We start from the raw sequence: 55,002 nt of genomic DNA, 5'->3' as shown, positions 1-55,002 counted from the left end.
TTGAATCAGCTCGTGAAAAACTTGAGAGGGCTTATGGTGCCCTCAACTAGTCAGAACTTGTGTGATGAAGTACTAGCAACTTACATTGCTTTAAATCGAATCGCTGTGCCGCCACTGGTGGCAAGCTTTAACGTTAGCTTATCATCAGCAGTTACAATGCGTTTTTCTACTTTTAAGTCGTAAGGGTTATTAACCCACTCAGCTTTGTCACCGTCGCGGTAGATTTGCGCTTCAAACTTTTTACCTTTATCTAAAAAGTCTAATTTCACTTCTAGCGTGCGGGCTTTTTCGTCTGTAACAGCACCTAGATACCAGTCGTTACCTGAGTATTGATCACGCTTGCGTTCTTTACGTGCAAATACAACGAAATCGCCAACTTCACCTTGTAGTGCAATACTTTGCTGCCAATCAGTTGGTACGTCTTGAATAAACTGGAACGCATCTGGCTTCGCTAAATAATTACGTGGTAAATCTGCGGCCATTTGAATTGGGCTGTACATTACAACATATAGCGCTAATTGCTTCGCTAGGGTTGTTTGCGGGCGGTTGGTATCGGCACCTAAACCGTTAAAGCTCATATCAAAAATACCCGGCGTGAAGTCCATAGGGCCTGCAAGCATACGTGTGAAAGCAAGCATTGGAATATGCTCAGGTGGATTTGGTGGTGTACCCCATGCGTTAAACTCTTGGCCACGGGCACCTTCACGAGCAATCCAGTTAGGGTATGTACGACGTAGGCCGGTATCTTTTATTGGCTCATGCGTATTGATACTAATCTTATGCTCAGCAGCAAGTTTCACGTTGTATAGGTACTCGTTTACCATGAACTGACCGTCGTGCCACTCTTTGCGGACAATGCCGTTCTCATCGACGCGTTTGATGTTACCACCGTCGGCTACGTAACCTGTTTTAACTTGGCTTACATTTGATTTTTCGTATAGCGCAAATGCATCTTCCATTTGGTTACGATAATTTGTTACGTTACCTGAGGTTTCGTGATGACCAATTAGTTGTACGCCTTTTTCTTTGCCGTAACGTGCCAGCTCTTCAATATCAAAATCATCATAAGGTTGAGTAAAGCTAAATACATCACCGTTATAAAACCAGTCGCCATCCCAGCCAATATTCCAGCCTTCGACTAGTACGCCATCGAAGCCATATTTAGCCGCGAAATCCATGTAATATTTGGTATTCTCAGTGGTTGCACCATGAATTTTACCGCTACCCCAGGTATTTTCATTGATGTGCATACCCCACCAAATACCTACGTATTTACCCGGTTTTACCCAAGAAACATCGCCCAGTTTATTTGGTTCGTTCAGGTTTAAGATGATATCTGAGTTGATTAAATCAACGGCTTCATCACCAATTTGAATTGTACGCCAAGGGGTATTAAATGCACCGTGCTTTTTAACCGCTACGCCGTCTGACCAAGGTGTTAAATCGGCTTGGAAAGTACCATCACGACGTTGGTTTAAAACCATGCCGGCATAATCAACAAGGGCTGCTTCGTGAATACTGATATGTACACCATTTTTATTTTTTAAAGTAAATGGTGTGTGCACAAGTGCAGCTTTATGTAGTGGCGTGGTGTTATAAACATACTCATAACGGTTCCAACCACGCGCTGGTATCCACCATGCCGTTGCATCTGATGAGTCTGTAATTGCAAACTCAGTAAGCTCTTTGGTGATTTCTACATCATCAAAACCAGCTTGCTTTGGTAATTCGTATCGAAAGCCGACACCATCATTAAAAGCGCGAAAACGTACTGTAAATGTGCCACCTTGTGGTTGTGGCTTTTTAAAGGTAACAGCGACTTCGTTATGGTTATCAACCACTGTTTGGCGTTCACCCCAAGGTTGTTCCCAGCTGCTTTTTACAGAGTCAGTGGTTTGGCTGCTAATTTTGTAACCTTCGCTCATTGCCGGTTGTTCTTTAAAAACAAGACCTAACGCTGAGTTAGCAATGACTTGTTTACCAGCAAAACTGATTTCGTAGCTAGGTGTGTGTTGTTCATCAGAAATGGTTACTTTGATCTGCCCATCAGGTGAACTGACGGTTGTGGTTTGTGCTAGGCAAGTACCTGAAAAGGCTGCTAACATTAAGGCAGTTAATCGCATTGTTGTTCCTTGGCGGCTTATGGTTATGGATTGTTGTCACGTATTCACATACATGCTTCAAGCATAAAGTGACTTGCCAGTTAATACGAGAGATCTGCATACGTATTCAACAAAGTGAGTGCTGTGATATCAGGCCCTATACTGAAAAAGGTTTAAAAAATGATAAGAATAACCCTGTTGCTACTACTATTGTTTAGCCAAGCTTTATTGGCGCAGCAAATACAAATAGTGGATAAGCAGAATCAACCGGTCAAAAATGCGGTTGTTTGGTTAAAAGGTTCTCAGCAGCTAACTTTGCCTGATACTCATTACACTATGAGCCAGCAGGAACGTGCGTTTGTTCCTCATGTCTTGGTTGTACCAAAAGGAGCGAATGTTGAATTTCCGAACCTTGATTCAATCATGCATCATGTTTACTCGTTTTCTAAAACGAAGCAATTTGAGCTAAAGCTTTACCATGATAAACCAGAACAACCGATTAACTTTGCGCAAACGGGCGTTGTAGAACTTGGCTGTAATATTCATGACTGGATGTTGGGCTATATTGTTGTGGTTGATGGCACTGTATTTGGGCAAACAGACAAACAGGGTATTGTAAATTTACCACTACCTGAAGGGCCTCATATATTGGCGGTTTGGCATGATCGCTTTAACGATATTAGTTCGCCAGAAACGATAGAAATTTCCACCTCTAATAGTCAATTTAGCTACAAATTAAAGCAAACTTTGTTACCAAAATTAGAATTAAACAACGATGAGTTTGATGATTATGAATAACTGGCAAGCCTTGGCATTGGTTAGTGTTTTGGGGTTACCTGCGCTGGCATTTGCTGAGCATGATGGCTTGGTAACTGTGACGGCTGTGCGTGGCGACCAACTGTTGAGCTATCAGCGAGAAGGAATTGGTTTGTACCGTTATGACCAAGAGCATGATGGTTTAGTGATATCCCAAGCTATGCTTAGTAGTCGTTTTGAATTAAGCCGAGATTGGTCTGCGCATACAGTGCTTAACGCTCATCCTGATCCTGAACTAACCGTAGGTTTTAGTCAGGCCTATTTACAGTATCAGCCTCTCACAGCAAGTCGCTATAAATGGGCTGTTAAAGCGGGTGGCTTTTATCCAAAAATGTCACTAGAGAATCCGCAAAGTGGCTGGATATCACCCTATAACTATACTAACTCAGCGATTAATACGTGGATAGGGGAAGAGGTGCGTGCCTTTGGTCTTGAGGCCAGTATTAAACGCCCAGGTCGTCAGTTTAGAAGTAACCACAGTTTTGAAGGCTTTGCATCTGTTTTTAAAGGTAACGACCCTGCAGGAACGCTGCTGTCATGGCGAGGATTCGCTATGCATGATAGGCAAACCACGTTTAATGAACAAATCGACTTTGCTATTCCATATTCATTCGAATGGGCGCAGCTAGATAAGCAAGCTGACTATGTTGAGCCTTTCGAAGAAGTAGATGGTCGCTTTGGATATTATTTAGGTATGCATTGGGATTATCAAAAAAGGTCACAGTTTCGCGTTTATTATTATGACAATAACGGTGACCCTGGTGCTTTAAATACCCGTACAGGTCAGTATGCGTGGGATACACGTTTTTTAAGTGCGGCATGGTTGTATAAGTTCAATCAGCAAACACGCATTATTGTTCAGATGTTAGATGGCAAAACCGCAATGGGTAAATACCGTGGGATAGATAACGATTTTTACAGCCATTTTGTTTTATTAAGCCACAAGTTAGACCAGCACCGTCTTACAATTAGGTATGATTACTTTAAGGTAAGTGATCATGATGATTGGCAATTTGATCCTAACCAAAGTCGTGGAGAAGCTTTAACCGCAAGTTGGCGCTATCAACTGTCAAACAAGTGGCAAGTAGGTGCTGAATATTCAGTGCTGAGCAGTGACGCTCAAAATAGACCCGGTATGGGATTTAATGAGCATAACTCGCAGCAGCAATTTCAACTTTCAGCGGGATGGCAATTTTAATTTCATACACTTTTATCGTTTTTCTACTACCATTCTAAAGAGTGGGTAGGTTAGATTTTGAATTAGGACAATGTATGAAGTTAAAAAGCATTCGCGTCAAAAGTTCGTTACCAATCGCGTTATTAGGTATTGCCATAATTCTCCTAATTGCGGGCTATACCTATTTAATTAACCTTCAAGAAGAAGCCATTGATGCACAGTCAGAACGTTTTTTAAAGGCTGTCTCTGTGGTTGTTAATGCTGATCGAGACTTGTATCAAGCCAAAGTGGCAGAGCTGCAACTTGTTACCCAATTGAAGGGTGATAAAGGCCAGCTTACTGAACATCAAGAGAATGCTGAACAAGTGAAAGATCGTTTTAAGCAATACTTATCTTATATGTCACCTTATGCAGAGATTGTAGGGCAATTCCGCAACTTTGATAGCGCGTTTGATGCTTGGTACAAAGCCTCAACAGCTTATATCAACAGCCCAGCTAACGCTTCGCAAAAACAAGCGGCTGAACAAACCTTCTCTGAACTACGTGATGTTTTAGATAAAGCGGGTGAAGTAGCTGAAAAAACGTCGCAAGACGAAACAGAAAGATTGATGGCTAAAATCATGGGCTTTAAAGTTATGCTTATGGTGATGATTGCAGTGGTTTTAGCTGTGGCGGGTTGGTTTAGTTATTTTGTACCACGTCAGCTTACAAAGCAGATCAACTTTGTCACTGAACGGATTAACGAAATTGCCTCAGGAGATGGTGATTTAACTGGCCGTATAAATGTTAAAACCCAAGATGAATTTGCCGAACTGGCAACTGCATTTAACCGCTTCTTAGATAATTTGCAGCAGCTAATTAAAGATATTTTAGAACAGGCAAAAGAGCTTAATACGCTTGGTAACGATCTAGGCAATTTCGCTAATCAAAACCATCAAGTAAATCAAAAGCTCAGTCAAGCATCTGAGTCTATTGTAAGTGCTGTACATGAAATGAGTGTGGCAAGCCGTGAAGTAGCCAATGTAGCGCAAAACTCATCCCATGAAGCCGATAACTCACAGCAGCTTGCTAAACAAGGTTTAACAGCCGTAGATAATTCGAGCCGTAAAATTACAGCGTTGTCAGAAAATATGGAACACGCCAGCCAGCGCTCAACGGAGTTGCAGCAAAGTTCAGACAACATTGCCAAGGTGCTTGAGGTTATTCGTGCGATTGCCGAGCAAACTAACTTACTTGCACTTAATGCGGCAATTGAGGCAGCTCGGGCAGGAGAGCAAGGTCGCGGCTTCGCGGTAGTGGCCGATGAAGTGCGAACACTCGCTACGCGAACCCAAGAAAGTACCAATGACATTCAAACAATGGTTGAACAGTTTGCCGGTAGTGTTGAGCAGTCATTGCAAGCTATTAACTCGGGTAAACGTTTTGCTGACGAGGCAGTAGCATCTTTCGCGCAAACGAATGATATTTTAAATGCCATGCAAGACTCATCTGTAAAAGTTAATGATATGGCAATGCAAACGGCACAAGCCACCGAAGAGCAAACCGCTGTTGCTGATGAAATCAGTCAAAACTTATCTGACTTAAATGATCAAACTCAGCAAGGGGGCGGGCTGGCAAGTTCAACCCAAGAAGTGGCAACTAGGATGACTCAACTAACTAATGAACTCAATCATTTAGTGAATCGGTTTAAGGTTTAATGCAATAAAAAAGGGCTCAATTGAGCCCTTTTTTACATCTAACTAAAACGCTTACTTTTTCTCAAAAGCACGTTTCATATAATTTGGTGTTGCTAATGCACCATGGTGAATACCTGCATTGTAGTATTCTGTGCTTTGCGCGAGTGTATTTGCATCGTCTTCACGAAAACCTGCAAACGCTTCTGACTTACGAGCAAGCGTCACTGACCATAAACCACTTGGGTAGATAGGTTGTGGGAAAGGTAGTGTTTGTAGGTCAACAAAGCCAACCTCTTTCATTGCGTCGCGCATTTCTACTAATAGTGGCATGTGCATAAGTGGTGATTCACTTTGCTGAATTAAGATGCCGCCAGGGCGAAGTGCAGTTAAACAGCTGGTATAGAAAGCATGGTTGAATAAACCTTCGCCTGGGCCAACTGGATCTGTACCATCGACAATTACCACATCGATTGATTCAGGCGCTGCTTCACGCATGTATTTAATGCCGTCGTCAAACATCACTGTAGCGCGAGGATCTTGGTTTGATTCACATAGCTCAGGGAAGTACTTAAGTGACATTTGCGTCACAACTTCGTCGATATCGATTTGTGTTACGCTTTCAACACCAGGGTGTTTTAATACTTCGCGTAAAGTACCGCAGTCACCACCACCAATAATCACAACGTTTTTAGGGTTTGGGTGTGCAAGCAATGCTGGATGACTGATCATTTCGTGATAAAAAAAGTTTTCACGGCTACTTACCATCGTACAACCATCAATAATCATAAGATTACCGAAGTCAGTTGTCTCGTACATTTCTACTTTTTGAAATGGTGATTGCTGTTCATCAAGCTTTTTAGTTATGCGTAGTGAAAAGGCGCTACCATCACGGTCACTAATTTCAGTAAACCAGTTGTTTTGATCTAAATTGGCCATCTTGCTTATACACTTTTGGTTAATGGTAAAAAAGGGGTGCAATTCTGCCAGTGCTTGGCCAATTGCTCAATCAAATTTTAATCAGTATAGCGAATATTTTTTATCACTTTGGCATAGAGTGCATTTTTTGTTAGCGTGGGCAGCTCGGGCGTATTAAAATGTGCGTTTATATTTATTGAAATTACAGAAGACATTGCCATGACTTGGGGTTTAGACAAAGCACGCGAAACATATAATGTTGCTCATTGGAGTGACGGCTATTTTGATATTAACGCACAAGGTGAGCTGGTTGCTTATCCTGATGGCGATCAAACAAAGTCAGCGATATCTTTGTCTGAGCTTACTGAACAATTTAAAAAGCAAGGTCTTACTTTGCCTGTATTAGTGCGCTTTACTGATATCTTGCAAAATCGTGTTGGCACTTTAACAAGTGCATTTACCAAGGCACGTCAAGCGCGGGACTATCAGGGCGAGTATACTTGTGTTTACCCTATAAAAGTAAACCAGCAACGCTCTGTTGTTAGCAAATTACTTGCTCACCCAAGTGGTTTAGTTGGCCTTGAAGCTGGCTCAAAACCTGAGCTTATGGCGATTTTAGGCGTAGCCAAAGAACCAATTACTATTGTTTGTAATGGCTACAAAGACAGTGAGTTTTTACGCTTAGCCTGTATTGGTCAAGGTATGGGTCACAAGGTTCACATTGTTGTTGAGAAGCTCTCTGAACTAACCACTTTACTAGCTGAAATTGATGACTTAGGCATTGAGCCATCGATTGGTATTCGTATTCGCTTAAACTCGGTTGGCAAAGGTAAATGGCAAAATACCGGTGGTGAAAAAGGTAAGTTTGGTTTAACTGCAGGGCAAGTGTTGTCTGCTGTTGAGCTACTTAAGTCGCGTAATAAGCTCCATTTAATGCAATTAGTGCATTTTCATATTGGCTCTCAAATAGCCAATATCCGTGATATTCACCGTGCATTGCGTGAATGTGCTCGTCACTTTGCTGAGTTAACGCAGTTAGGTGTACCACTTAATACAGTGGATGTAGGTGGCGGTTTAGGTGTTGACTACGAAGGTTCTGGTTCTCGTAGTTCGTGTTCAATGAATTACAGTGTCGATGAATATGCACGTAATGTCGTTAATGCGTTTGCTGAAGTGTGCCAACAACATGACCTTAAACACCCAGCCATTATTACTGAATCAGGCCGCGCGTTAACTGCGCATCACGCGGTATTAATTACTGATGTTATCGATGTTGAACGTGCACCTAACCATGCAAACCCAGCTGCGCCTGAGGCTGGCAGTGTATTGGTGCTCGATGAAATGTGGCAGTGCTTACAGCGGTTAACTCCGCGCATGGCACTAGAAATTTATCACGATGCAATGCACTTATTTAGTGAAGCACATGATCAATACGTTCACGGTTTGCTGACTATGATTGAGTGGGCGAAGTTAGAGCAGTTGTACTTCACTATCTTACACCGTGTTCGTGCTTCTCTCAGTGAAAATGCCCGTGCCCACCGTGAAGTATTAGATGATTTAAACGAAAAACTGGCTGACAAGCTATTTGTTAATTTCTCATTATTCCAGTCACTGCCTGATGTTTGGGGTATTCAACAGTTATTTCCTGTAATGCCAGTTGAAAACTTACATAAGCCGTTAACGCAACGCGCTATTATTCAAGACATTACCTGTGATTCTGATGGTCAAATTCGTAACTATGTTGAAGGTACAGGTATTGAGAGCAGTTTACCTATTCCTGAGTACAAGCAAGGCCAGCAATACCACATCGCGATGTTCTTAGTGGGTGCTTATCAAGAAATTTTAGGTGATCTACATAACCTGTTCGGCGACACAGACTCAGTGCATGTAGAGTTAACAGATGCAGGCTATCAGTTAACCAACGCAATTAAAGGTGACAGCGTTAAGGACGTATTAAAGTTTGTTGATTATGATAGCGACATCCTTGCTGAAAACTTTGCAAAACGGGTTAACTCACTGGCAATTGATGAGCAATCTAAGGCACAATATTTATCAGAACTAAATGCAGGCCTTGCTGGCTACACGTATTTTGAAGATTAAGCGTTAAAGGAATAAGTAGTAATGTCCATGATCCGTTGTGTGTTCAGTTTTTTATTTTACACCCTTAATACACTTTTTTGGTTTGTGCCTATCTTTATTTGTGGTGTGATTAAACTCATACCAATCAAACCGTTACAAAAGCTCATGAGCTGGATAGCGAAGCAATGCGCCACTATGTGGGTGAGTTGTAACAGTATTAATCAAAATCTATTTGCTTCATATAAGCTGAACGTAACGGGTCTTGAGCAACTAAAAGCGAAAGACTGGTATTTAGTTATCGCTAATCATCAAAGCTGGGTAGATATTGTTGTGATGCAGCGTGTATTTAATCGTCGCATCCCATTTTTGAACTTTTTTTTGAAGAAAGAGCTAATATACGTACCTTTCTTAGGTCTTGCATGGTGGGCACTGGATTTTCCATTCATGACCCGCACTAGCAAATCACAATTAAAGAAAAACCCTAAATTGCGCGGTAAAGATTTAGAAACCACACGTAAAGCATGTGAAAAATTTAAAGAAATGCCGGTAAGTATCGTTAACTTTGTTGAAGGTACGCGTTTCACTGCTGATAAGCACGCGCGTCAGAATAGTCCATTTACGCATTTATTAAAGCCAAAAGCGGGCGGGGTTGCGTTTGTGATGCAAGCAATGGGTGAGCAAATTTCTAAAGTGGTGAATGTAACTATTCATTACCCAGACGGCATACCTAGCTTTGTGGACTTTGCTAGTGGGCGTGTAAAGCAGGTTGATGTGAAGGTTGAAGTCATGGAAGTGAGCCCTAATTTAATTGGTGATTATACAGGCGACGCTGATTTTAGAGTAAACTTTCAAGCTGAACTTAATCGTCTCTGGGATGAAAAAAATCAGCAACTAGCAGAGTTTAAAACACACGCGAAGTAGTTGCAGTTGACGTACTCGAGAGCACACATATGTTAAAGAAGTTTTTACCAAATTGGTTAACAGGCGTTCTAGTAAGCATTGTTTTGTTTGCCAACGTAATTATTTGGGGCACGCTTGTGCTGCTTTTTGGTGTGCTTAAATTACTACTGCCATTTAAAGTAGTTAGCGATATTCTGCACGGTGCTTATCGAGGTTGGTGTAAAGGTAACCGCTTAGCACTGTGGTTAGGTTGTGAGAATATCGATATTAATATTCAAGGCAGCGTTAGTAGGGATGGTTGGTACTTACTTATCTCTAATCATATGAGCTGGCTAGATATTGTCGTACTTAGTGCGATAGATGTTTTACCCGCACCAAAGTTTTTCTTAAAAGATGAATTAAAATATGTGCCCTTCATTGGCACTGGTGCATGGGCCATGGGCATGCCTTTTATGAAGCGGGTTAGTAAAGCGCAATTGGCAAAAAATCCAAAGTTAAAGGGCCTTGATGTTGAGCGTACCAAGCGCAGTTGCCGCGACTTTCGTAATCATCCAACAACTATTATCAACTTTGTTGAAGGCACACGCTTTACGTGCCAAAAACACAAAAAGCAAAATAGCCCATTTAGTTACCTTTTAAAGCCTAAAGCGGGCGGTATTGCCTTTGCTCTTGAGGTGTTAGGTGAGCAGTTTGATGCATTATTAAATACCTCGATTATTTATCAAGGCGAGGGTGATCACATCTGTCGTAACCTGATGCGTGGCCGCTTAAACGTGATTAAAGTGGATGTGCATTTACAAGCAATTAGCGCAGATATGATTGGCGATTATCAGCACGATCGTGCATTTAGAACGACTTTTCAACAGTATGTCAATAATTTATGGTTGCAAAAAGATGCGCAGCTACTAAGTTATCATCAGGCTAAAGAAGCGGATTACATTGCTAATATCAATAAAGAGGTTGAAGCGCCATGAAGCAAACTCACCTGCAAGAATTAGTGATGCCTTGGTTTGAATCAATGCCAGACGCGACACTTGTAAGTGCATTAACGGCGACAGCTATCGGCGTTGGCTCATTACTATTAATTTATATGTTTACCCGTCGTTTATTGTTGCCAGGCATTCAAAAGGTCGTTACTCGTCTGTCACCTGAGCGTATTGGTGCGCTTGCACCAATGCTCAATAAACTAAATCGCCGCTTTGCTGGTGCTTTGTGCTGTGTCCTTTATTTAGCAACTTTCGATTATGTTTATCCTGTTCATGATGTTGCTGCACTCGTTTTAAAAACAGTAGGTCAAGTTGCGCTCATTATTTATGGTGGCTTCATTTTAAGTAGTGTAGTGAGCATTGCCGGCGGTATTTATAATCAACTTGAATTTGCTCGAGACATTCCGATTCAAGGGTTAATCCAAGTTGTTAAACTGATCACTTTTATGGTTTGCGCCATTCTCATTGTGAGTATTTTGCTGGAGAAGTCGCCAACTTATATTCTCTCAGGCTTTGGTGCAATAGCGGCAGTGACCTTACTCGTATTTAAAGATACTATTTTGGGTTTTGTCGCCAGTATTCAAATTGCAGCTAACCGTTTAGTGACCTATGGTGATTGGATCCAAGTAGATAGCTATGGTGCTGACGGTGAGGTTATCGACCTTGGCTTAAACACGGTTAAAGTGCGTAACTGGGATAACACCATTACAACCATTCCAACCTACATGCTGGTTGCTGGGTCATTTAAAAACTGGCGTGGCATGCAAGAGTCTGGCGGTCGTCGTATCAAACGCTCTTTAAACATCGATATGAATAGTATTCGCTTAGTTGACGATGCGTTTCGTGAGCAAATAGACACAGCTATTCCACTGCATGACTATATTCGTGTTTCTAGCTTGCCAGATCCGGTAACCAACCTTGGCTTATTTCGTCGCTATGCAGAAGGTTATCTTAAGCAGCATGAAAAAATAAATCGTGATTTAACCCTGATGGTGCGTGAGCTACAGCCAATGAACCATGGTTTACCAATCGAATTCTATTGTTTTAGTGAAGACAAACGCTGGATTTCTTATGAGCACTTGCAAGCAGAGATAATGGATCATCTACTTGCAGTGTTGCCAATTTTCGCGCTTAGACCTTATCAGAGTGTTACAGGCCAGATAAGTGCGAGTGAGCCACAAACAGGGCTAAAGCCAAGTATTAAGGTTGCTAATCCTCCGCGCGAAAAAGCTTAAAACTGACCAATCAGTACGCTAAAAGCAATAAAGCCTAACAATAGCCACCAAATTGGTGGCTTTGCCATTCTTAGCCAAGTAAATGCGGCAACTACCAAGCCTACTTGCCACAGATTTTGCACTGCCGACTGCCAAATTGGTGAATAAAGGGCGGCGGCTAAAAAACCTACCACGGCGGCATTTAATGCTGCGATACTACCCGCAAAGCGTGGCTTATCAGCTAATTGTAACCAGCTTTTCATAAACGCTAACATTAATAAAAAGCCAGGTAAGAAGATTAGTAAAGTAGCAACAATCGCACCTATGAGTGGCGTATTTGGAGAAATCTGTGCGCCTAAGTATGTGGCTATGGTAAACATTGGCCCTGGTATGGCTTGCGCACTGGCATAAGCAGATAAAAACTGCTCGGTTTCAAGACTCGGCACACCCGCTTGTAAAATGGGTAACACAACGTGACCGCCGCCAAAGACCATGGCGCCAGTTTGATAGAATGGGGCAAACACAGAAAACCACTCACCTAAAGGTAAAAAGCTAACCAGTAACAAAACAGTAAATAAACCAAGCGGTAACCAAGCAATTTTGACTGATTTGTGTTGTTGATTCTCTGGTAGTTTAAGTTGAGGATAAAACCAACCTAAGGCTGCTGCTGCAATAAGTACTATAATTTGGCTCGATAACTGTGAAAACACAATCAGCGCAACCGTGCTCAGTACCGCGATAAGTTTGTGTAAGTGGTTTTTGCAAAAGCTCATTGCCATACTGTAGGTTGCATCGGCAACAATCACCACCGCAAAGAGTTTAAGCCCGGCTATCACCGCAAAGTAAATATCACCAAATTGGTGAGCACTAAGAGCCAAAAAGAACATAATTAAAAATGAGGGCAGGGTAAAGCCAATAAAAGCACATAGGCCACCTAATAAGCCTCCTTTTTCAACCCCCATTGCAAAGCTAACTTGGCTTGATCCGGGGCCAGGTAACGCTTGGCTTAGGCTAATAAGTTGCGCATAGCGCTCAGCGGTGAGCCATTTTAAGTTATCAACAAAATGACGTTTAAAGTAACCAAGATGTGCAGCTGGGCCGCCAAAGCTCATGCAGCCCAATAAAAAGAATTGTTTAAAGATAACAAATAACATTACTTTTGCCGTTACAGGATAGTTGTTTCTATTATGACAAAATTGTATGACATTTTTGTGGTTTTTATGACACTAGGCCGTCTACAATATAGAAAACGAGTGAACGTAGTTATGAGTATCACTATGAAGCAGTATTTTACAAGTTTGTTGTTACTACTGGCTAGCTCCTTTGCATTTGCAACTACTTTTGAAAAAGTTGTGGTGGCTGTTGATCATGCGCCGCCTTACGGCATGGTATCAGAGTCAGGCCAAGTTAGTGGGGCGATAGTCGATATCATGCGCGAAATGCAAAGCAGCCTTCCCATGAAACTTGAATTTGTCGCTTGCCCGTTTTCGCGCTGCTTAAAAATGCTCGAGCAAAATGAGCTAGATGTGATGGGCGGGCTTATCCGCACAGAGGCTCGTGAGCAAAAAATGCAATTTTTAACCCCACCCTACATGATGTTGTCATCTTCCTTTGTTTTTTATGCAAAAGCTGATAGCGAGTTTGCAGTAAATAACTATCAAGATTTAGTTGGTAAACGCATTGCGGTAATGCGAGGAGCGGCCCATTTTTCTCGTTTCGATAAAGATAAAACACTCACCAAAGTTGAAGCCTTAAGTGAACACAATGCCTTTGAAATGTTACTGAAGAATAGAGTTGATTTGGTCATTGCTGTTGAGGAAACAGCGGATCATTCAGCAGCCATTTTGCAAAGGCCATCACAAAGTGTAAAAAAGATGTCGTATCGTTTTGATGATGTGATTTTTGGGCACTTAGCATTAAGTAAGCAATTTGCTAAGTCTGAGTTTGCTCAAAAGATTCAAACTCAACTGAACAACCTAGTTCTCGATGGTCGCCTAACAAAAATAGTGGCGGAATATAACTTACCGGCTGTTTCAGCTGCGGCTATTGATAATTAACTCTTTCTTCATAGTTTGTTCATTGTTGTTTAATTATAATGGATAATAATTCGAAATTAATATTGCCATGGAGAGACACATGACTATTAGTAAATCAGTTTTAACAGTGGGCGTTTTGGCCGTTTTATTAACGGGTTGTGAAACAACTAACACAGGTAAAGGTGCAGCAATCGGTGCAGCAACTGGCGCTGTATTAGGTAAAGCAACAGGCGACCATGACGATAAACGTATCTTCATTGGTGCTGCAATTGGTGCATTAGCAGGTGCAGCAGTTGGCGATTACATGGATAAACAAGAAGAAGCATTTCGCGATGAGCTAGCAGGCTCTGGTGTTGAAGTGGTTCGTGAAGGCGACAATATTCGTTTAGTAATGCCATCAAACATTACTTTTGCGACTGATCAATCTTATATCTCGTCGGGTTTTCACAGTACTCTTGATGCAATTGCGCAAGTGATGAACAAGTATGAAAAAACCTACTTAAGTGTTGAAGGCCATACCGACAGCACGGGTAAAGATAGCTACAACATGACGTTATCTCAGCAACGTGCGCAAAGTGTAAAAGATTACTTAGTTAATCATCAGATCATATCTGCACGCATCAGCACGCGAGGCTATGGTGAAACGCGCCCTGTAGCGAGCAACGATACAGCTAATGGTCGTGCTTTAAATCGCCGCGTAGAAATTCAGATCGTACCGAATACACAAGGTTAGATATTACATCTAGATTTGTGGTCAGGTTTGATATGCCCTTTCAAACCTGACATTTCTCTTCTTATATCGACTCGCTTAATTAATCTCGATTAAACTGTAATTCGCACAATTGTTTATACAGTGGGTTAGTCTCAAACAACTGTTGATGCGTACCCGTTGCAATAATTTCTCCTTTATCCATTACGACAATCACATCAGCATGTTTAACTGTTGCCAAACGATGGGCAATAATCAGGGTTGTTCTGTCTTTCATTAGATGCTCAAGGGCAGCTTGTACATGAAATTCACTTTGTGCGTCGAGTGCACTAGTTGCTTCATCAAGCAATAAAATGGCAGGGTCTTTTAAAATTGCTCGCGCCAGTACTATACGTTGTTTTTGCCCACCAGAGAGCCTGACCCCTTGCTCCCCCAAAAAGCTGTGATAGCCATCAGGAAGTTGATTAATAAACTCATCGGCATGAGCATATTTAGCCGCCGCATATACTTGCTCCTCAGTGGCGTTTGGGTTGCCATAACGTATGTTGTGCATTACGTCTGAGCTAAATAAAATTGGGTTTTGTGCCACCATCCCCATTTGCTGGCGTAAGCAATCAAGAGAGAGTGCTTTTATGTCTATGCCCGCCAGCGAAATACTTCCTGAGCTTGGGTCGTAAAAACGTTGCAGTAATTCAAACAATGTTGTTTTACCAGCGCCCGATGGGCCAACGATTGCAACAGTTTGCCCTTGTTTAACTTGTAAGTTAAGCGCATTTAAAGCGGCTTTATCTGGCCTTGAAGGGTAATGAAAAGACACATCATTAAACTCGATAGCAGGGTGATTAAGCTTGTTTGTCTCAAGTTGTGCATCATGATTTTTATCTGGGCTTTTGATCATGCTTTCAACGGCAAGTAGCTCTAATAATCGCGCTGCTGCACCTGCGGCTCTTTGTAGCTCACCGTACACTTCGGCAACCGTTGCTACAGACATCGCCACCATAATCGCATAAAACACGAAAGCACCGAGCTCACCACCTGTCATGGTGCCAGCTAATACGTCACTGCCGCCAACCCAAAGCATCACACTAATGGCACTAAAGGTCAGAAATATCACCGCGGCAATCAAAAACGAGCGCTGTTTGATGCGGCTTTTTGCTACTTGAAACGCCTTGTTGGTTTCTTCGTTAAATGCTGCTTTTTCACGCTCTTCATGACTATAACTTTGCACGACTTTTATATTTTGAATGATCTCGCCTGCGTAGGTGCTGATATCGGCAATGGCATCTTGGCTTGAGCTTGCGAGTTTTCGTACCTTTCGGCCAAAAATCATCATCGGCAGTAATACCACAGGCACACAAGCAACAACCACAAGGGTTAGCTTTAAGTTAGTGATAAGTAGCATAGCCAAGCCACCGATGAGCATTAAGCTACTGCGTAATGCCATCGAAAAAGAGGAACCTATAATAGATTGCAACAAGGTGGTATCAGTGGTCAGACGCGACATCAGCTCGCCGCTGCGGTTTTCTTCAAAGTAGCTTGGGTGTAATGTAACGATGCGGTCAAACACGGCTTTACGAATATCGTTACTGACTCGCTCGCCAATCCATGACATTAAATAAAAGCGACAAAAAGTACCTACCGCTAATAAGCTAATTAAACCAATCAATACCATCACTGCTTGCTGTAGCTGAGCTTGTGAGCCTGCAATAAAACCATGATCAATAACAAATTTAACACCTTGTCCAAGAGATAAATTGACTCCGGCGGTAAGCAACAAGGCGCAAAGCGCTGCAAACACTACCCATTTGTAGGGTTTTATAAAAGCTAAAATCGGTAATAAGCTGCTAAATGCGGCCTTTTCTTTATTGTTAGACATGCTAGATTCTTGTTGGTGAATAGGGTATAGATATGGTTATCAATGCTCTAAAAATCAACAGTTATTAAGGGATTAGTATGGAATCTACAACTATCAGCGGGCAATTCACTGTAAAATTAAACCCTATTGGCGGCTATGCAACAGGTAAGGATGGCGTTAATTTAGGACGCATGTCGATTGATAAACAGTTCTCAGGACCATTAGAGGCAACAAGCCAAGGTGAAATGCTCAGTGCCATGACTGCGACTCAAGGTAGCGCAGGTTATGTGGCGATTGAACAAGTTGTCGGTAGTTTAGAAGGTAAGCAAGGTAGTTTTGTACTGCAACATTTTGGCACCATGGATAAGGGGACTGACCGATTGATTTTAGAAGTGGTGCCAGACTCCGGCGCAGGAGAGCTTGAAGGTCTTTCTGGTAAAATGGCAATTCGAATTGAATCGGGTATTCATCATTATGACTTTGAATACCAACTGATGGACTAACATGCAAAAAGTAGTTGAGTTTAAAAAGAAGCGCTTTTTCGGCGGCATCGATATTGAGGCATTAAATCAACGGGTGTTCGAGTTAGGCCAAGCTGGTTGGCAAGTGAAAACAATTACCACTGCCACTGGGTTTTATGGTCAGATAACATCCGTTTTATTACTAATTGAGAATAACGAATAATGACACTAACTGAGTGGTTGAGTTTAGTTTTAATTTGCGTGATGGGTGCGATGTCGCCAGGGCCGAGTTTAGCTGTAGTATTAAAACATAGCCTACATGACGGCATGAAAAACGGCATGTTAGCGGCGTTAAGCCATGGTATTGGGGTTGGTTTTTATGCGTGTGCCTCGTTACTTGGCCTAGGCGCGCTGATGACGCAGCTACCAACGCTTTATCAAGTGCTGGTATATGGCGGTGCAGCATACCTAGCATATTTAGGTATTCGTATTTTGTTAGCTAAACCTAGCCCGCAAACACTGAATGTTGAGCAGGCTAAGCCAAGTCCTCGCAGCGCGTTGCAAGATGGCTTTGCCATTGCCTTTTTAAATCCAAAACTAGCAGTGTTCTTTTTGGCACTGTTTTCGCAATTTATTGATCCAGAGAGCCTGACTTTGCAGGTTGGCTTAATCATGTGTTTAACGGTATTTGTGCTTGATACAGGCTGGTATCTACTTGTTGCACTGTTAACTGAAATATCAAAAAAGCGTTTTGGTTTTACCAAAGCGAATCCGTGGTTTGAAAAATTGCTAGGGATAATCTTTATTGCCTTAGCTGTTCGCGTCGTTATTACCCTATAAAACCCTCTATATTGCGATTACATCACGAATAAAAAAGGGTTGTGATCGCTGCTTTCCCCAGCAAGCTCCTATTGCATACGTATTCATCACACAATATTTACCTTTTGGTTACACTTTATTGGTTGTTTTTTGACAACAACAATAACCACAAATACAACACTTCCAACGACAACAGGGTGGGAATCCAATGGGGAAATTCAAGCTAAGTGCACTTATGCTGGCTTTAGTGGCAGCAAATAGTGCAATGGCGGCGACGGAAGAAGAACGCACATCAGCGAAGGAAATCGATCCTGAGCTAGAAGTAATCGAAGTGCGCGGCTTTAGTCGCAGCTTAATTCAATCATTAAATCAAAAACGTTTTAGTGACACTGTCTCTGAGCAGCTATCAGCCGATGATTTAGGCGCATTGCCTGATGTGTCTATGGCTGATGCATTAACACGTCTGCCGGGGATCTCAGCGGTACGCACTGGTGGCCAAGCTGCCGAAATCAACATTCGCGGTTTATCAGGTGGATTTGTTTTTTCGACATTAAACGGTCGTGAGCAAGTATCTACCAGTGGTAGCCGTAGTATTGAGTTTGACCAATATCCGTCTGAGTTAATCAGCTCGGCGGCGGTGTATAAGTCGCCAAAAGCCTCACTCATTGAAGGGGGCGTAGCGGGGACGGTAGAGCTACAAACAGCCAGCCCATTGGATAACGACCAGCAACACAAATTTACTGCGAATGTACGTGGTATGTATAACGACCGTGCTTCAGAGGTATTTGATGCCACCGAATACGGCGACCGTATTAGCTTTTCTTATCAAGGCAAATTTCTTGACGATACGTTAGGTGTGGCATTGGGTTACGCGCGACTATTCCAGCCAAGTGTGGCGACGCAGTTTATCGGTTTTGCTTATAACGGCAATAAAGATGTTGATGGACTGGCCAATGATACTGATGGTCCAGTAGATAACCCTGCTAATGAATACATTAGCGAGGGTTTTGAGCTTCAGCACTTAGGTGGTGAAGAAACCCGTAATGGTTATTTAACCTCAATTGAATGGGCACCAGCTGATAACTTTAAACTAAAAGGTGATGCGTTTTTATCGCGTTTTGATAGCGAATCATTTGCCCGTGGTTTTCGGGTTAAGTTTGGTGGTCCGTCTGCGGTTTATGCTAACCCAGTACTTGACGGTAATGCGGTGATTGGTGGCGCGATTAACCGCACATCAAACAGCTTTACCCGTGTTGAAATCGTTAATGATGATAACCAAGACTTTGATGAAGTAGACAGCTACGGCATTAATGCCGATTGGCAAATTACTGAGCGTTTAAACGTTAATGCTGATGTGTCGTTATCTCGTGCGAAGAGTAATTTCCGTAATGGTTTACTGTGGGCATTGGTTGCGGAAGATGCCACCGTTGAGAACCCTGTGTTTGATACCAATGTATCGCTTAACTATCAATTAAACGGCTTGAACTTGCCTGATGTAGGTTTTAACCAAGCCGACGCATTTAGCGATATTGACCGCGTTATGGTCAGTAAATACGGTATTTACCCGTATGAAAATGAAGATGAAGTCAAAGCGTTCCGACTCGATTTTAAGTATGAGTTAGAGAACAACTGGTTTAGCTCAATTGAATTTGGTGCTCGTTACTCTGACCGTGAATACAGCAATAATCGCTCAGTATTCGAATACGGTAACGATGGTGCATTCTCTTCGACTCAACCACCGCTTCGCCTTACTGATGACATGACCACCGTAGTTGATTGGCAAGGTGAGTTTAGCTATTTCCCATCATACCTAGCGATAGATTTAGATAAAGCGCTCAACGCGTGGTTCCCAAGTGGTATTCCGCAGCCAGTACAAACCTGGGGTAATGCCGATGGTGTTGTTGATTTAGATGGTGATGGTGAGCCAGATGCACAAGGTTATACCACTAACTATTCATGGACCATGTTACAAAGTGGTTCAGTGTATGAAGAAGTGGTATCAGCCTACCTGATGCTTAACATTGATACCGAAATTGGCACTCTACCAGTCACAGGTAACATTGGTATTCGCCGAGTAGATACCGATCAGTCAGCGACGGTACTCGAAAACGTCGGTGGCGATCCGCAACTCGGTGCGCAGTATATTGTTGATGACAATGGCATTGTTAACGACCTATATGCACCAAGCGTGTTAGGCATTAAATACACAGACTACCTGCCTTCATTAAACCTGAACTTTAAAGTGAGTGACGCGACACAAATTCGTTTTGCTGCGGCAAAAGTGATGGCGCGTGCTCCGATTAACCGTTTAGCGGGCGATGCCAGTGCATCGGTTAACAATGACGGCGAAATTAACGGTTCAAGTACCAATAACCCATTCTTAAAACCTTTCTATGCTGATCAATACGATATCTCGTACGAGCAATACTTTGAAGACACCGATGGTGCACTGGTTGTTGCTGCGTTTTATAAGAATATCGACTCATTCATAGATACGGTGGCCATAGAGAACTTTGACTTTAAAGGTAATGGTTTTAACGTACCAGAATACATAGTCGACCCAGTCAGCGGTGAGCAAATCGAAACCACTAATGGTGTGTACACCACTGCGGTTAACAATGCTAAGGGTGGTTATATTCGTGGTATTGAGCTTGCCTATACGCAAGTTTTCTCTTTTTTACCCTCACCGTTTGAAGGTTTAGGTATTAACGCTAGTTACTCATATACAGAGAGCGAAGTGCAGTCTATCACCGATTTAGGTGGTGATTCTGTATCGCAAGACTTACCTGGCCTTTCAAACAATGTTTTTAACGGCACACTTTTTTACAGCTATGAAAACTTTGAAACACGTTTGAATGTGCGTTATCGCGATGATTTCGTATCAGAGCAAGTTGCTGTCAATGAGCAAGTGGTGAATTTTGATGCGGAAACGGTTGTCGATTTCCAAACATCGTATCAGTTCACAGATTCATTCGGCATGTTATTACAAGTGAATAACTTAACCGATGAACCAACACAAAGCTACTTTGGAACAACCAGTAAAACAGGCACCACGCAATTCTTTGGTCGTCAGTTTTATCTAGGTTTTACCTATAACCATTGATCAGTGAGTTGGAGATAAAAATATGAAAATAATAGCTAATTTTAGCCGCTTACTGATTGCATGTAGCATGGTATTGCTAGCTGCATGTGGTGGTGGCGCAAGTAACGATATAGATTCAGGACAAGTATTATTGACCTGTAGTGTCCCACAAGTTCCCAATGAAGCGGGGACTGAGTGTGTTGATCCTCCGCCGATTAGTTGTCCGGCACCAACGGTACCCGATGAGAATAATGAGAGCTGCGTAGTAGGCGCTGATCCCACTTTGCCTGATCCTGTGGTTTTCCCTGCTGATGACGAAGCCATCTTATTCTATAACCGCACCAGTGATGATGCCTACGAAGGCTATCGATTACACTCATGGAATAACGATGACTGTGATTCTTACGCAGCACCGTTTGATGCCACTGATTGGGCAAATGGTCATGAATACGATGGTATTGACCCTAATTATGGCGCGTACTGGATTGTAAAACTAAAAGAGGGTTACAACGAGTGTGCTAACTTCATCGTGCATATTGGTACAGAAGGGTCTGGCAAAGCGTTTGGTGATGTTGATTTAAAAATGCCATTGATGCAGGACGATGAAAAGTTCCAACGCATGAACTTTACCATTCATGGTGAACCATCAGTATTTGAATATCCAATTGTTAGCTTAGGTGAACGTCCGGTGAGTATTTCTGGTGCATCAGCGCATTGGATAGATTTATCTACTGTGATTTATCAGCCAAGTAATGAGCTGACAAGTATCATTAAATTACACTCATCAAGCAGTGCTGATTTAAAAGTTGATGAAGATACTGGTGAGTTAAATGGTCAAGTAGTTGAGCTTACATCGACATCTTTGAGCGATGAACAAATCGCTAAAGTGCCACACCTTGCTGGATGGAATGCGTACCAAGGTAGCTGGGATGCAGCCGCTGCAAAAGAGCTTATTAAACAGCAGTTAGTTGTGGCAGGCTACGATGCTGATGGCAAGCTAATTGAAGCAACCTATGTGCAAACCGCTAAAGCCCTCGATGACTTATATACCAGTGGCGAAAGTGACGCTAATGAAGCACAACTTGGTGTGCATTACGCCAATAATGGCATTGATGTGTCGGTATGGGCGCCGACTGCAAGCAATATGAAATTAGCGCTGTATGATGCTGATAAAACAGAGCTTGAACAACTTGCTATGAACTTTGATAGCGCAACGGGTATTTGGTCTAGCAATGTCGATATCAGTCACGATCGTCATTACTACCGCTTTATGTTTGATGTTTATCATCCGACGACTAAGCAAATTGAAAGCTTATGGAGCACAGATCCTTATTCACTCAATGTTTCAACCAATGGTTTATATAGCCAATTGATTAACCTTGATGATGAAGATACTAAACCGACTGGCTGGGATGAGCGTATGGTGCCAACAATTGATTACCCGGAGCAAGCGGTAATTTATGAAGGCCATGTGCGTGATTTTAGTGTGCGTGATGAAACAGTCAGTGAAGCAAACCGTGGTAAGTATTTAGCGTTTACTGAGCTTGATAGCGCACCAATGCAACATCTTAAAAAGTTAGCAGATAATGGCTTAACACATTTCCATTTACTGCCACTGACTGATATTGGCACCATTGATGAAGATGCTAGTCAGCGTGTTGATATTACTGCAACCTTAGGTGATTTATGTAGCCGCATTAATGATGATGCCGATGCATGTAAAACCGAAGATAAGAGTGCATTGATAGTTGATTTAATGGCGTCTTACCTACCTGGCTCTGATGATGCTCAAGCACTTGCTAATGCAATGCGTGGTGTTGATAGCTTTAACTGGGGTTATGATCCGCATCATTTTATTGCGCCTGAAGGCTCTTACGCTTCATCGCCTGAAGGTATTGCACGAGTTAAAGAAACGCGTGCGATGGTCCAGTCTTTACAAGAAATTGGTTTACGTGTCGTGCTTGATGTTGTTTACAACCACACGACCTCATCAGGTGTTTGGGATAAATCAGTCTTCGATAAACTGGTACCAGGTTATTACCACAGATATAACGAAACATCAGGCGATATCGAGCGCTCAACCTGTTGTGAAAATACAGCAACAGAACATGTCATGATGGATAAGTTTGTTGCTGATTCTATGGTGATTCTAGCCCGTGATTTTGGTTACGATAGCTTCCGCTTTGATGTGATGGGGCATATGCCAAAAGCATCAATTATGACCGCACTTAGTGCAGTGCAAGCGGTTGACCCTGATACCTACTTCTATGGTGAAGGGTGGAACTTTGGTGAAGTCGCTGATAACCGTTTATTTGTGCAAGCTAAACAAATGGATATGGCAGGCACTGAAGTAGGCACCTTTAATGACCGTATCCGTGAAGCAATTCGTGGTGGTGCATTCTTTAGCAATAATGCCACAGATGGCAATTTATCTGAGCAAGATACGTTGCGTTTATCACTGGCAGGTAACTTACAAAACTACATTCTTAAAGACTTTAAAGGTAATTCAGCAAAAGGCAGTAGCTTTAGTTGGAGTGGTCAGCCTGCGGCTTATGCACTTGACCCTGCTGACAGCATTAACTATGTCTCTAAGCATGATAACGAAACATTGTGGGATCAGCTGCAATATAAACATGGCACTAACTTAAGTATTGAAGAGCGTGTGCGTGTTCACAATATGGCTTTAGCTATGCCGCTGATGAGCCAAGGTATTCCATTTATGCAAATGGGTGCTGATATGCTGCGTTCTAAATCAATGGATCGTAACAGCTATGATTCTGGTGATTGGTTCAACTTTGTTGATTTCAGTAAAGAAACCAACAACTGGAATGTAGGTTTACCGCCTGCGCAAGATAACCAAGCGAATTGGGGCGAAATTGCACCTATTTCGGCAAATACGAATGCGCAAGCGATGGCTAGCGACATTGAATACGCAAGTAATGTATTTACTGAGTTCTTAGCAATTCGTAGTGCCAGCCCATTATTTAGTTTAACCACAGAGCAAGACATCTTAGACCGCGTTGGCTTCCACAATATTGGTAAGCGTCAACAGCAAGGCTTAGTCGTGATGAGTATCGATGATGGTGTTGGTTTAACTGATCTAGATAGCCAATACGATGCCATTGTCGTGGTGATGAACGGCACTGAGCAAAGCTTATCGCATACGGTATCAACGGCTGCGGGTTTTGAGCTCCATCCTGTTTTAAAAGCGAGTGTTGACTCTAGTATGTCAGCGGCAAGCTTTATAGCTGGTGAGGGCGAAGGTACCTTTAATGTTCCGCCATATACTGTTGCTGTGTTTGTGAAACCACAAGCTGATGCACAAGGCGAAGGCCTAAGTGCCGATGCGACTGTGGGGGCACCTGATATCGTACCATTTGGTAGCACGACGGTTTATGTTCGTGGCTCGTTAAACGACTGGGGTACGGCAAATAGCTTTGAATATGTGGGTAATGGCGAGTACAAAATTGCCATTCCTCTAACAGCAGGCAGCTATGAGTTTAAAGTCGCTTCTGAAGATTGGTCTACCGTTGATTTTGGTGCGCTTTCTGCCGATGTTGCTGAAGTGATCGAAGGTGAAGATGAGCCGCTAACACGTAGTGGTGCCAATATGATCTTTACGGCGGCAATGGATGCTGTTTATGTGTTCTCATTCGATGCCACAGACACCGATAACCCAGTACTTAAGGTTTATAACGAAGAGCCATTTGTTGGCACTGCAATTTATGTACGCGGTAGCTTAAATGATTGGGGTACCAGTGACGAGCTGATGTATCAAGGTAAAGGTATTTATACCTTCACTAAACAGCTAACCGCGGGTAGCTATGAATTCAAAGTAGCCTCTGAAGACTGGAGTACGGTGGATTATGGCTCAGGTGAAAGCAGCGCGGCAGTCACTGTGGGTACAGAAAAACTGCTCGCAGTAAAAGGTGCAAACATGACAATGGATATTGCAAGCGATGGTCAATATCAGTTTGTGTTTGATGCCAGCAACCTTGAAGAGCCACTCATGAGTGTATTTAATGCAGAAATGTTTGGCGCAACTCAGGTTTACTTACGCGGTAGCGTTAATGGCTGGGGCACAGATAACCCACTGATTTATGCTGGTGATGCGATGTACAGTACCACCATGACATTAGAAGCAGGTGATTATGAGTTCAAAGTCGCTTCTGAAGATTGGAATACCGTAGATTATGGCGGCAGTGGTGATGCCCCTGTTGCTGTTCTTGGCGAAGCCGCTTTACTAGAAGCCGTTGGCGCCAATATCGCCCTGAGTATTGCAGCTGCTGGCGATTATCGTTTTACAGTGCAAGGACCTGATCTGAGTAAACTAACAGTGACGGTTGAAGCAGTGGAGTAGCTTTCCCTGCAGTACCCTTAAGCCGGGCTTTTGCTCGGCTTTTTTTGTATTTAATGAAAAGTTTGTATATTGTCATAACTACTTATCAAGGAGCCTATGATGACAGAAACCAGTTTATTGAGTGCCAGCTTTGATCCAAAAGTAAAACAGTATTGGTTATTACTGGGTATTTTTACCTGTGTGATTAGTATGGTAGGTATCCCTTTCATTCCCATTGTTGCGTTAATAATCTGGCTGGTGGCAGGGCGTATTTTAGCGGCGATGTCAGCCACGTTGTTAACGCGTAAGTTAGTGGTAAAACGCGGTGTATTCTTTAAAGAAGAAAAATCGATCCCACTTGAAAAAATAACCGATGTGGCACTTAGCCAAGGTCCTTTAATGCGTCAATTTGGTCTTTATCGACTGAGTTTTGAAACGGCAGGTCAATCAGGACAAGGTGCACTGGTGTCATTACTCGGAGTGGTTGATGCAGAGGCCTTTCGCGAAGCAATCTTGAAGCAAAAAGATGAAATGACGCAAAGCAGCAGTGCTAAAGCTGAGCATAAACCTGAAGATAGTCAGTTAGAACTGCTGCGTTCACTTACTTATAGCGTAAAAAACATTGAGCAAATGTTAGTTACGCTATTAGATGAAAAGCGTTAAGCCAGTTGTAAAGTAGGGTTACCAGCTTGTACGCTGAGCGCTTTTTGACGCTCGCTAAGCAGTGTGTAATCGGCTGTTTTAACGCTACTTACATAATGCCACTGGGCTAGTGCTTGCTGTTGAGTAAAGGTGACCGTTAAGTAACCGCGTTCCACTAAATTGTTGTAAGCTAAGTCGTTAACCAGTAATGCAATAACTTGCTCAATTTGTGCGACAGCTTCGCTCGGTTGCGTATTCAACGCTAAGTAGTTCTCAAGACCCGGAGAAGAAACCGAAGATGTGGCAAACTCAACACCAGCTGCAGCTTTTGCAGAAACAGGGTTACTGGCATCAGTGACTAATTGTCCTGCCCAGCTGTTATGCGTATCACCCGCTAAAACCACCAAGTTCTTTTGCGCTGCAATTGCAGTCCCAAGTATTACCTCACGTTCATAAGCATAGCCATCCCATGCATCAAGATTATAAGGCGCTGTTGTTTCTACGCGTGCTCTCTGCTCACTAGTAACCGTTGGATCGCCAGCTAATATACGGCCTTTAATTTGCGCAAGCTCACTAAATAACGTGTTTGCTTGAGCAAGTAACTCAGATGGGTCAGCACCGCTTGCTTGAGTCACTTGAATATTCATAAGTAACTGCAAAATCTCAAATGGCAAATGCATTTTGGTCATCAGCACTTGTTGCCCAAGTACTTGCCATTGTGTTGTTGCTGTTGTTAAACCATCAGTTAGCCATGTAAGTTGCTCGTTACCTAATAGGGCACGAGTCGGTGAGCTAATTGCTGCAACAAAGTCAGTTTGTCCTTGGCTGCTGGTTAAATCGAAATCTGCATAATTAACTTGCTCGTCGCGAGCTAAAACACGGGTATCGAGCATGTGTAACGACACTAAGTTACCAAACTCGAAGCGTCGATAAATACGTTCTTTATCGGCTACATTACGGATAGGCATCCATTCAAAGTACGCTTGTAGCGCATGCATTTTACGCTCGCTAAATTCACCTTCGCCGTCGTTGTGATTTTCAGCGCCACTGCGCCATGTATCATTAGTTATTTCATGGTCGTCCCAAACAGTAATAAATGCACAATGACTATGGGCAGCTTGCAGGTTTTCGTCTTCACGATAATGGGCGTAACGTTTGCGATAATCCGCTAAAGAAATGATTTCGTCGCTATTGTCATCAGGTAATAAACGGCCAAGTTCGGCGGCATCTTCAGTCGCATAACCTGTATTACCATATTCATAAATGTAGTCACCAAGGTGCAGTACTGCATCTAAATCGGTTTGTTTTGCGATTTCACCATACACATGGAAGTAGCCTGCAGGATAGTTCGCGCAAGAGACAACGGCAAATTTTACTTGTTCTATGTTGTCGGTTGGAAGCGTTTTACCTGCTCCAGTAGGTGAGGTTTTACCATTACTTATGAAGCGGTAGTAATAGGTAGTGTTAGCATCGAGACCTTGCAGATCAACTTTTAAGGTGAAGTCGGTTGCATCGCTTACCTGTGTTTCGCCATCATGGCTAATGGTTGTGAAGTTAGCATCTGTTGAGGCCTGCCAAACAACGTTAACACTCGTGACGTTTTCAAGAGGTGTTATGCGAGTCCAAATAATGAGACTATCAGCGAGAGGGTCGCCACTGGCAACACCGTGATCAAAGCTGACAGGGATTTGCTTTGTGGTTTCGTCATCATCGTCATTAAGACTACAGCCCGTTAAACCGAAAGATAAAACGGCGGCTCCAAAACCAGCCGCCGATGCTTTTAAAAAGCGTCTGCGTGTAAAAGTCATTGCTCTGTACCTATAAGTAGAAAAGTACGAGCTTATCCGACCAGTGTTACTGTTCTATGAAGTTAAAACACCTGACAAATTTGTTCTGCATTACAGGTGATTACAGTGACATTTTCGTAGCCAACACGAGTCAGAGCTTCGGCACTCAGTGTGGCACGAGCACTACTTGCACAGTGTAAGTAAATGGGTCTTGCAGGATCTTTTTCAATTTCCATTAATTTCATTTCAAGTACACCGCGTGGGATATTAATTGCACCTGTTGCTGCTTTAGTTGCGTGTTCAGCAGGCTCACGTACGTCTATTAATAAACCGTGGTTTTCGCTTAATTCTTGTTTTGCTTGGTCAGCACTAATGCGGCGCTGGTTTGGGGCAACAATTTTCATTAAGTCAGGAATTGGTGTCAGCATACTAATCCTCCATGCCAAGTTTGCGTAAAATGGTGATCATTGGGCACCATTTCGTGAATGCCGATTGAATTAAGTTTAGAGCAATAAATACCGTAAACCAAATCCATAGCGGACTGTGAAACTGTTGTAGCAACAATGAAATACAGATCATTACACCAGCAATTAGGCGAAGCGCGTCATTTAGTTTCATAAAAAGACCTCGATAACAGAGTGATGTATTTAATATATTAGATAATACTACATTAGTAAATTCTAATATTAGACTTTTCTAATATATCAATCTATACTTTAGCGGTATTTTAAGAATATAGAGTAGTGTGATTATGAACATCGATTTTGCGGCTATGGCCGACAATGTGGAACAAGCAGAGCAAATGCTAAAGATATTGGCGAATAAAAATCGCTTGATGATCTTATGTTCGCTGCAAGATGGTGAAATGAGCGTGAGCGAATTAAACGAAGCTGTGCCGTTGGCGCAGTCAGCATTATCGCAACACTTAGCGGCACTAAGAAAAGCTCAGATAGTTGCGACTCGACGCGAAAGCCAAACCATCTATTATCGCGTGGTGGATGAAAACGTAGTATCGATCTTAGCAACCCTATATGGTTTATTTTGCAAAGGTAATTAAGCAATGAATGCTATCGATAATGCAGTAAAAAACAGCTTGAGCGGCCGCCTCCCTGTCATTATTTTTATTATGTCTGTGCTGCTTGGTCTAATGGCATTAAAGCAAACACCCCGTGAAGAAGAACCGCAAATTGTGGTTCCAATGCTTGATATTTATGTGGCAGCACCAAACGTTGAAGCGCCAGAAGTAGCTAGGCTGGTAACTGAACCATTGGAGAAGTTATTAGCGCAATTGACGGGCGTTGAGCATATTTACTCGAGTACACAAAGTAATGCTGCTGTTGTCACTCTTCGCTTTGAAGTCGGTCACGACCGTGAGCAAGCCATCCTCGACACTTACGCTAAACTCTATAGTTATCAACACACGATGGCGTCAGTGATCAGCTCATGGCAAATTCGTCCGGTTGAAGTGAACGATGTACCCATTGTGATGTTGGGCTTATTTAGTAAAGATCCAAAACTTTACGATGATTATCAACTAACCCGCTTTGCTAACGAAATCGCTAACAGTTTACAGCGCATTGAAAATACCAGCGAAGTGAAAGTGATTGCAGGTAGAACTCGTCAATTAACGATTAACCTTGATGCAAGTGCCCTTGCTGCACATCAAACAACATTAACCGATGTGTATTATGCGCTTAGCGTATCTAACCAATTAGTGAATGTGGGCAGTGTTGTTGAGGGTAAGCAGCAAATTGCCTTACAAGTGGGTGATGTTTTACGCTCTCAATCTGCCATTGAACGGCTTGTTGTCAATGTGGTTAATGGTAAGAGTGTTTACCTAAGTGATGTGGCCCAGGTGAGTGATGGGCCAAGCGAAGCACAAAGTTATCAATGGTTGGCTAAATCAGATAATCAGCAACAACTTCCTTTAGTCACTATTAGTGTCGCTAAACAAGCAGGTACCAATGCGGTAGCTGTAGCCAATGAAGTGCACAGCATGATGGACAGTTTATCGGCTAATCTACTACCAGATGAAGTGGGCTACACCGTACTGCGTGACTATGGCCAAACAGCGAACGAAAAAGTAAATAACCTTACCTCGAGCTTAGTGTTTGCGGTATTTACCGTGGTTATTTTTGTTGGCGTATTTTTAGGTTGGCGACCAGCAATTGTGGTTGGTTTAGCAGTACCTATTTGCTACGGCATTACCCTGACACTTGATTTTGCCTTTGGCTATACAATTAACCGAGTCACACTGTTTGCACTAATACTTTCTTTAGGTTTATTGGTTGATGATCCGATCACAGGGATAGACAACATAAGTCGCTTTTTAACGAAAAAAGGCGATAAAAAACAAAGCATAGTTGATGCCATGAGCGAAATTCGTGTGGCGCTGTTTATGTCAACATTGACCATTATGGTGGCGTTTATTCCACTTGCGTTTATCACCGGCATGATGGGGCCGTACATGGCTCCGATGGCATTCAATGTACCGGTCAGTGTGATGGTTTCAACCATAGTGGCATTTTTTGTCACACCATGGTTGGCCATGAAATTACTGAAAGCGCCAGTTGATGACAGCATGCAACTAGAAGCCAATCCGCATAGCTTATACGAGCGCATATTATCACCATTACTTGAGTCTAAAGGCCGTGCCAAACTCGTTCTATGGACCACATTAGCTTTGTTTGTCGCAAGTGCCATGTTACCCGTAATGCGTGCAGTACCTTTAAAGCTATTACCGTTTGATAATAAAAACGAGTTGCAGGTTTTAATCGATATGCCAGAAGGCACGAACCTTGAACAAACCGCCGCTTTTACTCGAAAAGTACAAACCATCACTTGGCAATTAAATGAAGTAAGCGAGGCGGCAGCCTACGTTGGTCAGCCATCAAGCATGGACTTTAATGGTATGGTGCGTGGTTATTATCGACGTGAAGCAGCGAACCTTGCTGAACTCAGAGTATTACTGCTCGATAAAACTGAGCGTGATCATCAATCTCATGGCGTGGTCATGCGCTTGCGTGCCGCATTAGCGCCACTGGCAACCGATGGCATTGTAATTAAAGTGGTTGAAGTGCCACCGGGTCCGCCTGTTTTAAGTACCTTAGTGGCTGAGGTTTACAGTGAGCCATTTGTTGATACAGAGACGCACTATCAAGCAGCCCTTGCTGTTGCTGCTAGGTTAAAACAAGAGCCGCATGTGGTTGAAGTTGATACCAGTATTGCTGTCAATGCGCCCTTACTGCGTTTTGTTACCGATAAAAGTAAAGCGTCATTGTCGGCAGTGTCTACGCAAGATATTGCCCAGACCTTAGCCATTGCCTCGCATGGGCAAAATGTTGGGGTGTTATATGTTAGCGGCGAAACAGACCCTGTCGATATAAAGTTACAACTGCCATATCAAGATCGTAACCAATTTGCTCAATTGCTGGCATTACAAGTTCGTGGTGATAGGGAGCTTGCAAAAACCAGTGATGAATTTGGGCTACAAAGTGCACCACGTCCGCTGGTGGCGTTATCTGAGTTAGGTGAATTTCAGCATCAAGATGTTGCCAAGCCAATTATGCGTAAAGATCAGCGTAATGTTGTATATGTTATGGCTGAACTAAATGGTCGTACCCCTGCTGAAATTATTGCTGACGTCAATGCCGACTTAGCCATCAGTGCTGACGAATTTAGCCAAACTGATTGGCAAAGTAGGCACTTTTTCAATAATGGTGGTAGCCAAGCTTGGCAATTACCTGCTGGCACTGATGTGACCTTTAGTGGTGAAGGTGAATGGCGAATTACCATTGATGTATTTAGAGATATGGGGATTGCCTTTGCGTTTGCGCTCACTGCAATTTTCATCATCTTACGCATTCAAACAAACTCAGCGAGTTTATCACTGATCATCATGTCGGCTATTCCATTAACCGTAATAGGGATCATGCCGGGCTTTTGGCTATTAAATCAATTTGGAGAGCGCAGCATTGCTGGTGCTCCTGAGCCGGTGCTATTCACCGCAACAGCCATGATAGGCATGATTGCACTTGCCGGTATTGTGGTTCGTAACTCACTTATTTTAGTTGAGTTTATTAATCAAGCTCGCGGTCAAGGTATGGCAATTAAGCAAGCTTTGATTGCCGCAGGTACGGTGCGTATGCGCCCTGTGTTACTGACAGCGGGAACCACCTTATTAGGTAACTTGGTGATCACCTTAGACCCGGTATTTAGCGGTCTAGCGATCGCAATTATTTTTGGTATTGTGGCATCAACATTGTTCTCATTATTTGTTGTGCCGCTGGTTTATTATTTAGTGTTTGCAAAGGATGCAGCCAAAGAGGAACAAGCTCATGCAGGGTAAATCAAAACTTATTGGTTCAATTATCGCGTTATCAGTGATTATTGTGGCGGTACTTTACATGGCGGGCAGTTTCTCTGATAAGCAAGCTGCAGGCATGAAAAACCCATCAGCAAATGATTACACTGGTCAGTTAGTCACTGTAACACTGGCAGATATTGCGCGTGATGAAGTTGTACCGGGTACTGTGATTGCCAAACAAAATACGCAAATCTCATCACGGGTTATGGCACAAGTTGAGCGTTTAAATGTACGCGCTGGCGATACAGTAACACAAGGTGATGTGCTAATTACCTTGCAGCAAGATGACTTTAAAGCTGGGCTTGCTCAAAGCGAAGCACAAATAAATGCAATTAATGCATCGCTAACTCAAGCAGAGAAACAACTAAAGCGTATTAACGATTTATACAAGCAAGGTTTGGTATCTGTTAGCGAATACGACGATGCAAAAGCAAGGTTCGATAATTTAACTGCGAACCTAGCGATTGCTAAACAGCAGCAAACACAAGCGCAAGTTGCACTGAGTTTTACGCAAATTAAAGCGCCGATTTCAGGTGTTGTGGTTGAGCGTTTTGCAGAGCCCGGCGATACCGCAACGCCTGGCACGCCATTACTCGCACTGTATAACCCACAACAATTGCAATTAGCATTTAATGTCAGAGAACAACAAGCAATTAAGCTGAATGTTGGCCAAACTCTAACAGTCAAATTACCCGCTTTATCAATATCAATGCCTGCCACGGTGACAGAAATCGTGCCGGTTGCTGATAGTGCTGCGCGTAGTATGGAAATCCGTTTAGAAACAGATGCGCAAACTGGGTTAATGCCTGGGCTTTATGCACAATTACAATTACCGCTCGCCACTGAAAAAGGGGTGTTGATTGACTCAAGCTGGGTGCATCAATTCGGCCAATTGAGCATGGTCTATTTACTTGAAAATAATCAGATAGTGCGCCGCTACGTACGCCTTGGCGAAATGGTCGATGGACAGCAGCACATCGTTTCAGGTTTAAACCCGGGGGATGTGCTGGCTGTTGATTTTAAAACTAAATAAAGGTCGCTATTTCGTCCAGCGACTTTTTCACTAAGGCATGCTCAGGGATGGTTGCATCTGTGCCTGGGTAGCCTGCAATAAGCAGCATGTAAGGGCGCTCATTATCTTTATCGCGGCCACAAATTTCGGTTAAAAAGCTCATTGGCTTTGGTGTATGCGTGAGGGTAGCAAGGCCAGCTCTGTGTAGTGCTTGAATTAAAAAGCCGGTTGCTAGGCCAACAGATTCATGAACATAGTAATTGGTATTTTTGTCATCGGCAGAAATACCGCCTTTCTTTTGACTAAACACGGCAATGAGCCAAGGTGCATGCTCAAGGTAGGGCTTACTGGCATCTGTGCCAAGTGGTTTTAATGCATCTAACCATTCTTCACCTGCGCGACCTTCATAAAATGAACGCTCTAGTTTTTCGGCTGCTTCTCTAATTTGTTTTTTCACATCGCTACTATGTATTGCTACAAAGTGCCAAGGTTGATGATTGGCACCACTTGGTGCAGTGCCTGCCGCTTTAATACAGGTTTCGATTATTTCTTTTGGCACTGGGCGGTCGCTAAAACTGCGAATACTGTGGCGACGCTGACTCACGGCTAAAAACTCTTCGGCGCGTTTTAGCATCTCGTCATGAGGGTACTCAATAAAGTCATTGAGTGGCTGATTTTTGTGTTCTTGCATGGCTTTTCGCTTCTTGTGTGTTGATGATTTTAATTATGAATATGTTGGTTTCGGCGGTACTCTTTTAATTCATTGCTCAACCAATCTTTTGCATTGAGTAACGACCCATTGCTGAGTCTTACTTTATAGGGCTTACCGCTCCATGAGCTTTTACTCGCTAGGTTTTCGATAAACTTTTCGGCGGTTTTTGCATAGCGGGTTGCTTTTCGATATTTCATTGCAAGGTGTTCGGCAGCATCTTCACTTGAGTGCTCTGTGCCGTTGCGAATAAATATGGCGTCACTTTTAGCAACAAAATCAATAAGGTGGTTTATCTCTTGTTCTGGGGTCGCTGCATAACTGAATTGGCTAATGCTCAATAACATTAACGCGATTAACCAATATTCTTTTATACATAATCTCATAGCGTTTGATGCTCTATCGTCAGGGTTGCAATAATTGGGTTATGATCAGAGCTTGCAAGCTCAGGCACAACGGTTGTTTCTATTTTGACACCGCGAACCCATACTTGGTCAAGCGCTAATCCAAATGCTTTGGTACGTTTATCATCTAAATAGATAGCTTCGTGTAAACCTAGTTGGGTTAATGTTTGCTGTAATAATGCTTGGCGTTCATCACTCCAGGTATTGAGATCACCGGCAAATACGATAGGTCCCTTGTGCATGCGCATGATACTAGCTGCATCGTCGAGCTGTTGTTTAAAGTCACTAACGCCAAAAGTAAAGTTGATGCCATGCAGGTTAATGCTCAGCAATAACTGTTGATCTGGCAGCGCATATTCAACGATATTAGTGGCTTTTGGACTACGTAGCCAAGGCTCAACATGGGTGAGGGTGCAATGCACCGCGGCAGGCCAGCGGCTGAGTGTCATAACCCCTGATTGTACGCCGCCACTCTTATAGCCTTTAGCAAAGCGCCAGTAAGGTTTGAGCTTTGTAAGCGCAGGCTCTTCGATAGCTTCTTGCAGTAACACTATATCTGCATTGTCATTTAGCTTTTGCAAATCTGTGAGTAAGCCATCTATTTGTGCTTTGTAAATATTCCAACTCAATAATTTGAACTGATAAGGCAGGATATAATGTTCAGCGTAAGTTTGCATGCGACTTTGTGCTAACTGCTGTTGGCAATTAGCAAGGTCCACAGCGGTTTTGGTTATACCTTGCTGCTCATCTGAGCTAGGACCGCTTGAAAAACTATACCAAGACAGTGCACCCAAGCACGCAAGTAATAAAAATATACGCAGATATGACGTCATAATGACCTTTATTTACTTTTCTTAAGAATTAGTCTTAGTTAGCCCCAGTTTAGTTCAAAGACTAAATGTTAGAAACTGTAGTATTTTCTACAATTTCTATACGCTTTCTTACCCAAAACAAGTACTCATGTTCTTATACTTACTGAGCTTAACAACTCAGACAAAGGAACTACTCATGAAACAAATGGCCTGTATGCTGCTTGCCTTATCGGTGACAGCGTGTTCATCAGTCACCATAGTGCCAGAAAAAACAACTAATAAATTAGCCACTAAAGCTGATTACCAAGATAGTCGCCCATTCTTTTTGTGGGGCCTCGTTGGTGAAGAGCGTGTTGATGTTAAGGCTATTTGCCAAGATAAAAAAGTTGCCCAAATGCAATCACAACAAACAGTTGTAGATGGTGCACTAGGGTTAGTCACTCTCGGAATTTATGCTCCTCACACAGTAAAAGTATGGTGTGAGCAACAAGCACAGGAGCAACAACTATGAAAAGCCTACTAGTAACAGCTGTGTTAGTGGCAACCTTAAGTGGTTGCACAAATATCTACTTTGATAATGGCAGTGCTGCTCAAGCTAATAAAGCACCTGCGACAGAGCAATGGCATCATAACTTTGCCGCGGCGCTTTACGAAGGTTCAAAGCCTGTCGACCTATCTGAAGAGTGCCCAGACTCTGAGTGGCAAACCGTTCACACTTATAAGTCGTTCACCAATGGTTTAGCTGAAGTTGCAGTAAACCAAGTTGGGCCTATTTGGTACCCGAAAACAGTAGAAATAAGCTGTGCTCAAGTACCTTATAAGCCAGACTAGTTATTCATAACGTAGTGCATCAATTGGGTTTAAGCGTGCCGCTTTAATAGCGGGCGCTAAGCCAAACACAATACCAATCAATGAAGTAAAGCCAAATGACAGCATAATCGCCCAACCCGGTATGTAGGCATCTGGCATGCTCGGCACTAACACTGAAATTAGTGCCGCAGCACCATACCCTATCGCTAAACCAATTAAACCACCAAAAAGTGATAGCACCACAGCTTCAACTAAAAATTGCAGCATAATAAAGCCAGGTGTTGCCCCTAATGCTTTCAAGGTGCCGATCACACGCGTACGTTCTGTTACCGAAACCAGCATGATATTCATCACACCAATACCACCAACTACGAGGCTAATACCTACGATCCCCGCGGTAATTGCGGTAGCACTTCCAGTAAATTTATCGATATTAGCACGGGCTTTTTCGGCGGTTTGAAACTCAAAGTCGTCATCTTCACCGTCTTTCAGTTTATGTAATTGACGTAAGATGCGGCGAATTTTAGCCATTACTTGCGCTTCGTTAGCATCGTCTTTTAAACGAAACATCATTTGCACATTGGTATCAACACTGCCGCCTTCTAACGCACTCATGGTACTTATCGGTATATTAATGTAATCGTCTTGGTCAAAACCTAATAAGCTACCTTGTTTTTCAGCAACGCCAATAATGCGAAACCACTCACCACCGAGTTTGATATATTCACCTACAGGGTTTTCAGGCAGGTTGAGCTTTTCGATAATTGAAGGGCCAATAAACGCCACTCGACGGCGTTTTTCATCATCTTCTGCGCGAATAAATCGGCCGAGTTCTGGGTAGGTGCGGTAAGCTTTTTGGTAGTCTTGCTCGGTGCCCATTACCCGTGAAGCATGACTTTTATTGCCATACTCAGCTGCACCAGAAAAGCGCCAAGTAAACATCAGCGCAGTAAAGGTTTCGGCTTCTTTAACGCGTGCTTTTAGGGTTAAAAAGTCGCTGTAGGTTAGCTTTGCTTGTTGGCCTACCATTTCTTTTTCTACGCTAGTGTAAGGCTTTATATTTGTCACATCGGGAGACATATCAGCAAGCTGATCATTAATTTGCTTGGTAAACCCTTGCATTACTGCCACTACGGTCACAACCGCTGCAACACCAATAATTATGCCTAAGCAGGTAAGGGCACTGCGCATTGCATTGGCTTTAATTGCCATCAGCGCCGCTTTAGTGCCTTCCATAACAGCGATAGCAGATTTAAACATGTTGTTTTTCTCCTTCGCCTTTACGGGTATCACTAACAACCTTGCCATCAACCAAACGAATAACCCGTTGGCAGTGATCAGCAATATCTTGTTCGTGAGTAACCAAAATAATGGTGTGCCCTTCGTTATGAAGCTCATCAAACAGCGCCATGATCTCAGTGGTGGTTTTACTATCTAGGTTACCGGTAGGCTCATCACCAAGTAGAATGTGGGGCTTAGTAACCAATGCGCGAGCAATAGCGACACGTTGACGTTGGCCACCAGATAGCTGGCTCGAAAGGTGGTTTACCTTATCGCCAAGGCCAACCCGTTGTAATGATTCGAGCGCTTGTTGCTTTCGCTCTTTGGCAGCAATAAATCGATACACTAAGGGCTGCATGACATTTTCAAGGGCGGATGCTCGTGGTAATAAATTGAAACTTTGAAAAATAAAGCCAACACTTTCATTACGTTGATGAGCAAGCTCCGTTTCGGTCATGCGCTTTACTAGCTTATCTTTTAAATAGTAGTCACCACTGGTGGGAGTATCTAAACAGCCAAGCAAGTTCATCAGGGTTGATTTACCAGAGCCCGAAGGACCAATGATGGCAACATACTCATTTTGAGCAATTTCAATATTAATATCATCAAGGGCTTTGAAAACTTGTTCGCCCATTTTGTATTGTTTATTGATATTACAGAGTTTGATCACCGCAGACATTAGCTAGCACCTTTTTCAGGGCTGTTTTTAACGGCTACCGTATCACCCTCTTTTAGTGAGCTAAGTGGTCTAGCGGGGCCGATAACAATACGGTCACCCTTTGCAACTCCACTGGTTAGTGCTTGTTCGATATCTGACGAAATACCTACCGTTACCGCTGTTTTAGTTACTGTGTTATCTGCGTTAAGCTTCCAAACAAAGTAGCTATCATCCTCTTTTTGAATAGCTTCAATAGGCAGCTTTAAGCCATTTTCGGCAATGCTGGTAGCGATCTCTGCGCGGCAGCTCATTCCGGCATAAAGTTGGCGGTCAGTGGCATCAAGCAGTACTTTTACTTTAAATGATAAGCCTTGTGAACCTGCTTGATTTTTTGCCGATGTTCCAATGTTTATCACTTTGCCAGTGAAAGGTTGATTAGGGTAAGCGGCGGCATAGATGTCTGCATGTTGGTCTAGTTTGATACCGGCGATATCGGTTTCATCCACTCGAAGTTCGGCTAATATTGCGCTTGGATCGGCTACTAGCATCAAGTCTGAGCCAATAATGTTGGTTGTTCCCGCAATAACAGTTTCACCTTCTTTAATATTTACCGAAGCAAGTAGGCCACTCATTGGAGCGCGAAACACGCTTTTATTTAAACGGTCTTCAGCAATCAATAATGATGCTTGGGCTTGGTTGTAAGCTTCACGTTTTGCTTCAATATCTATTTTTGCTAAATCGCGGGCATTTTGTAGGTTTTCATACACTTCTTGGCCAGCAAGGCCAACTTCATAAAGCTCTTTTTGGCGGCTTAATTGACGCTCGATATTTTTTAATCGGGTTTCGCTATGCTTAATGTCGATTTCGGTCGCGCGAAGCACGGCTTTGTTGCGGGCAACTTCAGATTCAAACGCGGTCGTATCTAGGCGCATTAAAATATCGCCCTCAGTGACACTTTCACCTTCTTCTACAAACACTTTCGCAACACGGCCGGTCACTTCTGAGCGCAGTTGCACTTGGGTGTTAAAGACTAGGTTACCAGAGGCTAAAATTGAATCGGCAATATTACCTTGCTCAACTTCTGCAATATGCATTTCTGGTGCATCTTTATTGCCTGTGACTTGCTTTGATACTAGTAAAGCGACAAATGCCGTAACAGCTAGGCCAATAATAATGGCTTTTTTCATGTTACTTCCTTGGTGGTTAAGAGCGGCATATTGCCGCTCAAAGCAGAATTAAACGAGAGCGATTACAGTCCAAATACCATAAATAACAATACTTGGTAGAGCTGCAAACAGTAGCGCTTTATTGAAAGTGAAATTAGTCCAGCACTTTAAACCGATAGCTGCGATGAAAATGCCCCAAATAGAAAAGATATTGAGACTTTCAAGTAAGGTGTAAAATGGGTGGCCAATTTCTAAACCAATTAAAAGTTGGTTAATTGAAGCATAATTAAATAATGATTGTGATATTTGGTCAGTGCTTGCAGTTAACACTAAGATGAGTAAATCAAGGCTTGAAATAATCATTGGCATCATGGTCCAAATGCCAAAGCCATACCACGCGCCATAGCCGTAGTTAGCTTCTGGGTCTTGCTTTGATACAAATAGGTAGTAACCTGCCATCAGAGCATTGATAACAGCTAAACCAATAATGCCACCAAACATTGCAAACCAAACTTGCATATCTATGGTTTGCTCCATGCTTTGGCGAATCATTTTTTGTTCTGCAATAGTGGCATCAACACTGGCTACAGCGACTTGTTGATCGATTAAATATTGCGGGTCAGCTTTATTGTAAAAAGCAAACATGCTGGCTGCGAGAATGCCGGCAAGTAAAATAAAGGCAACAAAAGACCAGCCTTTTGCTTCTTTTAAACCATTAAAGGCTTTACTCGGGCTGATAAAAATATCAACCAAAGCGGTCATAACATTTGATGATTTCATTTTTTATTCCTTGTTTTATAACATTTGTTTTTAGGTACTAAAATATCCTGTTTAGTAACAAATTAGCAATTTGTTTTGTAACTGTATGTTAACAGATGTGATTAGTAAATCTGTGATAAGGTTAAGCGGTTAATTTGAGTCGAGTTTATTAGGAAAAGTAGGTCGTTATGGCGAATTGTAATGTACGTTGTATTGATGAGTTGGTATTGGGGTTTTGGCGTTTGTTAGATTGGCAGATAACGCCACAGCAATGCTTAAGCTTTTTAGAAAATGCAATCGATATGGGGGTTTCACATACCGATCATGCTGACATTTACGGTGAATACGGTTGTGAAGCTGAATTTGGCAAAGCACTTAAACTAAAACCAAGCATTCGTGATGAAATCAAAATAATCACTAAATGCGGTATCAAGCCTGCCTTTGCAAGCCTAGGGTTGCAAGGCAAAGCAAATCATTATGACTCAAGTGCCGCGCATATTATTGCCTCAGCACAGCAGTCACTTAAAAACTTCAATACTGATCGTTTAGATGTATTACTTATTCATCGTCCTGATTACTTGATGAATGCCGATGAAATGGCAGAAGCATTTAATACCCTAAAAGCAAATGGTGATGTGATTGATTTTGGTGTGTCTAACTTTACGCCATCGCAACTTAGCTTGTTGCAGTCGCGTTTAGACTTTGAGCTTGTGACTAATCAAATTGAGTTTTCACCTTACGAAATGAAAGCGCTTGACGATGGTAGCTTAGACCAATGCCAATTGCTTGATATCAAGCCTATGCTTTGGTCACCATTAGCAGGGGGTCGTTTATTCTCAAGTGATGATGAAAAAGCGGTACGTTTACGTGCAGTGTTAGAGCAGGTTGGTGCTGAAATTGGTGCTACTGCCATTGATCAGGTTGTTTATGCTTGGCTGTTAATGCACCCGAGTGCACCGTCTGTGGTACTCGGTACGGGTAATATTGAGCGTGTTAAATCAGCTGTTGAAGCTAAGCAGCTTACTATGAATCGTGAACAATGGTATCGCATTTGGCAAGGCTCAACCGGTCATAGTGTGCCTTAAAACGTAAAGTCCAAAACGAGAAAAGGGCCTTACGGCCCTTCGTGTTGCAGCAAGTAACACATTCTTTATAAAGTGAAGTCAACCGCGTAAGCGACGTACACTTTTACATCTGAACCATCTATATCGTTGTCGGCAAGACCAAATGTAAAGCCATCTTTAGATACTGAAACACCGTAGTCGATGATGTCATCATCACCGATGAAATCACCAGAGTAATGGCCAACATGAAGAGCCATTTCTGCGCCAGTACTTCCTACTGGGAAGCTGTAGTCAGCATTTAAATAAAGTGAATCACCAAAATCTGTACCGTCACCGCTTGCTGCTGATGTTGCTAATATTGCTGCACCAAAGGTGAAGCTGCCCATGCTGATGCTACCGTAGATTTCTGAAAAATCAGCATCAGCAGATGATGCTGCATCTGGATACGCATAATATATATAACCAACGTCATAGCTAACGGTTTCATTAATGTCACCGCCAAAACCAGCATAAAGATCTAACTCGTAAGTCATGTCTTCAGCCCAGCTTGCATTCGATACCCAAGTACCTGCATAAAAGCCTGATTCATTAGCGTAATCGATGCCGCCTTGGATAGCTGCATCGCCGCCTGTTTGTTCTTGGCCACGCCACAAGTAGTTAGAAGTCGCTGCTGCATTAGCTGTTACTTCAGCATAAGTATATGTAGAGCTTAACGTTAATAGCGCAATTGCGCTTGCTGCGAACGTTTTTTTTAGTTTTAGCATGTTTCTGTATCCTGTTGTTATGTTGATTTTGCCCTAGTTCAGGTTGCAGCCTGATTATTGTTTGCGGACATAATTATGTGTTGTCTGGATACGATGTAGCACTGGTTGTGCCAAGTTACTTTTGGAAGGGATATTTTATGCTTAACTACTTTAAAAACAGCCTATTAAGCTTACTATTTTTTAAAAATTAGTTTTCTTTGAATTATTCATGCGCACTTGCGTGGTGCAAAAAATAACCTGGTTGCACAATTGCGAAGCAACCAGGTTTTTCTTGTTTGAGAGTGACTTAGCCAAAAATTGCACGCATTAAGCTAATAGTCTCTTCAACGCTACGACCTTTTTCAACTTCGCTGATGATAGAGTCACGTTTAGCCTTGATATGTTCAGGGATATCGTCACTTGCTAATGCACGGTCTACCAGTATCTCAGCTGATTCTTTGCCACGGCGTACCGTCTTTTTACCTGCTGAGCTCGTTGTACTCTTAGGTTTGTTTAACAACTTAATATAATTAGAGTTATCTGCGGTGCTCTTATCTGCGTAATAGAAGAAGCTCGGTAATAGGGCTTTGATTTCAACTAAAGATTGCTCAAGCTCGTTTGCTGCGCTGGCCATTTTGAACCAAGGCATACTATGAATTGCTTCGACTATATCTTGCCAGTAGCGCTCAAAATCGCGGTTATTTAGCTTAGTAATGCCTAATGCCGCACAAAGGGCATCAAGTTTACTATTTACGATTGGTGTAAACACGTCAGGTCGGCGCATCGCAAGTAAGCGAGTAGCAGGAGCAAGCGTTGGTTTTTCATCGCTGCCATTAAATGCCATGAAGTAGGCAATCATGAAGTGTTGATAATGTTCTTGAGTTACCTCGCCCTCAAGTGGAATGTGTGCAAGAGCCTCATCGAACGCACCAGGTAAATCACTCAACATTTGGTGGAAACCTTTTGCGTTCTTGGTAGAAGCAAACCATTCAACGTCGAAGTTATAGCTGCTTGGGTCAAGTGAGGCACTGTGTTTACCTGAAAACGCTAAACGGTCTTCTGGGATCATCTCTTTCAGTGATTGCGATTTAATTGCAGCAATGTAATTAGCTAAGCGTAGTTGCTCATCAAGTGCTATTAGCTCTTTATGCTGCTCGATGAAGCCTGCGATAACCGGCCATGGCGCAACCCTTAAGGTTTTTAACTGCAAAAAGCTGATTGCAGAAATTAATAAGTCATGAAGTTTTTTTAGCGTAGGAAGTTGCTTATCTTCTAATAGATCGTAATTAATGCGATCGCGGCTTGCACTTAATAGCTCATAGCACCAACCTAAAAAGTCTTCAGGATGATTTTCTACTTTAACTGCCATTAGGTTTAAGCTGATATCAGAGGCTTGCTTGAGGATGTTTTGATAAATTTGACTTTCTTGCTCGCCAAGCGCCATTTTTGACGGTGAAATAAGCAGTTTCTTCATGCTTAATCGATACTCCAGTTTTGACCAAGTTGGGTTGTTTAATTTTAGTACACAGGGTGCAAAAACAACAGGGTCGTGCATCATACCGAAGTAATGAAATGATGCAATCTTACTGATAATTTATAAGTAAGATTGCCACTGATTTTTAGATTAATCGTTGTCATCGAGTGTAAATAATTGCTCAACGGCCACTTCAAAGTGAGCAGCAATTTTTAACGCAATAATCACTGAGGGTATAAAGCGGCCTGTTTCAACTGTGCTAATAGTTTTACGTGATACTGCAATGGCATCAGCAAGTTCTTGCTGCGATAACCTCTTATCTTTACGGAATTTAGCGATATTATTTTGCACTTTTACACCTAGTCTCTACTTTGCCAAATAATTGATACACCATATATTAAACACATCAAGGCAAGGTAAAATGTGGCCATCATGCTATGAGATACATTTAAAGCAAGTTCATCAGACAATAAAAAAATAGCCCCCATGCTAAAAAGTAATCCAAGGACAACATGTTTATAAGCGATGGTATCAATCGTATTTAAAAATTCATCCTTATACGTAAGACGATAGCCAAGTTTCCATGTAAATCCACCTCGAATCACAAACATAAAGAATGAACCAATAAATGCGGCACCACCAATAAACAGTAAAGGAACTGATGTTTGCTTGAGCATTGGGTAAACACTAATAATTAATAACGTGACTCCCATGAATATTGAAAACCATGCGTTATGACTCATAAACTTTTCTTCCGTTTTGATATCTTGCTTAGACATAATCGTTTCCTTTTATTTTCAACTCAAATGTAACCTACAGGTATCAATGTAACCCTAAGGTATCATGTGGTCAAGTTTTTTTGTAACCTGTAGGTATCAAAAAACTTCAGCGCTTATTCATATTCTTGTACCTAAGCTTGTTTACAAACCTTTTTGTGTGTTGGGCAATGCAATTGCGCCTAACTCCCGCTATGATAAGAACATTGTTTGCCCATTTTTAAGGATGATTATGAAAACCTTACTGAAAATCGTTGGTGTCATTTTCGTATTACTAATTGTATTGGTAGTCGCAGCACCATTCCTCATACCTACAGACGCGATATTTAATAAAGTATCGGAGCAAGTAGAACAAACCACAGGTCGTAGTCTGACAATTAATGGCGATAAAAAGCTGTCGGTATTTCCATCATTGAAGCTCGAACTGAATGATGTACACTTTGCCAATATGCAAACTGGCTCGCAGAAAGATATGGCAAGCATGCAGCAACTTGCTATCCGTATCCCGTGGATGTCGCTATTTGGCGGTGAGTTTAAGCTAGATAAGTTTGTTATTAACGAACCAACGATTTTATTAGAAACCGATAAAAATGGTAAAGCAAACTGGCAGTTATTTGATGCCGTTGCTGAGCAACCACAGACAGAGCAGCAAAAAAGTTCTGGCGCTGTTAACTTACCAGATAACTTTGATATCGAACTTGGTGAAGTAGCAATCTATGGCGGCACTTTCACTTACCTAGATGGTAAAACCGGGGCCAAACAACAGATAAGTGATTTAGAATTAGCCATCTTATTACCTTCTCTTCGTAAGACTCTCGAGTTAAAAGGCGGTATTACCTATATGGGTGAGCGCTTTGATTTAGATGTCACGCTAGATACACCAGTAAAAGCGATTGAAGGCGAAACCTTTAATGTCAGCACAGAGCTTGATTCTCGCCTAGTCGATTTGAACTTTAAAGGTGCAATTGCAGAAATGGGCAATGACGTGCAAGGGCTTCTTTCTGTTAGCGGTGATTCAGTTAAAAACATTGCAAGCTGGCAAGGTGTTGAGCTTAATGCAAAAGAAAATGCGTTTAATGCCTTTAATATAAAAGGTTCAATGCATCTAAAAGGGCAGCAGTTTAAGCTTACTGAGCTACTTGCCACGTTAGATGAGCTACAAATTAAAGGTAAAAGCGATATTAAGCTTGGTGACCGTTTGGCTGTGAATGCCGATATTGATTTAGGCATGCTTGATTTAAACCCTTACTTACCTGAGGGCGTAGCAAAAGAAGAACAAGCAGAGCCTGCAGCAGATGCGCCTGCACAGCCAATTGTTTGGGATGATACTGCAATTGATATGAGCGGCTTAAATGCATTGGATGCAAATGTAGTCGTGCGCTCAAGTGGTTTAAAAGCAAATGATATTACTCTTGGTGAAAACCAGTTAACGTTAAACCTGAAAAATGCACTAGCTAAAATCAGCCTAGATAAGTTTGTTGCTTACGAGGGTAATGGTAAAGGTGTGATCACGGTCAATGCCAAGCAAACACCGTATAAAATTAGCACCAACTTCGCTTTAGATAAAATCGATGCACAGCCATTACTGACTGATGCGGCCGGTTTCGATAAGTTGATGGGTAAAGGCTCTCTAAACTGGGATCTAACGACCACAGGCCAAAGTCAAAAGAGCTTCATCAATGCCTTGAATGGTAAGTTAGCCTTTAAGTTTGCAGATGGTGCAGTAAAAGGTGCCAATATTGCAGAGATGGTTCGTAAAGCAAAAGAGCTCATTAAAGGTAACTTAAGTGCGGTATCAGAAGGTTTAGATACTGGCTTTGATAACTCACAGCAAACAGATTTCTCGGCATTGCAGGGCAGCTTTGTATTCACTAACGGTGTTGGTGAAAATAAAGACTTGTCACTACTTAGCCCGCTTATTCGTATTACTGGCTCAGGTAAGGTTGATTTACCAATGACGACCGTTGATTACCGTTTAGTAACAGGTATTGTTGATTCAATCGAAGGGCAAGGCACGACCGATGACAGTACAGGGTTTAAAATTCCACTGCGTATCAAAGGTCCATTCCATGATGTTGGCTATAAGCTCGATGTAAGTGATGCGGCTAAAGAAGAAGTGAAAGAAAAAGCCAAAGATAAAATTAAAGACAAATTAAAAGGTCTATTTGGTAATTAATAAAAATTTCATTAAAGTCAAAAACAGGGCGCATTTGCGCCCTGTTTGTTTTATAATCAATAACAAACCAGCAAGCTGCTGTAATTCCTCAAGGCAGGCATTGCGATTAATTCCAAATTAATTAAAAAATAACCTACCACTTCCTTGCCATTGCTGCTACAATTGCCCGCCCTTAAGAGACAACTTGCTTGTTTTTTGAGTGGAATTTAACCGAAATGTCTTGATTTTAAACAAAATTAAGGCGTGTTGTAATTTCTACACCGGAGGTCATTAACATGATCCAAATGCAAACTCAGCTGGACGTTGCTGATAACAGCGGCGCTCGCAAAGTGCAGTGTATTAAAGTCCTTGGCGGTTCGCACCGTCGCTATGCAGCGGTTGGCGATATCATCAAAGTTTCTGTAAAAGAGGCAATTCCTCGCGGTAAAGTGAAGAAAGGTGATGTTAAAAACGCGGTAGTTGTGCGTACTAAAAAAGGCGTTCGTCGTCCGGACGGTTCTTTGATCCGTTTCGATAGCAATGCGGCTGTTATCTTAAACGATAACTTACAGCCAATTGGTACTCGTATCTTCGGCCCTGTGACTCGTGAACTTCGTACTGAAAAGTTCATGAAAATCGTTTCACTAGCACCAGAAGTACTATAAGGAGTCTATCATGGCAGCAAAAATCCGTCGTGATGACGAAGTAATCGTACTAGCAGGCAAAGACAAAGGTAAGCGCGGTAAAGTGCTTTCAGTTGTTGCTGAATCTGGTCGAGTATTTGTCGAAGGCATCAACTTAATCAAGAAGCACCAAAAGCCTGTTCCTCAGTTGAACCAAGCTGGCGGTATTGTTGAGAAAGAAGCGTCTATCGACGTATCAAACGTTGCGATCTACAACTCGGAAACGGGTAAAGCAGATCGTGTAGGTTTCAAGATTGAAGATGGTAAGAAATTACGCATCTTTAAATCTACTGGTAAAACTATCTAATAGTTGGAGTAGAATGATGGCGAAACTGCATGAAGTATATAAAGACAAAGTAGTTGCTGAGCTTCAAGAGAAGTTTGGTTTCAGCTCTGTCATGCAAGTCCCTCAGATCGAAAAGATCACATTAAATATGGGTGTGGGCGAAGCTCTAGCTGACAAGAAGATCCTAGATAACGCTGTTGCGGATCTAGAAGCAATCTCTGGTCAGAAACCTCTAATCACTAAAGCACGCAAATCAGTTGCAGGCTTCAAAGTGCGTGAAGGTTACCCAATTGGTTGTAAAGTAACCCTACGTGGCGAGCGTATGTGGGACTTTTTTGAGCGTTTGGTTTCAATCGCTATCCCACGTATTCGTGACTTCCGTGGTGTAAGTGCTAAGTCTTTTGATGGACGTGGTAACTACAGCATGGGCGTACGTGAGCAAATCATCTTCCCAGAAATCGATTATGATAAAGTAGACCGTGTACGTGGTCTTGATATCACTATCACTACTTCTGCGAAAACAGATGATGAAGGCCGTGCGTTGTTAGAAGCGTTTAACTTCCCATTCAAGAAATAAGGGTAGGGTTATGGCAAAGAATTCTATGAAAGCGCGCGAAGCAAAGCGCACTAAATTAGTTGCTCAGTATGCTGAAAAGCGTGCGGCACTAAAAGCTATCATCAGTGATGTTAATACATCTGACGATGATCGTTGGGACGCGGTATTAAAGCTACAAGCTTTACCACGTGATTCTAGCCCTTCACGTCAACGTAATCGTTGTAACGTTACGGGCCGCCCACATGGTTACCTTCGCAAATTCGGCATGAGCCGTATTAAAGTTCGCGAAGCAGCTATGCGCGGTGAAATTCCTGGCCTTAAAAAGGCTAGCTGGTAATAGTATCACGGGAGTAAGACTATGAGCTTGCAAGATCCTATTGCGGATTTGTTTACACGTATCCGTAACGGTCAGTCAGCGAAGAAAGTATCAGTAACGATGCCAACTTCAAAACTGAAAGTAGCAGTAGCTAAAGTATTAAAAGATGAAGGTTATATCGCAGATTACGCTGTAAGCGGTGAAGCGAAGCCTGAGCTTTCTATCGAATTAAAATATTTCGAAGGCAAAGCTGTTATTGAAAATATCCAGCGTGTTAGCCGCCCTGGTCTACGTATCTATAAGAAACGTGACGAATTACCAAAGGTAATGGGTGGTCTTGGTATCGCTATCGTATCAACTTCTAAAGGCCTAATGACAGACCGCGCAGCACGTAGTGCCGGCGTTGGTGGTGAGATCATTGGCTTTGTAGCTTAATCGGAGGGGAACTATGTCTCGCATAGCAAAGGCACCAATCAATGTTCCTGCCGGTGTAGAAGTTACATTAAAAGGCCAGGACATCACAGTTAAAGGCAAAAACGGTGAATTAACTCGTACTATCAACGACGCTGTTGAAGTTCAAGTTAACGACAACGTTATTACAACTTTACCTCGTGAAGGCGTAGCTAATGCATGGGCACAAGCAGGTACTGCTCGCGCTCTAATCAACAACATGGTTGTTGGTACGCATGAAGGTTACGAGAAGAAACTTCAGTTAGTAGGTGTTGGTTACCGTGCAGCAGCTAAGGGCAAAGTATTAGACTTAACTCTTGGTTTCTCACACCCAGTTAATTTCGAAGTACCAGAAGGTATTACGATTGAAACACCAAGCCAAACAGAAGTTCTAGTTAAGGGCGTAGACAAGCAGTTAGTTGGTCAAACAGCTGCTAACATCCGTGCATACCGTAAACCTGAGCCTTATAAAGGTAAAGGTGTTCGTTACGCGGACGAGAATGTACGCCGTAAAGAGGCTAAGAAGAAGTAAGGTAAGACGATGGATAAAAAAACAGCTCGTCTACGTCGTGCTAAACGCACTCGTAGAAATTATATTGAACAAGGCACAACGCGTCTTGTTATCCACCGCACGCCACGTCACATTTACGCTCAAGTAGTTACTGCTGAGGGTACTGTACTGGCTGCTGCTTCTACTGTTGAAAAAGCAATTAGCGAAACAGTTAAAGGCACAGGTAACGTTGCGGCTGCTCAAGCAGTTGGTAAAGCGGTTGCTGAACGTGCAGCTGACAAAGGCATCGAAAAGATTGCTTTTGATCGCAGTGGCTTTAAATATCACGGCCGTGTGAAGGCGCTTGCTGATGCAGCGCGTGAAGCCGGTCTGCAATTCTAGGAGTAGACAATGGCTAACGTAGAAGCAAAGCAACAACAGCCTGATTTGGCTGAAAAGCTAATCGCGGTAAACCGTGTGTCTAAAGTGGTTAAAGGTGGTCGTATCTTTAGCTTCACTGCACTAACTGTAGTTGGTGACGGCGCAGGTAAAGTAGGTTTTGGTTATGGTAAAGCACGTGAAGTTCCAGCTGCAATTCAAAAAGCAATGGAAAAAGCACGTCGCAACATGATCAGTGTAGACCTTAACGGTAACACGCTACAGCACCCAATCAAGGGTCGCCACGCGGGTTCTAAAGTATACATGCAGCCTGCTTCTGAAGGTACAGGTATCATCGCCGGTGGTGCGATGCGTGCAGTACTAGAAGTAACTGGTGTACAGAACGTATTGTCAAAAGCATACGGTTCAACTAACCCGATCAACATCGTTCGTGCAACGATTGCTGCTCTAGAGAACATGAACTCTCCAGAGTCAATCGCTGCTAAACGTGGTCTTAGCGTTGACGAAATCACGGGGTAAACCATGGCTAATAAAACTGTAAAAGTAACACAAGTAAAGAGCTCTATCGGTCGTTTACCGAAGCATAAAGCTACATTACGTGGTCTTGGTCTACGTCGTATCAATCACACTGTTGAGTTAGAAGACACAGCATGTGTGCGTGGTATGATTAACCAAGTTTCTTACATGGTAAAGGTTGAGGGTTAATTCGATGCGTTTGAATACACTTTCACCTGCTGCTGGTGCAAAAACAGAAAAGAAACGTCTAGGTCGTGGTATTGGTTCTGGTCTTGGTAAGACTGGTGGCCGTGGTCATAAAGGCCAAAAATCACGTTCTGGCGGTAAAGTTCGCGTTGGTTTCGAAGGCGGTCAAATGCCTATGCAACGTCGTCTACCTAAATTTGGTTTCACTTCACGTAAATCATTAGTATCTACTGAAGTTAACCTTTTTGAAATCGCTAAAGTTGATGGCGATGTAGTAGACGTAAACGCGTTACAAGCAGCTGGTCTAGTTAAAAAGAACATCCAGTTCGTTAAAGTAGTTAAATCTGGCGAAGTTTCACGCGCAGTTACCGTTAAAGGTCTTAAAGTGACTAAAGGTGCTCGCGAAGCTATCGAAGCTGCCGGAGGCAAGGTAGAAGACTAAGGAAGTACTAATGGCTAAACCAGGTCAAGATATGAAAAGTGCACAAAGTGGGCTTTCGGAATTGAAGCGTCGATTACTATTTGTATTAGGTGCTATCATTATTTACCGTCTAGGTTCATTCGTGCCGATCCCTGGGATTGACGCCGCTGTACTTGCCGATTTCTTCGAGCAACAAAAGGGCACCATTGTTGAAATGTTTAACATGTTCAGCGGTGGTGCGCTTGAGCGAGCTTCAGTGTTAGCACTGGGTATTATGCCGTACATCTCGGCTTCGATTATTACGCAACTATTAACGCATATGTATCCGCCGTTTATAGAGCTTAAGAAAGAAGGTGAGCAAGGGCGTAAGAAAATCAGCCAGTATACACGCTACGGCACGCTTGTGCTTGCTACTATCCAATCTATCGGTATTGCTACAAGCTTACCGGGCATGATGGACGGGTTAGTTGTTAACCCAGGTATCGGTTTCTACTTCACTGCTGTAGTGAGTTTAGTAACAGGTACTATGTTCCTTATGTGGTTGGGCGAACAAATTACAGAACGTGGTATCGGTAACGGTATTTCGGTTCTGATTTTTGTTGGTATCGTAGCTAACCTGCCGTCTGCTATTGGTTCGACAGCCGAAATGGCGCGCCAAGGTGATCTGAATGTACTTGTACTGTTATTGATTGCTGTAATCGTATTCGCTGTTACTTACCTAGTTGTATTCTTCGAACGTGGACAACGTCGTATCGTTGTAAACTATGCGAAGCGTCAACAAGGTCGTCAGGTATTTGCTGCTCAAAGCACGCACTTACCGTTGAAAGTAAATATGGCGGGTGTTATTCCACCAATCTTTGCTAGCAGTATAATTCTGTTCCCTGGTACAATTGCAAGCTGGTTCGGCCAGGGTGAAGGTCCGGTCGCTGATGTGCTACAAGCAATCGCAACAACGTTGACTCCAGGTCAACCTTTATATGCGATGGTTTTAGCTGCGGCTATTATCTTCTTCTGCTTTTTCTACACCGCGTTGGTATTTAACCCGCGTGAAACAGCAGATAACCTGAAAAAATCTGGCGCATTTATCCCAGGTATTCGTCCAGGTGAGCAGACATCTAAATACATTGATAAAGTGATGACACGCCTGACATTGGCAGGTGCTTTGTATATAACCTTTATCTGTCTGGTGCCCGAATTCATGACTATGGCATGGCAAACGCCATTCTATTTCGGCGGTACATCAATTTTGATTATCGTTGTTGTAATCATGGACTTTATGGCACAAGTACAGACGCATCTGATGTCACATCAGTATGATTCTGTGCTGAAAAAAGCAAACCTTAAAGGCTACGGCCGATAAGGTCATTTTACGGAGTTGAGCAATGAAAGTACGTGCTTCCGTTAAGAAAATATGCCGTAACTGTAAAGTTATTAAACGTGCTGGTGTAGTACGCGTAATTTGCAGTGAGCCTAAGCACAAGCAAAGGCAAGGCTAATTAAACAGTCGTGCAGGCTGAGTTATTTACTCGGCCTGTGTTTTTAGTTGTGATTTGGTCTTCGTTTGAGTATCCTTACGGGCTTTTCAAACAGATGATAACCAAATTCAAATATAGGAGATGTGTTAGTGGCCCGTATCGCTGGCATTAACGTCCCTGATCATAAACATGCAGTTATCGGTTTAACTGCTATTTATGGCATAGGTAAGACTCGCTCTAAGGCTATCTTAGCAGCGACTGGTATCGCCGAGACCACAAAAATCGGTGAACTTTCAGACGAAACACTTGACGTATTGCGTGAAGCAGTTGGCAAGTACACTGTAGAAGGTGACCTTCGTCGTGAAGTTACATTAAATATCAAGCGCCTTATGGACCTTGGTTGTTTCCGTGGCCTACGTCACCGTCGTTCGTTACCACTTCGTGGTCAACGTACTAAGACTAACGCGCGTACTCGTAAGGGTCCTCGCAAGCCTATCAAGAAATAAGGTGGGGTAGATTATGGCTAAAGCACCAATTCGTCGTAAGAAGGTTAAAAAGCAAGTTGCTGATGGTATGGCTCATGTTCATGCTTCTTTCAACAACACTATTGTAACAATTACCGACCGTCAAGGTAATGCACTATCATGGGCTACAGCAGGTGGTTCAGGTTTCCGTGGTTCACGTAAATCTACTCCATTCGCTGCTCAGGTTGCTGCAGAGCGCGCAGGTACTGCTGCTCAAGAATACGGTTTAAAAAATCTAGAAGTTTTCATTAAAGGTCCAGGTCCAGGTCGTGAATCTGCTGTACGTGCTTTGAATGCTGCTGGTTACCGTATCACCAACATCACTGACGTGACGCCAATCCCTCATAATGGTTGTCGTCCACCGAAGAAACGTCGCGTTTAACAATAGGTTAGGAGAAATAACATGGCAAGATATTTGGGCCCTAAGCTCAAGCTGAGTCGTCGTGAAGGTACTGACCTGTTCCTTAAGAGCGGCGTAAGAGCTATCGACTCTAAGTGTAAACTTGAGACTGCACCTGGTCAGCACGGCGCTCGTAAAGGTCGCTTATCTGATTACGGTTTACAGTTACGTGAAAAGCAAAAAGTACGTCGTATCTACGGTGTATTAGAAAAGCAATTCCGTAACTACTACAAAGAAGCTGCTCGCCTTAAAGGTAATACAGGTGAAAACTTGTTACAGCTTTTAGAGCAACGTTTAGACAATGTTGTATATCGCATGGGTTTTGCTAGCACACGTGCTGAAGCACGTCAGTTAGTTAGCCACAAAGCGATCTTAGTTAATGGTCGTGTTGTGAACATTCCTTCATACGTAATCTCACCAGAAGATACTGTTGTGATTCGTGAGAAGTCTAAAACACAAGCACGTATCATCGCTGCTCTAGAGTTGGCTGAGCAACGTGAAAAGCCGACTTGGGTTGAAGTTGACGGTAAGAAAATGGAAGGTAGCTTCAAGCGCCTACCTGAGCGTTCAGATCTGTCTGCGGACATTAACGAACAACTAATCGTCGAACTTTACTCTAAGTAAAGTTAAGAGTTAAGAGAGGATAAAATGCAGGGTTCTGTTACCGAATTCCTAAAACCAAGGTTAGTCGATATCGACGCTATCAACCCAACGCGTTCTAAAGTAGTTTTAGAACCATTAGAGCGTGGCTTCGGTCACACTTTGGGTAATGCCTTACGCCGTATACTGTTATCATCTATGCCTGGATGTGCAGTAACTGAAGTTGAAATCGACGGTGTATTGCATGAGTACAGCGCGAAAGAGGGCGTACAAGAAGACATCATTGAAATTCTGTTAAACCTTAAAGGTCTAGCAGTAACTTTAGAAGGCAAAGATGAAGTTTTTCTGACCCTGACTAAATCTGGTGTAGGCCCTGTGACTGCGGCTGATATTCAGCACGATGGTGATGTAACTATCGCCAACCCAGATCACGTTATCTGTCACCTTACGACAGATAGCAGCGAGATCAGCATGCGTATTCGTGTTGAGCGCGGTCGCGGTTATGTGCCGGCATCTAGTCGTTTATCCTCTGATGACGATGAGCGTCCAATTGGTCGTCTGCTGCTTGATGCATCATTCAGCCCAGTTGAACGTATTGCGTACTCGGTTGAATCAGCCCGTGTTGAGCAACGTACAGACTTAGACAAGTTAATCATTGATATGGAAACAAACGGCACTTTAGATCCTGAAGAAGCGATCCGCCGTGCGTCTACTATCTTAGCTGAGCAATTAGATGCATTCGTAGATTTACGTGATGTAACTGAGCCAGAAGAGAAAGAAGAGAAGCCAGAATTCGATCCTATTCTACTTCGTCCAGTTGATGATCTTGAACTAACAGTACGTTCAGCAAACTGTTTGAAAGCCGAGCAAATTCAATATATCGGTGATTTAGTTCAGCGCACTGAAGTTGAGCTTCTTAAAACGCCTAACTTAGGTAAGAAGTCTCTAACTGAAATTAAAGACGTGCTAGCTTCACGTGGTCTATCTCTAGGTATGCGCCTAGAAAACTGGCCACCTGCAAGCCTAGCTGAATAATCTAAATCACTATATTAGTTTAGTTAGAAGGATAGGGTCATGCGCCATCGTAAGAGTGGTCGTCAATTAAACCGTAACAGCAGCCATCGCAAAGCGATGTTCAGCAACATGGCTGGTTCTTTGGTGAAACATGAAATCATCAAAACAACTTTGCCTAAAGCTAAAGAGTTGCGCCGTGTAATTGAACCTTTAATCACACTGGCTAAGACTGACAGTGTAGCAAACCGCCGTTTAGCGTTTGCTCGCACGCGTGATAATGAAGTAGTTGGTAAATTATTCAGCGAAATCGGTCCACGTAATACAGACCGTCCTGGTGGTTACACTCGTATTCTTAAGTGTGGCTTCCGTGCTGGTGATAATGCACCAATGGCTTATATTGAACTAGTTGGTCGCCCAGCGACAAACGAAGAAGTTCAAGAAGACGCGCAGTCTGCAGAGTAAGTCGTAAAGACACCAAAAAGCCGAGCTTATGCTCGGCTTTTTACTTTCTGAAATTCACTATTACTAAAATACCTCTACCAACCCTATATCTTTACCATACAATCTTGAAGCAACTAGCAACTAGCAACTAGCAACTAGCAACTAGCAACTAGCAACTAAGATCACATATAAAGATCAATATAGTGCTCGTTAGTAGTTACATCTTCTCTTATACAAGTTAAAAACAAGCGTATTTATAAACTTCATTGGCCAAATAGCTATAATACGACCCTATTTAGTGTGCTTTTTGCCCGTTTCGTTCGTATTTTGCTCGAACAGTTACTTTTTTCATAAAAACTTCAAAAAACAGTTGATCTCAATTCGGATCTCCCTATAATGCGCATCCATCGACACGGCGGACTGCTTACAAACAAGCGAAACGACGAGTTGGTTGAGTCAAG

57 protein-coding genes are annotated in these 55,002 nt (G+C 42.7%); 39 read left to right on the top strand and 18 right to left on the bottom strand.

What is annotated here, in order from left to right; genetic code table 11:
• Nucleotides 1-80: 80 nt before the first annotated feature.
• Nucleotides 81-2,123 (bottom strand): glycoside hydrolase family 97 protein, encoded by a 2,043-nt coding sequence (locus tag ACSFVZ_RS18275; protein WP_435559370.1) that lies wholly within the window; start codon nucleotides 2,121-2,123, stop codon nucleotides 81-83.
• A gap of 159 nt (nucleotides 2,124-2,282) precedes the next feature.
• Between ACSFVZ_RS18275 and ACSFVZ_RS18270 the strand changes: the two genes are divergently transcribed.
• From ACSFVZ_RS18270 to ACSFVZ_RS18260, 3 genes are all read left to right on the top strand, one after another.
• Nucleotides 2,283-2,900 (top strand): methylamine utilization protein, encoded by a 618-nt coding sequence (locus ACSFVZ_RS18270; RefSeq protein WP_138558480.1) that lies wholly within the window; start codon nucleotides 2,283-2,285, stop codon nucleotides 2,898-2,900.
• Complete coding sequence (locus tag ACSFVZ_RS18265; protein WP_421967710.1) at nucleotides 2,887-4,116, top strand: hypothetical protein; 1,230 nt, start codon at nucleotides 2,887-2,889, stop codon at nucleotides 4,114-4,116. Before ACSFVZ_RS18270 ends, ACSFVZ_RS18265 begins: the two co-directional genes overlap by 14 nt.
• A 74-nt stretch (nucleotides 4,117-4,190) precedes the next feature.
• Nucleotides 4,191-5,792, top strand: a complete 1,602-nt coding sequence (locus ACSFVZ_RS18260) for a methyl-accepting chemotaxis protein (RefSeq protein ID WP_435559369.1) — start codon at nucleotides 4,191-4,193, stop codon at nucleotides 5,790-5,792.
• A gap of 51 nt (nucleotides 5,793-5,843) precedes the next feature.
• On the opposite strand, the gene speE is transcribed toward ACSFVZ_RS18260, so the two are convergent.
• A complete protein-coding gene (gene speE / locus ACSFVZ_RS18255; protein ID WP_135922880.1) occupies nucleotides 5,844-6,707 on the bottom strand; it encodes a polyamine aminopropyltransferase in 864 nt (287 codons plus the stop codon).
• Nucleotides 6,708-6,905: 198 nt separating this feature from the next.
• Between speE and speA the strand changes: the two genes are divergently transcribed.
• The 4 genes from speA to ACSFVZ_RS18235 are packed head-to-tail and all read left to right on the top strand — an operon-like array spanning nucleotide 6,906 to nucleotide 11,886.
• On the top strand, nucleotides 6,906-8,786 hold the full coding sequence (gene speA / locus ACSFVZ_RS18250; RefSeq protein WP_135922879.1) for a biosynthetic arginine decarboxylase: 1,881 nt from the start codon (nucleotides 6,906-6,908) through the stop codon (nucleotides 8,784-8,786).
• 21 nt (nucleotides 8,787-8,807) lie between these two features.
• Nucleotides 8,808-9,686: a 1-acylglycerol-3-phosphate O-acyltransferase, YihG family gene (gene yihG, locus ACSFVZ_RS18245; RefSeq protein ID WP_138558483.1), complete on the top strand. Its 879-nt coding sequence runs from the start codon at nucleotides 8,808-8,810 to the stop codon at nucleotides 9,684-9,686.
• 29 nt (nucleotides 9,687-9,715) lie between these two features.
• Entirely contained in the window at nucleotides 9,716-10,639 is a 924-nt protein-coding gene (gene yihG / locus ACSFVZ_RS18240) for a 1-acylglycerol-3-phosphate O-acyltransferase, YihG family (RefSeq protein ID WP_135922877.1), read from the top strand.
• Nucleotides 10,636-11,886 carry a mechanosensitive ion channel family protein gene (locus ACSFVZ_RS18235; RefSeq protein ID WP_135922876.1) on the top strand — a complete coding sequence of 417 codons (1,251 nt, stop codon included), beginning with the start codon at nucleotides 10,636-10,638 and terminating at the stop codon, nucleotides 11,884-11,886. The genes yihG (ACSFVZ_RS18240) and ACSFVZ_RS18235 overlap by 4 nt, the downstream gene beginning before the upstream one ends.
• On the opposite strand, the gene chrA is transcribed toward ACSFVZ_RS18235, so the two are convergent.
• Nucleotides 11,883-13,019, bottom strand: a complete 1,137-nt coding sequence (gene chrA, locus ACSFVZ_RS18230; RefSeq protein WP_253039409.1) for a chromate efflux transporter — start codon at nucleotides 13,017-13,019, stop codon at nucleotides 11,883-11,885. The genes ACSFVZ_RS18235 and chrA overlap by 4 nt on opposite strands.
• A gap of 123 nt (nucleotides 13,020-13,142) precedes the next feature.
• Here chrA and ACSFVZ_RS18225 point away from each other — a divergent pair, with 123 nt between their 5' ends.
• Nucleotides 13,143-13,922 carry a substrate-binding periplasmic protein gene (locus ACSFVZ_RS18225; protein ID WP_281547141.1) on the top strand — a complete coding sequence of 260 codons (780 nt, stop codon included), beginning with the start codon at nucleotides 13,143-13,145 and terminating at the stop codon, nucleotides 13,920-13,922.
• Nucleotides 13,923-14,001: 79 nt separating this feature from the next.
• Nucleotides 14,002-14,634, top strand: a complete 633-nt coding sequence (locus ACSFVZ_RS18220) for a YiaD family glycine zipper/OmpA-like lipoprotein (protein WP_135922873.1) — start codon at nucleotides 14,002-14,004, stop codon at nucleotides 14,632-14,634.
• Between the two features lie 79 nt (nucleotides 14,635-14,713).
• Here ACSFVZ_RS18220 and ACSFVZ_RS18215 read toward each other — a convergent pair whose 3' ends face one another.
• Nucleotides 14,714-16,486 (bottom strand): ABC transporter transmembrane domain-containing protein, encoded by a 1,773-nt coding sequence (locus tag ACSFVZ_RS18215; protein WP_295509107.1) that lies wholly within the window; start codon nucleotides 16,484-16,486, stop codon nucleotides 14,714-14,716.
• 77 nt (nucleotides 16,487-16,563) lie between these two features.
• Here ACSFVZ_RS18215 and ACSFVZ_RS18210 point away from each other — a divergent pair, with 77 nt between their 5' ends.
• The 6 genes from ACSFVZ_RS18210 to ACSFVZ_RS18185 all read left to right on the top strand — a co-directional run bounded on the left by ACSFVZ_RS18210 (nucleotide 16,564) and on the right by ACSFVZ_RS18185 (nucleotide 25,829).
• Entirely contained in the window at nucleotides 16,564-16,968 is a 405-nt protein-coding gene (locus ACSFVZ_RS18210) for a DUF3224 domain-containing protein (RefSeq protein ID WP_062564809.1), read from the top strand.
• 1 nt (nucleotide 16,969) lies between these two features.
• Nucleotides 16,970-17,149 (top strand): DUF4177 domain-containing protein, encoded by a 180-nt coding sequence (locus ACSFVZ_RS18205; protein ID WP_135922870.1) that lies wholly within the window; start codon nucleotides 16,970-16,972, stop codon nucleotides 17,147-17,149.
• On the top strand, nucleotides 17,149-17,766 hold the full coding sequence (locus tag ACSFVZ_RS18200; RefSeq protein WP_435559368.1) for a LysE family translocator: 618 nt from the start codon (nucleotides 17,149-17,151) through the stop codon (nucleotides 17,764-17,766). The genes ACSFVZ_RS18205 and ACSFVZ_RS18200 overlap by 1 nt, the downstream gene beginning before the upstream one ends.
• Nucleotides 17,767-17,953: 187 nt before the next feature.
• Entirely contained in the window at nucleotides 17,954-20,848 is a 2,895-nt protein-coding gene (locus ACSFVZ_RS18195) for a TonB-dependent receptor (RefSeq protein WP_138558488.1), read from the top strand.
• A 22-nt stretch (nucleotides 20,849-20,870) separates the two neighbouring features.
• Nucleotides 20,871-25,187 carry an alpha-1,6-glucosidase domain-containing protein gene (locus ACSFVZ_RS18190; RefSeq protein WP_435559367.1) on the top strand — a complete coding sequence of 1,439 codons (4,317 nt, stop codon included), beginning with the start codon at nucleotides 20,871-20,873 and terminating at the stop codon, nucleotides 25,185-25,187.
• A 99-nt stretch (nucleotides 25,188-25,286) separates the two neighbouring features.
• A complete protein-coding gene (locus tag ACSFVZ_RS18185) occupies nucleotides 25,287-25,829 on the top strand; it encodes a PH domain-containing protein (protein WP_138558501.1) in 543 nt (180 codons plus the stop codon).
• Here the strand turns inward: ACSFVZ_RS18185 and ACSFVZ_RS18180 are convergent.
• The 3 genes from ACSFVZ_RS18180 to ACSFVZ_RS18170 all read right to left on the bottom strand — a co-directional run bounded on the left by ACSFVZ_RS18180 (nucleotide 25,826) and on the right by ACSFVZ_RS18170 (nucleotide 28,213).
• Entirely contained in the window at nucleotides 25,826-27,616 is a 1,791-nt protein-coding gene (locus ACSFVZ_RS18180) for an alkaline phosphatase D family protein (protein ID WP_435559366.1), read from the bottom strand. The two genes, ACSFVZ_RS18185 and ACSFVZ_RS18180, sit on opposite strands and share 4 nt — an antisense overlap.
• Before the next feature lie 62 nt (nucleotides 27,617-27,678).
• Nucleotides 27,679-28,023 (bottom strand): rhodanese-like domain-containing protein, encoded by a 345-nt coding sequence (locus ACSFVZ_RS18175; protein ID WP_063702368.1) that lies wholly within the window; start codon nucleotides 28,021-28,023, stop codon nucleotides 27,679-27,681.
• 1 nt (nucleotide 28,024) lies between these two features.
• Nucleotides 28,025-28,213 (bottom strand): YgaP family membrane protein, encoded by a 189-nt coding sequence (locus tag ACSFVZ_RS18170; protein ID WP_054562832.1) that lies wholly within the window; start codon nucleotides 28,211-28,213, stop codon nucleotides 28,025-28,027.
• Between the two features lie 133 nt (nucleotides 28,214-28,346).
• Here ACSFVZ_RS18170 and ACSFVZ_RS18165 point away from each other — a divergent pair, with 133 nt between their 5' ends.
• The 3 genes from ACSFVZ_RS18165 to ACSFVZ_RS18155 are packed head-to-tail and all read left to right on the top strand — an operon-like array spanning nucleotide 28,347 to nucleotide 32,994.
• Entirely contained in the window at nucleotides 28,347-28,652 is a 306-nt protein-coding gene (locus ACSFVZ_RS18165; RefSeq protein ID WP_054554407.1) for an ArsR/SmtB family transcription factor, read from the top strand.
• Nucleotides 28,653-28,655: 3 nt separating this feature from the next.
• Nucleotides 28,656-31,943 carry an efflux RND transporter permease subunit gene (locus ACSFVZ_RS18160; RefSeq protein ID WP_435559365.1) on the top strand — a complete coding sequence of 1,096 codons (3,288 nt, stop codon included), beginning with the start codon at nucleotides 28,656-28,658 and terminating at the stop codon, nucleotides 31,941-31,943.
• Complete coding sequence (locus ACSFVZ_RS18155; protein WP_135922864.1) at nucleotides 31,933-32,994, top strand: efflux RND transporter periplasmic adaptor subunit; 1,062 nt, start codon at nucleotides 31,933-31,935, stop codon at nucleotides 32,992-32,994. The genes ACSFVZ_RS18160 and ACSFVZ_RS18155 overlap by 11 nt, the downstream gene beginning before the upstream one ends.
• Here the strand turns inward: ACSFVZ_RS18155 and ACSFVZ_RS18150 are convergent.
• From ACSFVZ_RS18150 to ACSFVZ_RS18140, 3 genes are read right to left on the bottom strand one after another with little or no spacing between them, the layout of a single operon-like run.
• Nucleotides 32,987-33,664 (bottom strand): nitroreductase family protein, encoded by a 678-nt coding sequence (locus tag ACSFVZ_RS18150; protein WP_054554404.1) that lies wholly within the window; start codon nucleotides 33,662-33,664, stop codon nucleotides 32,987-32,989. The genes ACSFVZ_RS18155 and ACSFVZ_RS18150 overlap by 8 nt on opposite strands.
• A gap of 29 nt (nucleotides 33,665-33,693) precedes the next feature.
• Nucleotides 33,694-34,068 (bottom strand): YfeK family protein, encoded by a 375-nt coding sequence (locus tag ACSFVZ_RS18145; RefSeq protein WP_135922863.1) that lies wholly within the window; start codon nucleotides 34,066-34,068, stop codon nucleotides 33,694-33,696.
• Nucleotides 34,065-34,919 (bottom strand): endonuclease/exonuclease/phosphatase family protein, encoded by an 855-nt coding sequence (locus tag ACSFVZ_RS18140; RefSeq protein WP_135922862.1) that lies wholly within the window; start codon nucleotides 34,917-34,919, stop codon nucleotides 34,065-34,067. The genes ACSFVZ_RS18145 and ACSFVZ_RS18140 overlap by 4 nt, the downstream gene beginning before the upstream one ends.
• A 175-nt stretch (nucleotides 34,920-35,094) precedes the next feature.
• Here ACSFVZ_RS18140 and ACSFVZ_RS18135 point away from each other — a divergent pair, with 175 nt between their 5' ends.
• Nucleotides 35,095-35,409: a Bor family protein gene (locus ACSFVZ_RS18135; protein WP_135922861.1), complete on the top strand. Its 315-nt coding sequence runs from the start codon at nucleotides 35,095-35,097 to the stop codon at nucleotides 35,407-35,409.
• Nucleotides 35,406-35,729, top strand: a complete 324-nt coding sequence (locus ACSFVZ_RS18130) for a Bor/Iss family lipoprotein (protein WP_135922860.1) — start codon at nucleotides 35,406-35,408, stop codon at nucleotides 35,727-35,729. The genes ACSFVZ_RS18135 and ACSFVZ_RS18130 overlap by 4 nt, the downstream gene beginning before the upstream one ends.
• On the opposite strand, the gene ACSFVZ_RS18125 is transcribed toward ACSFVZ_RS18130, so the two are convergent.
• The 4 genes from ACSFVZ_RS18125 to ACSFVZ_RS18110 are packed head-to-tail and all read right to left on the bottom strand — an operon-like array spanning nucleotide 35,730 to nucleotide 39,593.
• Nucleotides 35,730-36,968, bottom strand: coding sequence for an ABC transporter permease (locus ACSFVZ_RS18125; protein WP_435559364.1), 1,239 nt, complete (start codon nucleotides 36,966-36,968; stop codon nucleotides 35,730-35,732).
• Nucleotides 36,961-37,668: an ABC transporter ATP-binding protein gene (locus tag ACSFVZ_RS18120; RefSeq protein ID WP_138558495.1), complete on the bottom strand. Its 708-nt coding sequence runs from the start codon at nucleotides 37,666-37,668 to the stop codon at nucleotides 36,961-36,963. The genes ACSFVZ_RS18125 and ACSFVZ_RS18120 overlap by 8 nt, the downstream gene beginning before the upstream one ends.
• Nucleotides 37,668-38,834, bottom strand: a complete 1,167-nt coding sequence (locus ACSFVZ_RS18115) for an efflux RND transporter periplasmic adaptor subunit (RefSeq protein WP_135922858.1) — start codon at nucleotides 38,832-38,834, stop codon at nucleotides 37,668-37,670. The genes ACSFVZ_RS18120 and ACSFVZ_RS18115 overlap by 1 nt, the downstream gene beginning before the upstream one ends.
• Before the next feature lie 48 nt (nucleotides 38,835-38,882).
• Nucleotides 38,883-39,593, bottom strand: a complete 711-nt coding sequence (locus ACSFVZ_RS18110) for a YIP1 family protein (protein ID WP_435559363.1) — start codon at nucleotides 39,591-39,593, stop codon at nucleotides 38,883-38,885.
• 167 nt (nucleotides 39,594-39,760) lie between these two features.
• Here ACSFVZ_RS18110 and ACSFVZ_RS18105 point away from each other — a divergent pair, with 167 nt between their 5' ends.
• A complete protein-coding gene (locus ACSFVZ_RS18105) occupies nucleotides 39,761-40,657 on the top strand; it encodes an aldo/keto reductase (protein ID WP_138558497.1) in 897 nt (298 codons plus the stop codon).
• A 65-nt stretch (nucleotides 40,658-40,722) separates the two neighbouring features.
• Here the strand turns inward: ACSFVZ_RS18105 and ACSFVZ_RS18100 are convergent, their stop codons facing one another.
• From ACSFVZ_RS18100 to ACSFVZ_RS18085, 4 genes are all read right to left on the bottom strand, one after another.
• On the bottom strand, nucleotides 40,723-41,400 hold the full coding sequence (locus ACSFVZ_RS18100; protein WP_135922855.1) for a TorF family putative porin: 678 nt from the start codon (nucleotides 41,398-41,400) through the stop codon (nucleotides 40,723-40,725).
• A 286-nt stretch (nucleotides 41,401-41,686) separates the two neighbouring features.
• Entirely contained in the window at nucleotides 41,687-42,853 is a 1,167-nt protein-coding gene (locus ACSFVZ_RS18095) for a hypothetical protein (RefSeq protein WP_235382562.1), read from the bottom strand.
• Between the two features lie 150 nt (nucleotides 42,854-43,003).
• Nucleotides 43,004-43,204, bottom strand: coding sequence for a helix-turn-helix transcriptional regulator (locus ACSFVZ_RS18090; protein WP_253039395.1), 201 nt, complete (start codon nucleotides 43,202-43,204; stop codon nucleotides 43,004-43,006).
• A gap of 8 nt (nucleotides 43,205-43,212) precedes the next feature.
• Complete coding sequence (locus tag ACSFVZ_RS18085) at nucleotides 43,213-43,632, bottom strand: hypothetical protein (protein ID WP_138558499.1); 420 nt, start codon at nucleotides 43,630-43,632, stop codon at nucleotides 43,213-43,215.
• A gap of 229 nt (nucleotides 43,633-43,861) precedes the next feature.
• On the opposite strand from ACSFVZ_RS18085, the gene ACSFVZ_RS18080 reads away from it, so the two are divergent.
• The 18 genes from ACSFVZ_RS18080 to rplQ all read left to right on the top strand — a co-directional run bounded on the left by ACSFVZ_RS18080 (nucleotide 43,862) and on the right by rplQ (nucleotide 54,562).
• Entirely contained in the window at nucleotides 43,862-45,805 is a 1,944-nt protein-coding gene (locus ACSFVZ_RS18080; protein WP_435559362.1) for an AsmA family protein, read from the top strand.
• Between the two features lie 275 nt (nucleotides 45,806-46,080).
• Nucleotides 46,081-46,449, top strand: coding sequence for a 50S ribosomal protein L14 (gene rplN, locus ACSFVZ_RS18075; RefSeq protein WP_010378257.1), 369 nt, complete (start codon nucleotides 46,081-46,083; stop codon nucleotides 46,447-46,449).
• Nucleotides 46,450-46,459: 10 nt separating this feature from the next.
• Nucleotides 46,460-46,774 carry a 50S ribosomal protein L24 gene (gene rplX / locus ACSFVZ_RS18070; protein WP_054554391.1) on the top strand — a complete coding sequence of 105 codons (315 nt, stop codon included), beginning with the start codon at nucleotides 46,460-46,462 and terminating at the stop codon, nucleotides 46,772-46,774.
• 16 nt (nucleotides 46,775-46,790) lie between these two features.
• Nucleotides 46,791-47,330, top strand: a complete 540-nt coding sequence (gene rplE / locus ACSFVZ_RS18065; RefSeq protein ID WP_058586187.1) for a 50S ribosomal protein L5 — start codon at nucleotides 46,791-46,793, stop codon at nucleotides 47,328-47,330.
• A gap of 10 nt (nucleotides 47,331-47,340) precedes the next feature.
• Nucleotides 47,341-47,646 carry a 30S ribosomal protein S14 gene (gene rpsN, locus ACSFVZ_RS18060; protein ID WP_135922850.1) on the top strand — a complete coding sequence of 102 codons (306 nt, stop codon included), beginning with the start codon at nucleotides 47,341-47,343 and terminating at the stop codon, nucleotides 47,644-47,646.
• Nucleotides 47,647-47,667: 21 nt separating this feature from the next.
• Nucleotides 47,668-48,060, top strand: coding sequence for a 30S ribosomal protein S8 (gene rpsH / locus ACSFVZ_RS18055; RefSeq protein WP_063702326.1), 393 nt, complete (start codon nucleotides 47,668-47,670; stop codon nucleotides 48,058-48,060).
• 13 nt (nucleotides 48,061-48,073) lie between these two features.
• Nucleotides 48,074-48,607 carry a 50S ribosomal protein L6 gene (rplF, locus tag ACSFVZ_RS18050; protein WP_054554387.1) on the top strand — a complete coding sequence of 178 codons (534 nt, stop codon included), beginning with the start codon at nucleotides 48,074-48,076 and terminating at the stop codon, nucleotides 48,605-48,607.
• 9 nt (nucleotides 48,608-48,616) lie between these two features.
• A complete protein-coding gene (gene rplR, locus ACSFVZ_RS18045; RefSeq protein WP_036974021.1) occupies nucleotides 48,617-48,967 on the top strand; it encodes a 50S ribosomal protein L18 in 351 nt (116 codons plus the stop codon).
• A 9-nt stretch (nucleotides 48,968-48,976) separates the two neighbouring features.
• Nucleotides 48,977-49,483 (top strand): 30S ribosomal protein S5, encoded by a 507-nt coding sequence (rpsE, locus tag ACSFVZ_RS18040; protein WP_036974018.1) that lies wholly within the window; start codon nucleotides 48,977-48,979, stop codon nucleotides 49,481-49,483.
• Between the two features lie 3 nt (nucleotides 49,484-49,486).
• Nucleotides 49,487-49,669 (top strand): 50S ribosomal protein L30, encoded by a 183-nt coding sequence (rpmD, locus tag ACSFVZ_RS18035; RefSeq protein ID WP_016710201.1) that lies wholly within the window; start codon nucleotides 49,487-49,489, stop codon nucleotides 49,667-49,669.
• A gap of 4 nt (nucleotides 49,670-49,673) precedes the next feature.
• Nucleotides 49,674-50,108: a 50S ribosomal protein L15 gene (gene rplO, locus ACSFVZ_RS18030; RefSeq protein WP_135922849.1), complete on the top strand. Its 435-nt coding sequence runs from the start codon at nucleotides 49,674-49,676 to the stop codon at nucleotides 50,106-50,108.
• A 10-nt stretch (nucleotides 50,109-50,118) separates the two neighbouring features.
• Nucleotides 50,119-51,447, top strand: coding sequence for a preprotein translocase subunit SecY (gene secY, locus ACSFVZ_RS18025; RefSeq protein WP_036974013.1), 1,329 nt, complete (start codon nucleotides 50,119-50,121; stop codon nucleotides 51,445-51,447).
• A 22-nt stretch (nucleotides 51,448-51,469) separates the two neighbouring features.
• Nucleotides 51,470-51,583, top strand: a complete 114-nt coding sequence (rpmJ, locus tag ACSFVZ_RS18020) for a 50S ribosomal protein L36 (RefSeq protein ID WP_002959476.1) — start codon at nucleotides 51,470-51,472, stop codon at nucleotides 51,581-51,583.
• Between the two features lie 128 nt (nucleotides 51,584-51,711).
• Nucleotides 51,712-52,068: a 30S ribosomal protein S13 gene (rpsM, locus tag ACSFVZ_RS18015; protein WP_036974011.1), complete on the top strand. Its 357-nt coding sequence runs from the start codon at nucleotides 51,712-51,714 to the stop codon at nucleotides 52,066-52,068.
• A gap of 13 nt (nucleotides 52,069-52,081) precedes the next feature.
• The gene (gene rpsK / locus ACSFVZ_RS18010) at nucleotides 52,082-52,468 is read left to right on the top strand and encodes a 30S ribosomal protein S11 (protein WP_036974009.1); all 387 of its coding nucleotides are present in this window, start codon (nucleotides 52,082-52,084) and stop codon (nucleotides 52,466-52,468) included.
• A gap of 21 nt (nucleotides 52,469-52,489) precedes the next feature.
• Nucleotides 52,490-53,110 carry a 30S ribosomal protein S4 gene (gene rpsD, locus ACSFVZ_RS18005; protein WP_135922848.1) on the top strand — a complete coding sequence of 207 codons (621 nt, stop codon included), beginning with the start codon at nucleotides 52,490-52,492 and terminating at the stop codon, nucleotides 53,108-53,110.
• A 24-nt stretch (nucleotides 53,111-53,134) separates the two neighbouring features.
• Nucleotides 53,135-54,121, top strand: a complete 987-nt coding sequence (locus tag ACSFVZ_RS18000) for a DNA-directed RNA polymerase subunit alpha (RefSeq protein ID WP_004589198.1) — start codon at nucleotides 53,135-53,137, stop codon at nucleotides 54,119-54,121.
• A 39-nt stretch (nucleotides 54,122-54,160) separates the two neighbouring features.
• Entirely contained in the window at nucleotides 54,161-54,562 is a 402-nt protein-coding gene (rplQ, locus tag ACSFVZ_RS17995) for a 50S ribosomal protein L17 (RefSeq protein WP_004589197.1), read from the top strand.
• Nucleotides 54,563-55,002 lie beyond the last annotated feature (440 nt).

The sequence above is a fragment of the Pseudoalteromonas nanhaiensis genome (assembly GCF_051235485.1).
Classification (GTDB): Bacteria; Pseudomonadota; Gammaproteobacteria; order Enterobacterales; family Alteromonadaceae; genus Pseudoalteromonas; species Pseudoalteromonas lipolytica_C.
The sequence above is the reverse complement of the archived record's forward strand: the minus strand, read 5'-3'. Positions and strand labels throughout refer to the sequence as shown.

Bases quoted from the DNA above. Each gene is read 5' to 3' on its own strand.
- secY (WP_036974013.1), top strand. From the start codon at position 50,119: ATGGCTAAACCAGGTCAAGATATGAAAAGTGCACAAAGTGGGCTTTCG.
- ACSFVZ_RS18105 (WP_138558497.1), top strand. From the start codon at position 39,761: ATGGCGAATTGTAATGTACGTTGTATTGATGAGTTGGTATTGGGGTTT.
- rplO (WP_135922849.1), top strand. From the start codon at position 49,674: ATGCGTTTGAATACACTTTCACCTGCTGCTGGTGCAAAAACAGAAAAG.
- ACSFVZ_RS18130 (WP_135922860.1), top strand. From the start codon at position 35,406: ATGAAAAGCCTACTAGTAACAGCTGTGTTAGTGGCAACCTTAAGTGGT.
- rpsK (WP_036974009.1), top strand. From the start codon at position 52,082: ATGGCTAAAGCACCAATTCGTCGTAAGAAGGTTAAAAAGCAAGTTGCT.
- ACSFVZ_RS18270 (WP_138558480.1), top strand. From the start codon at position 2,283: ATGATAAGAATAACCCTGTTGCTACTACTATTGTTTAGCCAAGCTTTA.
- ACSFVZ_RS18160 (WP_435559365.1), top strand. From the start codon at position 28,656: ATGAATGCTATCGATAATGCAGTAAAAAACAGCTTGAGCGGCCGCCTC.
- ACSFVZ_RS18210 (WP_062564809.1), top strand. From the start codon at position 16,564: ATGGAATCTACAACTATCAGCGGGCAATTCACTGTAAAATTAAACCCT.
- yihG (WP_138558483.1), top strand. From the start codon at position 8,808: ATGTCCATGATCCGTTGTGTGTTCAGTTTTTTATTTTACACCCTTAAT.
- rplR (WP_036974021.1), top strand. From the start codon at position 48,617: ATGGATAAAAAAACAGCTCGTCTACGTCGTGCTAAACGCACTCGTAGA.
- ACSFVZ_RS18235 (WP_135922876.1), top strand. From the start codon at position 10,636: ATGAAGCAAACTCACCTGCAAGAATTAGTGATGCCTTGGTTTGAATCA.
- ACSFVZ_RS18155 (WP_135922864.1), top strand. From the start codon at position 31,933: ATGCAGGGTAAATCAAAACTTATTGGTTCAATTATCGCGTTATCAGTG.
- ACSFVZ_RS18100 (WP_135922855.1), bottom strand. From the start codon at position 41,400: ATGCTAAAACTAAAAAAAACGTTCGCAGCAAGCGCAATTGCGCTATTA.
- rpsE (WP_036974018.1), top strand. From the start codon at position 48,977: ATGGCTAACGTAGAAGCAAAGCAACAACAGCCTGATTTGGCTGAAAAG.
- ACSFVZ_RS18225 (WP_281547141.1), top strand. From the start codon at position 13,143: ATGAAGCAGTATTTTACAAGTTTGTTGTTACTACTGGCTAGCTCCTTT.
- ACSFVZ_RS18095 (WP_235382562.1), bottom strand. From the start codon at position 42,853: ATGAAGAAACTGCTTATTTCACCGTCAAAAATGGCGCTTGGCGAGCAA.
- ACSFVZ_RS18205 (WP_135922870.1), top strand. From the start codon at position 16,970: ATGCAAAAAGTAGTTGAGTTTAAAAAGAAGCGCTTTTTCGGCGGCATC.
- ACSFVZ_RS18080 (WP_435559362.1), top strand. From the start codon at position 43,862: ATGAAAACCTTACTGAAAATCGTTGGTGTCATTTTCGTATTACTAATT.
- ACSFVZ_RS18175 (WP_063702368.1), bottom strand. From the start codon at position 28,023: ATGCTGACACCAATTCCTGACTTAATGAAAATTGTTGCCCCAAACCAG.
- ACSFVZ_RS18150 (WP_054554404.1), bottom strand. From the start codon at position 33,664: ATGCAAGAACACAAAAATCAGCCACTCAATGACTTTATTGAGTACCCT.
- rplF (WP_054554387.1), top strand. From the start codon at position 48,074: ATGTCTCGCATAGCAAAGGCACCAATCAATGTTCCTGCCGGTGTAGAA.
- rplE (WP_058586187.1), top strand. From the start codon at position 46,791: ATGGCGAAACTGCATGAAGTATATAAAGACAAAGTAGTTGCTGAGCTT.
- ACSFVZ_RS18120 (WP_138558495.1), bottom strand. From the start codon at position 37,668: ATGTCTGCGGTGATCAAACTCTGTAATATCAATAAACAATACAAAATG.
- ACSFVZ_RS18195 (WP_138558488.1), top strand. From the start codon at position 17,954: ATGGGGAAATTCAAGCTAAGTGCACTTATGCTGGCTTTAGTGGCAGCA.
- ACSFVZ_RS18085 (WP_138558499.1), bottom strand. From the start codon at position 43,632: ATGTCTAAGCAAGATATCAAAACGGAAGAAAAGTTTATGAGTCATAAC.
- speE (WP_135922880.1), bottom strand. From the start codon at position 6,707: ATGGCCAATTTAGATCAAAACAACTGGTTTACTGAAATTAGTGACCGT.
- ACSFVZ_RS18000 (WP_004589198.1), top strand. From the start codon at position 53,135: ATGCAGGGTTCTGTTACCGAATTCCTAAAACCAAGGTTAGTCGATATC.
- ACSFVZ_RS18145 (WP_135922863.1), bottom strand. From the start codon at position 34,068: ATGAGATTATGTATAAAAGAATATTGGTTAATCGCGTTAATGTTATTG.
- speA (WP_135922879.1), top strand. From the start codon at position 6,906: ATGACTTGGGGTTTAGACAAAGCACGCGAAACATATAATGTTGCTCAT.
- rpsD (WP_135922848.1), top strand. From the start codon at position 52,490: ATGGCAAGATATTTGGGCCCTAAGCTCAAGCTGAGTCGTCGTGAAGGT.
- rplQ (WP_004589197.1), top strand. From the start codon at position 54,161: ATGCGCCATCGTAAGAGTGGTCGTCAATTAAACCGTAACAGCAGCCAT.
- ACSFVZ_RS18220 (WP_135922873.1), top strand. From the start codon at position 14,002: ATGACTATTAGTAAATCAGTTTTAACAGTGGGCGTTTTGGCCGTTTTA.
- ACSFVZ_RS18165 (WP_054554407.1), top strand. From the start codon at position 28,347: ATGAACATCGATTTTGCGGCTATGGCCGACAATGTGGAACAAGCAGAG.
- ACSFVZ_RS18115 (WP_135922858.1), bottom strand. From the start codon at position 38,834: ATGAAAAAAGCCATTATTATTGGCCTAGCTGTTACGGCATTTGTCGCT.
- ACSFVZ_RS18135 (WP_135922861.1), top strand. From the start codon at position 35,095: ATGAAACAAATGGCCTGTATGCTGCTTGCCTTATCGGTGACAGCGTGT.
- ACSFVZ_RS18215 (WP_295509107.1), bottom strand. From the start codon at position 16,486: ATGTCTAACAATAAAGAAAAGGCCGCATTTAGCAGCTTATTACCGATT.
- ACSFVZ_RS18200 (WP_435559368.1), top strand. From the start codon at position 17,149: ATGACACTAACTGAGTGGTTGAGTTTAGTTTTAATTTGCGTGATGGGT.
- chrA (WP_253039409.1), bottom strand. From the start codon at position 13,019: ATGTTATTTGTTATCTTTAAACAATTCTTTTTATTGGGCTGCATGAGC.
- rplN (WP_010378257.1), top strand. From the start codon at position 46,081: ATGATCCAAATGCAAACTCAGCTGGACGTTGCTGATAACAGCGGCGCT.
- ACSFVZ_RS18170 (WP_054562832.1), bottom strand. From the start codon at position 28,213: ATGAAACTAAATGACGCGCTTCGCCTAATTGCTGGTGTAATGATCTGT.
- rpsN (WP_135922850.1), top strand. From the start codon at position 47,341: ATGGCAAAGAATTCTATGAAAGCGCGCGAAGCAAAGCGCACTAAATTA.
- rplX (WP_054554391.1), top strand. From the start codon at position 46,460: ATGGCAGCAAAAATCCGTCGTGATGACGAAGTAATCGTACTAGCAGGC.
- ACSFVZ_RS18140 (WP_135922862.1), bottom strand. From the start codon at position 34,919: ATGACGTCATATCTGCGTATATTTTTATTACTTGCGTGCTTGGGTGCA.
- yihG (WP_135922877.1), top strand. From the start codon at position 9,716: ATGTTAAAGAAGTTTTTACCAAATTGGTTAACAGGCGTTCTAGTAAGC.
- rpmD (WP_016710201.1), top strand. From the start codon at position 49,487: ATGGCTAATAAAACTGTAAAAGTAACACAAGTAAAGAGCTCTATCGGT.
- rpsH (WP_063702326.1), top strand. From the start codon at position 47,668: ATGAGCTTGCAAGATCCTATTGCGGATTTGTTTACACGTATCCGTAAC.
- ACSFVZ_RS18110 (WP_435559363.1), bottom strand. From the start codon at position 39,593: ATGAAATCATCAAATGTTATGACCGCTTTGGTTGATATTTTTATCAGC.
- ACSFVZ_RS18125 (WP_435559364.1), bottom strand. From the start codon at position 36,968: ATGTTTAAATCTGCTATCGCTGTTATGGAAGGCACTAAAGCGGCGCTG.
- ACSFVZ_RS18190 (WP_435559367.1), top strand. From the start codon at position 20,871: ATGAAAATAATAGCTAATTTTAGCCGCTTACTGATTGCATGTAGCATG.
- rpmJ (WP_002959476.1), top strand. From the start codon at position 51,470: ATGAAAGTACGTGCTTCCGTTAAGAAAATATGCCGTAACTGTAAAGTT.
- ACSFVZ_RS18260 (WP_435559369.1), top strand. From the start codon at position 4,191: ATGAAGTTAAAAAGCATTCGCGTCAAAAGTTCGTTACCAATCGCGTTA.
- ACSFVZ_RS18275 (WP_435559370.1), bottom strand. From the start codon at position 2,123: ATGCGATTAACTGCCTTAATGTTAGCAGCCTTTTCAGGTACTTGCCTA.
- ACSFVZ_RS18265 (WP_421967710.1), top strand. From the start codon at position 2,887: ATGATTATGAATAACTGGCAAGCCTTGGCATTGGTTAGTGTTTTGGGG.
- ACSFVZ_RS18185 (WP_138558501.1), top strand. From the start codon at position 25,287: ATGACAGAAACCAGTTTATTGAGTGCCAGCTTTGATCCAAAAGTAAAA.
- ACSFVZ_RS18180 (WP_435559366.1), bottom strand. From the start codon at position 27,616: ATGACTTTTACACGCAGACGCTTTTTAAAAGCATCGGCGGCTGGTTTT.